This is a genomic window from Acinetobacter pragensis, assembly GCF_001605895.1.
Lineage (GTDB): Bacteria > Pseudomonadota > Gammaproteobacteria > Pseudomonadales > Moraxellaceae > Acinetobacter > Acinetobacter pragensis.
Map to the genome: position 1 here is coordinate 1 of NZ_LUAW01000012.1, position 57,671 is coordinate 57,671.

At 44.5% G+C, this 57,671-nt stretch carries 52 protein-coding genes and 2 pseudogenes (1 of these 54 running past the window's edge); 30 read left to right on the top strand and 24 right to left on the bottom strand.

Translation table 11 applies throughout. From position 1 onward, the window contains the following. Positions 1-218: 218 nt before the first annotated feature. A complete protein-coding gene (locus AZH43_RS03570) occupies positions 219-1,169 on the top strand; it encodes an ankyrin repeat domain-containing protein (protein ID WP_227509779.1) in 951 nt (316 codons plus the stop codon). A 205-nt stretch (positions 1,170-1,374) separates the two neighbouring features. Then, positions 1,375-1,833: a hypothetical protein gene (locus tag AZH43_RS03575; protein WP_067666698.1), complete on the top strand. Its 459-nt coding sequence runs from the start codon at positions 1,375-1,377 to the stop codon at positions 1,831-1,833. 153 nt (positions 1,834-1,986) lie between these two features. Here AZH43_RS03575 and AZH43_RS03580 read toward each other — a convergent pair whose 3' ends face one another. The 3 genes from AZH43_RS03580 to AZH43_RS03590 form a co-directional block, all read right to left on the bottom strand. After that, entirely contained in the window at positions 1,987-2,931 is a 945-nt protein-coding gene (locus AZH43_RS03580; protein ID WP_050041756.1) for a YagK/YfjJ domain-containing protein, read from the bottom strand. A 398-nt stretch (positions 2,932-3,329) separates the two neighbouring features. After that, entirely contained in the window at positions 3,330-5,786 is a 2,457-nt protein-coding gene (locus AZH43_RS03585) for a hypothetical protein (RefSeq protein ID WP_171254420.1), read from the bottom strand. 343 nt (positions 5,787-6,129) lie between these two features. After that, the gene (locus AZH43_RS03590; RefSeq protein WP_067666701.1) at positions 6,130-7,020 is read right to left on the bottom strand and encodes a hypothetical protein; all 891 of its coding nucleotides are present in this window, start codon (positions 7,018-7,020) and stop codon (positions 6,130-6,132) included. Positions 7,021-7,234: 214 nt separating this feature from the next. Here AZH43_RS03590 and AZH43_RS03595 point away from each other — a divergent pair, with 214 nt between their 5' ends. Beyond that, entirely contained in the window at positions 7,235-7,456 is a 222-nt protein-coding gene (locus tag AZH43_RS03595) for a hypothetical protein (RefSeq protein WP_000541018.1), read from the top strand. Here AZH43_RS03595 and AZH43_RS03600 read toward each other — a convergent pair. The 4 genes and pseudogenes from AZH43_RS03600 to AZH43_RS03610 all read right to left on the bottom strand — a co-directional run bounded on the left by AZH43_RS03600 (position 7,449) and on the right by AZH43_RS03610 (position 13,761). Further along, entirely contained in the window at positions 7,449-8,648 is a 1,200-nt protein-coding gene (locus AZH43_RS03600; RefSeq protein WP_004890115.1) for a tyrosine-type recombinase/integrase, read from the bottom strand. The genes AZH43_RS03595 and AZH43_RS03600 overlap by 8 nt on opposite strands. Positions 8,649-8,867: 219 nt before the next feature. Then, a pseudogene (locus AZH43_RS19135) lies at positions 8,868-8,939 on the bottom strand (hypothetical protein); the annotation flags it as partial. Between the two features lie 216 nt (positions 8,940-9,155). Next, positions 9,156-11,213, bottom strand: coding sequence for a putative bifunctional diguanylate cyclase/phosphodiesterase (locus tag AZH43_RS03605; RefSeq protein WP_067666702.1), 2,058 nt, complete (start codon positions 11,211-11,213; stop codon positions 9,156-9,158). A 346-nt stretch (positions 11,214-11,559) separates the two neighbouring features. Then, positions 11,560-13,761 carry a carboxy terminal-processing peptidase gene (locus tag AZH43_RS03610; RefSeq protein ID WP_067666703.1) on the bottom strand — a complete coding sequence of 734 codons (2,202 nt, stop codon included), beginning with the start codon at positions 13,759-13,761 and terminating at the stop codon, positions 11,560-11,562. 199 nt (positions 13,762-13,960) lie between these two features. Between AZH43_RS03610 and nagZ the strand changes: the two genes are divergently transcribed. Together nagZ and AZH43_RS03620 are read left to right on the top strand one after the other, a co-directional pair. Then, positions 13,961-14,986, top strand: a complete 1,026-nt coding sequence (gene nagZ, locus AZH43_RS03615; protein WP_067666704.1) for a beta-N-acetylhexosaminidase — start codon at positions 13,961-13,963, stop codon at positions 14,984-14,986. 141 nt (positions 14,987-15,127) lie between these two features. Then, positions 15,128-16,000: a class I SAM-dependent methyltransferase gene (locus AZH43_RS03620; protein WP_067666706.1), complete on the top strand. Its 873-nt coding sequence runs from the start codon at positions 15,128-15,130 to the stop codon at positions 15,998-16,000. Positions 16,001-16,027: 27 nt separating this feature from the next. On the opposite strand, the gene AZH43_RS03625 is transcribed toward AZH43_RS03620, so the two are convergent. Beyond that, positions 16,028-17,359, bottom strand: a complete 1,332-nt coding sequence (locus AZH43_RS03625; RefSeq protein ID WP_067666708.1) for an alpha/beta fold hydrolase — start codon at positions 17,357-17,359, stop codon at positions 16,028-16,030. Positions 17,360-17,661: 302 nt separating this feature from the next. On the opposite strand from AZH43_RS03625, the gene AZH43_RS03630 reads away from it, so the two are divergent. From AZH43_RS03630 to pta, 3 genes are all read left to right on the top strand, one after another. Next, on the top strand, positions 17,662-18,927 hold the full coding sequence (locus tag AZH43_RS03630) for a glutamate-5-semialdehyde dehydrogenase (RefSeq protein WP_067666710.1): 1,266 nt from the start codon (positions 17,662-17,664) through the stop codon (positions 18,925-18,927). A gap of 584 nt (positions 18,928-19,511) precedes the next feature. Further along, on the top strand, positions 19,512-20,729 hold the full coding sequence (locus AZH43_RS03635; RefSeq protein WP_067666712.1) for an acetate/propionate family kinase: 1,218 nt from the start codon (positions 19,512-19,514) through the stop codon (positions 20,727-20,729). 58 nt (positions 20,730-20,787) lie between these two features. Beyond that, complete coding sequence (gene pta / locus AZH43_RS03640) at positions 20,788-22,929, top strand: phosphate acetyltransferase (RefSeq protein ID WP_067666714.1); 2,142 nt, start codon at positions 20,788-20,790, stop codon at positions 22,927-22,929. A gap of 54 nt (positions 22,930-22,983) precedes the next feature. Here the strand turns inward: pta and AZH43_RS03645 are convergent, their stop codons facing one another. Next, a complete protein-coding gene (locus AZH43_RS03645; RefSeq protein WP_406564606.1) occupies positions 22,984-23,598 on the bottom strand; it encodes a LysE family translocator in 615 nt (204 codons plus the stop codon). A 112-nt stretch (positions 23,599-23,710) separates the two neighbouring features. On the opposite strand from AZH43_RS03645, the pseudogene AZH43_RS18035 reads away from it, so the two are divergent. Next, positions 23,711-23,945: pseudogene (locus AZH43_RS18035) on the top strand (LysE family translocator); the annotation flags it as partial. A 71-nt stretch (positions 23,946-24,016) separates the two neighbouring features. Here AZH43_RS18035 and AZH43_RS03650 read toward each other — a convergent pair. Then, positions 24,017-24,628, bottom strand: a complete 612-nt coding sequence (locus tag AZH43_RS03650) for a class I SAM-dependent DNA methyltransferase (RefSeq protein ID WP_067666719.1) — start codon at positions 24,626-24,628, stop codon at positions 24,017-24,019. Positions 24,629-25,195: 567 nt separating this feature from the next. On the opposite strand from AZH43_RS03650, the gene AZH43_RS03655 reads away from it, so the two are divergent. Next, entirely contained in the window at positions 25,196-26,722 is a 1,527-nt protein-coding gene (locus AZH43_RS03655) for a fumarate hydratase (RefSeq protein ID WP_067666722.1), read from the top strand. Between the two features lie 191 nt (positions 26,723-26,913). Here AZH43_RS03655 and AZH43_RS03660 read toward each other — a convergent pair whose 3' ends face one another. The 4 genes from AZH43_RS03660 to tig all read right to left on the bottom strand — a co-directional run bounded on the left by AZH43_RS03660 (position 26,914) and on the right by tig (position 31,270). Then, positions 26,914-27,630 (bottom strand): DUF2846 domain-containing protein, encoded by a 717-nt coding sequence (locus AZH43_RS03660; protein ID WP_067666725.1) that lies wholly within the window; start codon positions 27,628-27,630, stop codon positions 26,914-26,916. Between the two features lie 164 nt (positions 27,631-27,794). Next, positions 27,795-29,108, bottom strand: coding sequence for an ATP-dependent protease ATP-binding subunit ClpX (gene clpX / locus AZH43_RS03665; RefSeq protein WP_067666727.1), 1,314 nt, complete (start codon positions 29,106-29,108; stop codon positions 27,795-27,797). 29 nt (positions 29,109-29,137) lie between these two features. Further along, positions 29,138-29,743, bottom strand: coding sequence for an ATP-dependent Clp endopeptidase proteolytic subunit ClpP (gene clpP, locus AZH43_RS03670; RefSeq protein WP_067666729.1), 606 nt, complete (start codon positions 29,741-29,743; stop codon positions 29,138-29,140). 195 nt (positions 29,744-29,938) lie between these two features. Next, positions 29,939-31,270: a trigger factor gene (gene tig / locus AZH43_RS03675; protein WP_067666731.1), complete on the bottom strand. Its 1,332-nt coding sequence runs from the start codon at positions 31,268-31,270 to the stop codon at positions 29,939-29,941. A gap of 521 nt (positions 31,271-31,791) precedes the next feature. Here tig and AZH43_RS03680 point away from each other — a divergent pair. The 7 genes from AZH43_RS03680 to AZH43_RS03710 all read left to right on the top strand — a co-directional run bounded on the left by AZH43_RS03680 (position 31,792) and on the right by AZH43_RS03710 (position 40,434). After that, positions 31,792-34,035: a TonB-dependent receptor gene (locus AZH43_RS03680; RefSeq protein ID WP_067666733.1), complete on the top strand. Its 2,244-nt coding sequence runs from the start codon at positions 31,792-31,794 to the stop codon at positions 34,033-34,035. 112 nt (positions 34,036-34,147) lie between these two features. Next, positions 34,148-34,831, top strand: coding sequence for a Fe2+-dependent dioxygenase (locus tag AZH43_RS03685; RefSeq protein ID WP_067666735.1), 684 nt, complete (start codon positions 34,148-34,150; stop codon positions 34,829-34,831). 88 nt (positions 34,832-34,919) lie between these two features. Further along, positions 34,920-36,032, top strand: coding sequence for an alpha-hydroxy acid oxidase (locus AZH43_RS03690; protein ID WP_067666737.1), 1,113 nt, complete (start codon positions 34,920-34,922; stop codon positions 36,030-36,032). Between the two features lie 260 nt (positions 36,033-36,292). Then, positions 36,293-37,990 carry a 2-isopropylmalate synthase gene (leuA, locus tag AZH43_RS03695; protein WP_067666739.1) on the top strand — a complete coding sequence of 566 codons (1,698 nt, stop codon included), beginning with the start codon at positions 36,293-36,295 and terminating at the stop codon, positions 37,988-37,990. A gap of 103 nt (positions 37,991-38,093) precedes the next feature. Next, positions 38,094-39,254, top strand: coding sequence for a homoserine O-succinyltransferase MetX (gene metX, locus AZH43_RS03700; protein WP_067666741.1), 1,161 nt, complete (start codon positions 38,094-38,096; stop codon positions 39,252-39,254). Next, entirely contained in the window at positions 39,254-39,847 is a 594-nt protein-coding gene (gene metW, locus AZH43_RS03705; RefSeq protein ID WP_067666743.1) for a methionine biosynthesis protein MetW, read from the top strand. The genes metX and metW overlap by 1 nt, the downstream gene beginning before the upstream one ends. Continuing rightward, on the top strand, positions 39,844-40,434 hold the full coding sequence (locus AZH43_RS03710; protein ID WP_067666745.1) for a tetratricopeptide repeat protein: 591 nt from the start codon (positions 39,844-39,846) through the stop codon (positions 40,432-40,434). Before metW ends, AZH43_RS03710 begins: the two co-directional genes overlap by 4 nt. Before the next feature lie 72 nt (positions 40,435-40,506). Here the strand turns inward: AZH43_RS03710 and AZH43_RS18040 are convergent, their stop codons facing one another. Next, positions 40,507-40,599: a GNAT family N-acetyltransferase gene (locus AZH43_RS18040; protein WP_406564605.1), complete on the bottom strand. Its 93-nt coding sequence runs from the start codon at positions 40,597-40,599 to the stop codon at positions 40,507-40,509. 238 nt (positions 40,600-40,837) lie between these two features. Here AZH43_RS18040 and rdgB point away from each other — a divergent pair, with 238 nt between their 5' ends. After that, positions 40,838-41,464 carry an RdgB/HAM1 family non-canonical purine NTP pyrophosphatase gene (gene rdgB / locus AZH43_RS03715; protein WP_067666747.1) on the top strand — a complete coding sequence of 209 codons (627 nt, stop codon included), beginning with the start codon at positions 40,838-40,840 and terminating at the stop codon, positions 41,462-41,464. Between the two features lie 208 nt (positions 41,465-41,672). Here the strand turns inward: rdgB and AZH43_RS03720 are convergent, their stop codons facing one another. Beyond that, positions 41,673-42,554 (bottom strand): AEC family transporter, encoded by an 882-nt coding sequence (locus tag AZH43_RS03720; RefSeq protein ID WP_067666748.1) that lies wholly within the window; start codon positions 42,552-42,554, stop codon positions 41,673-41,675. Positions 42,555-42,739: 185 nt separating this feature from the next. Between AZH43_RS03720 and tatA the strand changes: the two genes are divergently transcribed. The 4 genes from tatA (at position 42,740) to AZH43_RS03740 (ending at position 46,363) form a co-directional block, all read left to right on the top strand. Continuing rightward, positions 42,740-42,958 carry a Sec-independent protein translocase subunit TatA gene (gene tatA, locus AZH43_RS03725; protein WP_067666750.1) on the top strand — a complete coding sequence of 73 codons (219 nt, stop codon included), beginning with the start codon at positions 42,740-42,742 and terminating at the stop codon, positions 42,956-42,958. 16 nt (positions 42,959-42,974) lie between these two features. Continuing rightward, entirely contained in the window at positions 42,975-43,463 is a 489-nt protein-coding gene (gene tatB, locus AZH43_RS03730; RefSeq protein ID WP_067666752.1) for a Sec-independent protein translocase protein TatB, read from the top strand. Further along, a complete protein-coding gene (tatC, locus tag AZH43_RS03735) occupies positions 43,460-44,239 on the top strand; it encodes a twin-arginine translocase subunit TatC (RefSeq protein ID WP_067666754.1) in 780 nt (259 codons plus the stop codon). The genes tatB and tatC overlap by 4 nt, the downstream gene beginning before the upstream one ends. A gap of 144 nt (positions 44,240-44,383) precedes the next feature. Continuing rightward, complete coding sequence (locus AZH43_RS03740) at positions 44,384-46,363, top strand: PhoX family protein (protein ID WP_067666756.1); 1,980 nt, start codon at positions 44,384-44,386, stop codon at positions 46,361-46,363. Positions 46,364-46,434: 71 nt separating this feature from the next. Here AZH43_RS03740 and AZH43_RS03745 read toward each other — a convergent pair whose 3' ends face one another. Then, on the bottom strand, positions 46,435-47,229 hold the full coding sequence (locus AZH43_RS03745) for an NRDE family protein (RefSeq protein ID WP_067666758.1): 795 nt from the start codon (positions 47,227-47,229) through the stop codon (positions 46,435-46,437). Positions 47,230-47,322: 93 nt separating this feature from the next. On the opposite strand from AZH43_RS03745, the gene lgt reads away from it, so the two are divergent. From lgt to AZH43_RS03760, 3 genes are all read left to right on the top strand, one after another. Then, a complete protein-coding gene (gene lgt, locus AZH43_RS03750; protein ID WP_067666760.1) occupies positions 47,323-48,135 on the top strand; it encodes a prolipoprotein diacylglyceryl transferase in 813 nt (270 codons plus the stop codon). 112 nt (positions 48,136-48,247) lie between these two features. Continuing rightward, positions 48,248-48,634, top strand: coding sequence for a hypothetical protein (locus AZH43_RS03755; RefSeq protein ID WP_067666954.1), 387 nt, complete (start codon positions 48,248-48,250; stop codon positions 48,632-48,634). Next, entirely contained in the window at positions 48,631-49,005 is a 375-nt protein-coding gene (locus tag AZH43_RS03760; RefSeq protein ID WP_227509780.1) for a hypothetical protein, read from the top strand. Before AZH43_RS03755 ends, AZH43_RS03760 begins: the two co-directional genes overlap by 4 nt. Before the next feature lie 49 nt (positions 49,006-49,054). Here the strand turns inward: AZH43_RS03760 and AZH43_RS03765 are convergent, their stop codons facing one another. Both AZH43_RS03765 and AZH43_RS03770 read right to left on the bottom strand, forming a co-directional pair. Next, positions 49,055-49,579 carry a peptidoglycan amidohydrolase family protein gene (locus tag AZH43_RS03765; RefSeq protein WP_067666762.1) on the bottom strand — a complete coding sequence of 175 codons (525 nt, stop codon included), beginning with the start codon at positions 49,577-49,579 and terminating at the stop codon, positions 49,055-49,057. Between the two features lie 203 nt (positions 49,580-49,782). Next, positions 49,783-50,364 carry a peptidoglycan amidohydrolase family protein gene (locus AZH43_RS03770; RefSeq protein WP_067666764.1) on the bottom strand — a complete coding sequence of 194 codons (582 nt, stop codon included), beginning with the start codon at positions 50,362-50,364 and terminating at the stop codon, positions 49,783-49,785. Positions 50,365-50,681: 317 nt separating this feature from the next. Here AZH43_RS03770 and thyA point away from each other — a divergent pair, with 317 nt between their 5' ends. From thyA to msrA, 5 genes are all read left to right on the top strand, one after another. Then, complete coding sequence (gene thyA, locus AZH43_RS03775; protein WP_067666958.1) at positions 50,682-51,524, top strand: thymidylate synthase; 843 nt, start codon at positions 50,682-50,684, stop codon at positions 51,522-51,524. Positions 51,525-51,621: 97 nt separating this feature from the next. Further along, positions 51,622-52,134 (top strand): dihydrofolate reductase, encoded by a 513-nt coding sequence (locus AZH43_RS03780; protein WP_067666766.1) that lies wholly within the window; start codon positions 51,622-51,624, stop codon positions 52,132-52,134. Positions 52,135-52,162: 28 nt separating this feature from the next. Then, positions 52,163-53,212 (top strand): Lnb N-terminal periplasmic domain-containing protein, encoded by a 1,050-nt coding sequence (locus tag AZH43_RS03785; protein WP_067666768.1) that lies wholly within the window; start codon positions 52,163-52,165, stop codon positions 53,210-53,212. A gap of 105 nt (positions 53,213-53,317) precedes the next feature. Beyond that, entirely contained in the window at positions 53,318-53,773 is a 456-nt protein-coding gene (locus AZH43_RS03790) for an META domain-containing protein (protein ID WP_067666770.1), read from the top strand. A 110-nt stretch (positions 53,774-53,883) separates the two neighbouring features. Further along, a complete protein-coding gene (gene msrA / locus AZH43_RS03795) occupies positions 53,884-54,408 on the top strand; it encodes a peptide-methionine (S)-S-oxide reductase MsrA (protein WP_067666772.1) in 525 nt (174 codons plus the stop codon). A 65-nt stretch (positions 54,409-54,473) separates the two neighbouring features. On the opposite strand, the gene AZH43_RS03800 is transcribed toward msrA, so the two are convergent. The 5 genes from AZH43_RS03800 to AZH43_RS03820 all read right to left on the bottom strand — a co-directional run. Beyond that, positions 54,474-54,878, bottom strand: coding sequence for an ExbD/TolR family protein (locus tag AZH43_RS03800; RefSeq protein WP_067666774.1), 405 nt, complete (start codon positions 54,876-54,878; stop codon positions 54,474-54,476). Continuing rightward, entirely contained in the window at positions 54,878-55,498 is a 621-nt protein-coding gene (locus AZH43_RS03805; protein ID WP_067666776.1) for a MotA/TolQ/ExbB proton channel family protein, read from the bottom strand. Before AZH43_RS03805 ends, AZH43_RS03800 begins: the two co-directional genes overlap by 1 nt. Before the next feature lie 26 nt (positions 55,499-55,524). Further along, positions 55,525-56,289, bottom strand: coding sequence for an energy transducer TonB (locus tag AZH43_RS03810; RefSeq protein WP_067666777.1), 765 nt, complete (start codon positions 56,287-56,289; stop codon positions 55,525-55,527). Between the two features lie 214 nt (positions 56,290-56,503). Continuing rightward, positions 56,504-57,370, bottom strand: coding sequence for a formyltetrahydrofolate deformylase (purU, locus tag AZH43_RS03815; protein ID WP_067666779.1), 867 nt, complete (start codon positions 57,368-57,370; stop codon positions 56,504-56,506). A gap of 252 nt (positions 57,371-57,622) precedes the next feature. After that, positions 57,623-57,671, bottom strand: the end of a protein-coding gene (locus tag AZH43_RS03820; RefSeq protein ID WP_067666781.1) for a TetR/AcrR family transcriptional regulator. Its footprint extends 659 nt past the window's final position; only the last 49 of its 708 coding nucleotides appear in the window; its start codon lies off the right edge, out of view; its stop codon occupies positions 57,623-57,625.

Below are 57,671 nucleotides of genomic sequence, written 5' to 3' on the forward strand. Positions count from 1 at the left end.
CTTTTAAAATTTCTATAGTATTTTTATCATTTTCATCAATCACATGACTTTCAACTAACCAAGCTATCGAAGCATATAAATGATTCTTACTTTTGGATAAAACTTCAGATTTATATTTTTCTTTGCCTTCAAAATCATCAAACTCGATCACAGGCATGATATAGAAGTCTTTTATCCTATTTATGATCGAATTAGTCTTCGACGAAGAATTATTCCTTATGGAAGAATGTGATTTCCTAAAAAATATCCCGAAACAAAAATTTCTAATGTTGAAAGACAATATAAGAATTGACCTGACTCGACCAAACAAAGTTATCAAAGTCGATAGCCAAAATACTGTAAAAATGCCTCAATTGTTACATGCAATTCAGGTACGTGATGTTAAAGCAGTTAAAGCTTTACTTGATGCAGGTGCAGATGTTAATCAAATGAGTATCAACAACAATTCTGCTCTTACCATGTGCTTAAATGATAATATTCTTGAATTAACTGCTGAGCAAAGACAGATCTTATCCATGCTCTTGGAGCATACTTTTTTACCAGTAACATTAAACACAGTCACTTCAAAAAAACGTTTAAGTGCCCTTCATCTAGCCATTCAAATTGGTGATCTTGAATTAGTTAACACACTTATCCAAATAGGCTGCAATGTCAATTTACTCGCAGATATTGATCATCATAGCCCCTTACATATCACCTTGAAACTGCTTCATCTCTCGCAGAGGAAGTTTACTTTTGAAGACATGATTAAGCAGACCATATTGCATCCTGAGCAAAGCCAATACAGCCTACACCAGCATTCTGCGGGGAAACTCAAATTAGATGACGTTTTGAAAAATCTAAATTCGCCTATGGGAAGGGAAATTGGTAAAGAACTATTTGAAGTCATGAAGCCTAAAGTATCAACGGAACAACTTAAAAAAATAGTCTTTACCTTACTGAATGCAGGTGCAGATGTTAATCAACCTGCAAAATTACCTATCTCAGGCTACACTCCGTTTATGTTGGCTTTAGAAGGTGATGAATATGAAATTGCCAAATACATGCTAGACCATTGCAAGGCTGACATGAAAAAATCCTATATAGATCCACGTAATGGTCAATTGGTATTTCCTTCAGACATTATGCATCACTTCCAATCAACAAAGTGTAAACAACTGATTCACTAATGAATCTAATTCAAATAACTCTTTAGTCTTGCTGATCCACAGCAAGACTTCTTTATAATAATAACTAACTAAGCATAGATCCAGATCAGCATATATTTTAGCCGTACGTCTTAAAATTAATTTATCAATTCTAGTGCCTTCACCAATTGATTACTAAGATAAAATCATTAAGATTAATCAAAACATCTATCACGACTTTAAAACTATGACTCAAATTCGCATTGCCAGCTTTTGTGAAAAATATGGCTTCTCTTTACATCAAATCAGACATGTCACTCGTTCAGGAAAATTAGCCAAAATTACCAATGGCGTCATTGATGAAGAACAAGCTCTACAAGCCTTAGCAAACACTCAACCAAAAATGAAGGGGGTAATTACACTACAAAATGAAGTCACTGAATTAAAAAAACAATTGCAGAGTACACTTGATCTGAAAAACTATTATGAGGCAGAGCTTAATAAGCTTGGGATATTTCCAGCACAAATAGCTAAAATTTCACTTCCCCCTAAAACGATGAAAGATTCAAGTGATCATCCAACTTTATCTCAGGAGTGGATGAAAGATCAAAAGCACCAAATACCTGAATCTGAAAGAACGTTTAAAGCACGTAAAGTACCGATTCCTCCAGAGGCTTTTACCTCTAGCCTTCCAGATAAAAAATAATAGATTTTGATTCAATCATAATGCCACGGTGATCAGGTCATTGAAGCTGAAATGATTACAGACCAAGGCACTGCAAATTTATCATTTTAATCTCAAACCCGACCCTATAGAGAACACTGCTGATAGTTGTGTTCTCTATTAAAAATTCAATATTTATAAACCTCTTCGGTTTTTCGAATCGATCACACCTTTACCAAAACTACGCATGTTTGACTTATCTTTTCCTCTCGGATGCTGCTGCTCTTTTTCACAATTCACTAGATAAGGGGCAGCATAATTAAGAAAGTTAAAAACTTCATGCTCAACATCACGATGAATCATACCAATGCCTAATGTTCCCATCGCTTTATATGTATCCATATAGTCGGAATGGTTACAGTTAAAAATATAACCACATCCATGTGTAATCTGCTCCCAGCACTTACCTACCCACTCCCCTAACTCATAGCCTTCTTGATGTTTATTGCCATCGTACATAAGCAATAAATGGCAGTGATAGCCTTTGCTTACTCCATGCTCTAATGCCCACGCATAACCATACAAATCACTAAAGCAAGTATCCTGATCTGCGATACGCCGATGTAATGTTTCTAGCGCTTTATTGAACACTTGGATGTTGTATAAGGCTTGATATTCTTTCTTGATAGATAAATCCACTCGAACCACCAGTGTTCTCGCATAATGATGAATGAGTGTGGATGTATAATCAAAAAGGCTATGCTGATTCTTTAATTCACGTTGTTGAAAATCTATCAGTTGTTGTTTTACACAGCCAGATAATGACTGGATGTAAGTCAAAATATGCCAGACGGTCATCTCATCCAAACAGACTATACAATCATAGTCTGCCTGTGGCATTAGACTGAGTGTGTGATCAACGATGTTCACCACCTCAATGAATATCTGCACAGTATTGCAATAGAAAAAATTAGCGTTATAGATTGGCTTAAATGACTGAACTAATTTTTGTAGGTCTATCATAAAGTTTTGATAATATAGATCATAACTACCCAAGCATACCTCTTGAATGAAATGGTCTACTGCTGCCAATACTTCTGCTTCATGGTAAAGCTGATCATATTTAATATTCTGGTACATTTGGATTCTCTCTCGAAACATAAGGTTCATATCTAAGAGAGAGATGTAAAATTTTACTGATCAGGATTCTCTAGCAGGATGTTGTAGTCATCCTGCTCAACTGAATATGTGCTCATAGACGTTGGAACATACTATAGGGTTAGTTCTGAATATTTTAACACTGTGTCATTGATACATGATGTATAGCCCATTTGAGTATGGGCTATACCGAGCTAAGTGAATAACAGCACTCACCTAACTAGATAAGATATTGTTTATGTTTAATATATTATTTACATATTACTCTTGTAGTTAATAATATATATTACCTGTTAAGCAAGTCATTCTGATCTAACCATTGCACCGCAGTCCCATACAGCGAGAACAACAGAAATATGGGAATGTTGCAGAAGCTAAACTTACGCCTTAGGTTTAATTTTAACTTTAGATTTAACTGTCGTTTTAGTCACACTGCCCTTCACTAAAACTTTAGGGACTCGTACAGTAGCTTGTCGCTCATACAGCTCAATAAAACTATAATAATTTACCAATACTTCAAAGACCTGCTTTCGCCTTGACTGATCACCGATTTCAAGTAAAAACGATTGCTGATTCATCTCAGGAACAGATGGCATCAATGGAACAATGTTGAATGACGTTTTGTACCCATCCTGCTGAACAGAATCCATTTGGCTTTTCCACAATTCCCAGAATAAATTATCCATATCTCTTAGTTCCTCATACTTTCTCGCATCAAAAACTAAAATGAGATCAAGATAAGTATGCTGCCCACCATATTCACGCCATGCTCCAAAATATCCTGTCATACTGGATATGGGTTTCCCTCTGCGGTTACGTAAAAACATTTCAGTGATGTTTTTTGAAAAAATCTGCTGATTGACTTCCGCACCATTTGACCCCAGTCCAAAATGAACTCGATAGAGAGTACATTCTCTTTTCAGTAAACTTTTAACGTACGTCTGCAAGCTTTTCAGTCTGAGTTCACACTTCTTATAACAGGCTTCAATATGATCATTTGTAGCAATGTCCTCATCACCCACATCAACAGCTTGGACATAGTCGATATATTTAACGACCCTTTTATTGCTATCTGTTGTTGACTCATCTAAATCTAATGTTACTGAATGCTGCACCTGTTTCCAGATTTTCACATCCAACTTAGACTGTCTGATATTTGAGTGATAATCTAGTCGAAGTTGCTTGACCAGTGCATTGAATCTTTCAGCACCTTGCTTACTGGTTTTATCCACCAGTTGTTGTTGCATCTGCCAAAGATACATATTCTTTAAAAAGAATTGCACATTGATATTCAACTTAGACAAGAAAGGACTCATGCTTAATAGTTGTAAGTCAGATAAGTGACTGCATATCCATAACAACTGATGACCAATACGCGTTATCGAATGCTCGATTTCTTCAGCAGACAACTCAACATTTCCTAGTCGTATTGGCAGATTAAATGCACCGACTGTAGTATCCATCACAGTCGCCATAAATATTTCTATATTCTGAATTAGCCCCATAAAATTTGGAAAATCAACCAGCTGAATTGCCAACTCACGATTAAAAATTTGCGAAATCTTAAGTCTATTTTTTGCGATGGCTGGTAGGTGACGAACACTCCATATTTTATCATCTTCAAAGCGAGCCATGTCCTGAAATGATTTTCGACCCATCATCGTTAGATCGACAGGAAAATTACGTTCATCTAAAAGTTCAGAGGAATACCAAACTTGATTGATATTGTAATTTTGATTGTTGAGGAAATATTGGAATTGAATGACTTCATCTACATGCTGAAAAAAATTCAAAATCCAGTATTTAAAATCCCTTATTTTTCGCTTATCTGTTGATTTTATTACCCCATCAATTTCATCTTTTTTCAAATCCTGAGCGAGCTGTTCCCCCCAGTGGTGAATAGAAAAAGGGCGAGCAATCAGAAGCTTTTTTAACTCAGATTCAAATCTTTTAATAACTCTCTCAGCAACCTTTGCTTTATTGTTATTTAGAACTAATACAATGTGCAGGTTCAATCCAGACACCAAATCATGCTCAATCTTAGTCATCGTAAACAATAGTCCAGCAGCACCCTGAATAATTTGTTGTATCTGAGGAAGAAGCATCACCCGACTTTTTATAAACTCTGCATAATCCTCAATTCGAGCTGGCACAAAAGGAAGCTGAATATTTAAAGACAGGCAATAAAGTGAACCGTATCTGCCCAGCAGAGTATCAAATAGTTGCTCCGTTGTGACTTGAGGGGTTAGGGGTGGAATAACATAATTCTGAGGATAGGTGGCTGTACTTAAATATTGTTTCAACCACAGCAAAACATCTAAATACGTATGTCTCTGAATATGCTGTTGAAGATGCGTACCACTCACTTCTGTTGACAGCCCTGAAGTAATATTCACATTTAAAGGTGAATATAGGTACTGCTGTTGGTCGTTTAAATAAGATTGCGATTGACTCAGAGCTTTCAGCATTTGCTGGACTAAAAAAAGTCCATCACCCATTTTGAGATATGGCAGCATCAGCATATTCAGATCACAACTTAAAGCTTCGATCTCTTGTCTGATACACACCCAAGAAGTTGCCTTATTGTTGCTTAAATTATATCTAAACTGATCGAGTGAAGATGATGAATTTTGCTCAACCACAGACCATAAATACTGCAACTTTTCCAATTCTTCAATCAAATTTTTTGCGTGGTCTACACTACTTCCACTCTTTTCATAGGAAGCAATCATTTTTAATTTTTTTAATCTTAAAATACGGAATATATCTTCATCACTAATTTTTAATTTATTCTCATTTAAAGTGTCTAAAGTGCTTATATATCGATGTTCTTTCATAATTTTTAAATGTATTATTACACGTGATAATTAAATTATATCACTTTATAAAGATATAAAAATACTATTAAAAAATATTATTTGTATTCTACAGATTTAATAATCTTCTTTATTTTTATAAAAAATACGACTTTTAGATTTATTAATTTTCATTCATTATCGACAAAAAAAGCAGAAGCTTGTGCTCCTGCCTTGAAAATTCCACCCTTGATCCATCAGTATTTTTATATTTCCTAGATTAGCTTTCACAAATAAATTACTTGTGCAAGCAACAAACTATGAAGTACAGATACAGTATCGAAATTATTTCTCTCAATCAAAATTCACTTCTAATAAACAAACATCAGGAAATATCCCTGTGCAAAATTTCCCTTAATAATTCCGGCTGGGTTCTTAGTTCATGAATAATAGTTTCAGCAATGTACCCCCCACTATATGGCATTTTATAATCGAATTTTTCCATCTCTTTGGAGGGGTATTTAGCCTTAAGTATCTGATTCAGGATTTTAAGTTCACCTTGTAATTCTTTTATTTTTTTAGTTATTGCTGCTGGCTTTCTTCTCACACCACTAGAATCACCAGAGGCTTGCTTAGCTGACTGCTGCTCCAGCTCCCCAAGCAGGTTTTGCTTAAGCACAAGTTCAGACTGAAGCCATTCAATATCGTAAACCTCAAAAGCTTTGACCAGATCATCAAGCACAAAATGAACAGCTTGATTCAAATTAACCCATTTGCCACGACGCGCCACCTGCTCTCTTAAAGTGCGATATAAAATTTCCCGTCTTGGATATAAATGCTTGTCGTAACGAGCTTTAACAGCAAGGATTGCCTTTGCACTTTTGGCAAGTGTACGGTTCTGAATAAACTCCACCCCACCAAGAATTTGCACATAAGCAATTAAAATATCTGAATATTGCCTTTGGAAAATTTTGGCAGGCAAGTTATTCATCTCAAGTCTTAATGTATTTATCTGCATTAAAAGCTGTGCAATCTGGAATGGCTTGAAAGGGATTGAAACCACATCCCCCATCATTTCTAAATGAAAAGCTGACTGCTCACTCAATTGAAAATCATTCTGCTGCATTCTTTTTATGATTTTTTCTTTTTGATCAATATATGATTGATTCTCCGTTTCTATTAATTCATTATTCAATTCACACTGATAGTAGTAACAAAAGTTTAACCATATATCCTGCTCAAGCTGCTCTAACCTTGATAATTTTTTATCAATCATAATTCATTAAAATACAGATAATTACATAGCATAATACTACTATATTTCTAGATATGCGTACTGCTCTATTTTAAACATTTTCTAAATTTTATAGTTACCCCATCAATGAACTGATCTAATAGTTTTAACATTATAGGTTGATTTCCAGCCAATATTTAAGGTTAAAAAATTAGTTCTTTTATCTAATTGCGATAATCACAAAAGGATCAAAGATATGGGCTACTTAACATCTAAAGAAATTCGCCACAAACTCAAAAATTGCTCTGCATCGACTTTATGGCGTTACCAACAACCTAATCAAAAAATGTTCGAGCAACCAATGCCTCAACCTATTAAGAAATGCGCTGGCTCTACTAGCCTTTGGGATGAAGAAACGTTTAACGAATGGCTAATCAAATATTTCAATAACAACCAAATGAGTAATCTGTCTAGCTAGACAGATTACTTAATTTTTTCCACCATTTTTTATAAGCCTTCGACATCTCTTTTTGATAATCATAATAGTCATATGTCCCCTGTTCCCCAGGCATCACATGACCAACCATCAGTTCCGCAACATCCCTACTTGTAAACGCACTGAAATTTGTCCTTGCTGTACGCCGTAAATCATGCATAGACCAATGATCCATTTCAATTTTATAATTCTTCCTTGCAAATTGCATGAAGTTATAAGGGGTATCTGTTGGCCCACTACGCCCCATTGGCTCTTTGCCATTTTCATGTGGGAAAATGTATTCAGAATTACTCAAATCCATTGCAGACTGAAGCCACGGTTTGATCTCATCAATAATAGGTCGAACAATGTCCCCTTTACTTTCTCCTGTCTTATGATTTTCATACGGTACTGTCCATGTATTTTTACTAAAATCGAAATCTGATTTCCGTGCAAGCCTCAACTCACTATATCGATTACCATAAAACAAACATAACTTGAGAAATAAAACATTCCTTAATGATGTTCTAGACTCATCACAAATTTTAAAAATTAAAGACAACTCATCATCTTGTAATACTCGAACAGTTTTATTTTTCTTAATATTTAAGTCACGCTTTCCAGTGATATGTCTTATGGGATTTTGCTCAATTAATTTTCGATTAATCCCCCAATCCAAACACTGCTTTGTATTCGTAAGAATGCGATCAGTTATCGATGGCGACTGTTTAAATTGCTCTTCTAGTAAATCTAACCACATATGTAATGTGATTTGCTCAGCAGGTATGCTACCTAACTTTGGGAAAACATAAAGTTCAAATGATCTTAAATATTGATCTGCATTCTTTTTATTAGGAATACTATATTTCGCATGCCACTCACGAAATAACGCTTCAAAAGTTATAGCCTCTGTGATCTTGTGAAGCTCTACTTTTTTATGAATACGCGGGTCATGTCCCTTTTCTAAAATTGCTTTCATTTTCTGCAATTCAATACGAGCTTCTTTAAGACTCATATTTGGATAGGTTCCCAAGTCTAAACGAGCTTGCTTATCGTTATATCGAAAACGCATCTGAAAAGTGAGTTTTCCTTTTTGAGAAACACGAACGCTCAATCCATCTTGATCAGACTCTGTATGTATAGCTGAACGTTCACGATCTAGATTCTTCTTAAGCCACGTATCTGTTAAAGGCATTTTACTCCACCTGTGTACATATTTTTTTCAAATAGAAAATTCTAGAAAATGTGTACACACATATGTACACAAACATACTGACTAGACTTGAAATCTATTGAATGGGGTTGAAAGATATACCAGATAAAGAATATCAATATTTTTATATTTTTACAGCACTTACAATGCTTTTATTATCATATTTGAAATAGGTTGAATGGGCTTGAATAGATATCAAATATTTGGGTGGGAAATGATAGCGAAGGTACGGCGCTGAGCGACCTGCGCCGCTAGTTCTTGTTTAAAGCTCATGGAAAGACACCTGCTGCAGACGCGCAGCGCAAAAGATCAAATCTGATCAATATCAAAAATTGGCGATATTGTAGCAGATTTTTCTGCAGATTTTTCTATTGCAAATGGCTTCTGCAAAATGGATGCCGCGCAGCAATTCAAGTCAAAGTGAGAACCGCGGCAAAAGTTGAGGATTGCCCCCGCGCTGCGGCATATTCGGGCTCATCCATTGAAAAATTAAAGATATTCAGATGCCTCTAAGCGCGCCACCCCGACTGGCAGTCCAAGCAGATAGCCCTGCAGCTGCTGGCAGCCCAGACGGGTCAGTATTTCAGCCTGCAGCGGGGTCTCAATGCCTTCTGCAGTCACCACCAGCCCCAGCTTAATGGCCAGCTGGATGATGCTTTCCAAGATCATTTCTTCTTTTGAGTTAGGGGTTAAATCATAAATAAATTCTTTATCTATTTTCAGCTCATCCACTGGCAAATTTTTCAAATACAGGAAGCTGGAATGACCGGTGCCGAAATCATCAATCGCCAGCTTGATGCCCATCTGGCGCAGGCATTCCAAAGTGCGGATACTGTTTTCAATATGGTGCATTGCTGTCGATTCAGTAATCTCAATCATCAAATAGCTGGGATCGACCTGATACTTTTTCATCAGTTCATCCAACGTGGAAAACAGAGGCTTATGCTCGAACTGAATGGCTGATAAATTGACTGAAATCGGCAAAAATTGCGGATGGGTATGCTCCCACGCTTTAATTTGCTTGCAGGCCTCTTCCAGCGCCCAATAGCCCATACGGATAATAAGTCCGGTTTTTTCCGCTCCGCGGATAAACATATTCGGCGTCAGCATGCCAAGGCTCGGATGCTTCCAGCGGATCAACGCCTCTACCCCGCAAATACCGCGCTCACAGGCTTTAAATTTCGGCTGATAAAATAATACAAACTGCTGGTCTTCGACCGCTTTATACAGGTCATTAATCAGCTTCGTCTGGCTCTTGGCTTCAGTTTGGTCTGTACTGTAGCAAAAGAGCGAATAAGTATTGCGCCCCTGATCTTTTGACGTCAGCATGGCGGCATCAGCATTAATCAGCAAATCCTGCAAATTGCTGCCATGCTCAGGATACATGGCAATGCCTATACTGCCCGATACGTTGATTTCTTTGCCGGCAATTAAAAAGCTGTCCTGTATCAATTCCAAAATTTTCTCTGCGGCGGCGGATGCCTGCTCTGACGTTGCGCTCTCCAGCACCATCAGAAATTCATCTCCGCCAATGCGCAGCAGCTTAGAACGGTCATCCAGCAGGCGGTGCAAACGGTTGGCAAGCTGAATCAGCAGCTGGTCGCCGACATGATGGCCAAAAACATCATTCACCGCTTTAAAACGGTCTAAATCGATATAAAGAAAAGCGATTTGGTCTTTTTGATAGCGCTGATCCGTAAATAAAAAATGCGCATACTCGGCCAGAAACAGCCTGTTCGGCAATTTAGTTAAATTATCCTGCACAGCCAAATTGGCCAGTTCCCGATTGGCCTTGGTCAGCTGCCTGCTGCGCTCTTCTAGACGCCGCTCCAGCATAGCCACAAAAAATGCCACAATCAGAACCAGACAGGTCATAAAGATGACGGTCAGCAGCTGCAGATCAAATCCTTTTGCCCGCTGTATACTTACAGCAGCATCAATTGGCACAAAACTCATCGCCGCCATGCCTGTGTAATGCATAACGACTATGGTCATGGTTAAGGTAAATGCGATTGCAAATTTCAGCGCGACTCTAAAGTGCCTTGCATGCTTATTGCGAAATGCCAGCAAAAAGGTGATCCATGACCCGCCGACCGCAATCAAGACAGAACAAATGGCTAAAATGGGGTCATAACGGATGATGTAGCCTTGAATATCCAAAGCCATCATGCCGGTATAGTGCATGCCAGAGATCCCCAGACCCATCAGCACAGCGCCTAAAGTCAGCCGGAACAGCGGCAGAGTAAAACGGGTGGTCAGCCAAATAGCAAAAATGGAAGCCACGAAAGCAATGATATATGAGGCAAAAGTTAGGCCCATATGGAATGACTGCGCGCCGGGCATATGACTGGCCAAGATTGCAATAAAATGCATGCACCAGATGGCTGCGCCCAGCAGCGCTCCGCTAAAAACTAAAATCAGCCATTCATGTTTTGGCCTAGATCCGCGGAATAGTGACTGTTCCAAAGAAACAGCAAAATAACATGCCAGCAAAGCAACGATGGCTGAGCCCAATACCAGACTGTAATCATATTGTATATGCGTCATAAAAAAGATTCCGCACAAGCCTTTGCTATTATTCTGTTCAAATTTAAATGACCGGTATTTTTAGGGTGAATTGCCTTAAAATAAAAAAGAAAATTATCGGCAATAAAAAAATAATAAACCTAGAATCTTATACTCTCCTGCTTAGGTCAAGCATTTCTTCCATGTTTTAAAGCGACTTGTTTATTTAATAAAAAAACTTGCAAATCAATCACTAAAATTTTAAAAAATAGAGAACCACTTACGATTCATCTTCCGCAGCAAACCGGCTCGAATTGATCAAATAGCGCGCATAAAAAAACCAGCAGGCCGAAGCATGCTGGTTTTTTTAACTTTCAAAGCGATGAGATCAGCGGCCAGCTTTGGCTGGACCTTGAAGTTTTGCATAATCCAGCAGCACACTTGCGGCTTCTGAAATAAAGGCTTCATCTTCTGGCAATGACGGACGCTGATTGGCTTTCATTTTGGCGCGGGTTTCTACCAGCGCATCCATCGACGCCTGATAACTTTCCCAGTTGCCAAAAGGCTTTAAGCCTGTTGCCTTACGGCGCTCATTTTCAGCAGCCAGTGTTTTTTGCTCCATATCCAGCAATTCAGCTTTGCGCTTTTGCAAATCCAGCACAACCTGTTTTTGATCATCCGCTTTTTTCGCCAAAGCAGTGCGCTGCTCCAGATACTTAAACTGAGGATCCAAGCTGACCCGCTGCTGCGAGGATTTCACCAAATCCGGCACATAATTTTGAATAGAACCTTCACGCTTGAATGGCGCAGTCGGAATAGTATCCCACTTCAGCGCATTCTTGGCTTTACGCTCACCGAATTCTTCATTGTAGATATCGACCAGCTTAATGTCCGGCACCACCCCTTTGTTTTGCGTACTGCCGCCTGTTACGCGGTAGAATTTACGCTGCGTTAATGTCGCCTGCCCATAGGCTAAAGAATCCAGCTGCACTTGCGCTGTGCCTTTCCCTGTGGTGGTGCTGCCGATCACAATGCCGCGCTCATAATCCTGAATGGCTGCAGAATAAATTTCACTGGCTGATGCCGATGCCAGATTAATCAGCACGGCCATTGGGCCTGCATAGGTTTGCGCGCCGCCGTCATCATCTTCAAATACGCTGACATTGCCATTGCCGTCACGGATCTGCACCACTGGGCCTGACTTGATCACTTGCCCCAGCATGCGCGCTACTTCTTCCAAAGAGCCGCCCGGGTTGTTGCGCAGGTCGATAATAATGCCTTCGACATTTTGCGCATCCAGCGATTTCAGCGCTTTATTGGTATCTTCTGAAACAGAGCGGTAATCCGCTCCGGCACGGCGCGCGCGGTAATTCAGATAGAAAGATGGAATCTCAATCACACCGAATTTATGCTTTTTGCCATCGCGTTCAATTTCGACTGTGCGTGAGCGCACGCCCGCATCTTCTTCCTGAATCACATCCCGCACAATAGTTACATTGCGCGCCTGACTCATTGATGCGCCTGCGCCCAGTAAGCGCAGCGTGACTTTAGTGCCGCGCTTGCCGCGGATCAAGCCGACAATTTCATTGCTTGGCCAGCCAATCACATCCACCATTTTATCGCCGTCTTGCGCGACGCCGATAATGCGGTCGCCCGCTTTAACTTGGCCTGATTTGCTGGCTGGGCCGCCTTCGACGATGGTTTCAATTTTAGTATAGTCTTCATTGCCGCGGTCAGGACGAATGGATACCCCCACCCCTTCCAGCTGCAGTGTGGTTTGACGGTTCAGTTCCATCGCATCCACGGGCGGGAAGTAGTTGCTGTGCGGATCATAAGTCAGCATCATGGCATTCAGCGTTTTATCCAGCACATCATCACTCTTCAAGCGGCTGACCCGCTCCAGCTGACGGGTAAAGCGCTTGGTCAGGGTCTGAACAGGCGTTAAATCTTCCGGACCAGTCAAATCCTGCCCATTGGCTAATTCAGGATTGTCTTTCAGCGCTTTTTGTTTCGCTAATTCTTCTTCTTTGCTGATTGTTAAATTAATCAGCTGAGACACCAGCATTTTATTCCAATGCGCACGCTGCTCTGCTTCAGATTTAAAGAATGGGGCTTTTTCACGGTCCGTTTCAATAAATGTATTCGACTGATTCAGATTCTGCGGTTTTTTCAATTCTGCCAGCATATGGCTGTAAAACTGCTTTAAGCGATCACGATACTGCGCATGAATTTCATACGGGCCAGACAAATTTCCAGCTTTTAAATTTGCGCCGAAATTTGCACCGAAACGCTTTTTGTAATCCGCCACTTCAGAGGCTAAAAACAGCGTATGTTCAGGATCCAGACTGTCAATATAAAAGTCTAAAATGCGGTTGGAGGTGTTGGCATCCAAACGCTGATTCAGATAATGCTGACGATCCACCAAGGTTGCCAATTGACGGGAAACCAAAGCTTGCTCTTGTGAAGGCTGAATCGTATTTGAAGCAGCGGTTGCCGCAGTTTCCGCAGCAATTGCCTCATTGACAACATGAGTGAAAAATAAACCGCCTGTTGCTAAGGCAACGGCGCAAGCGATACTTTGAAGTTTCATAAATATGTCGTACTTCCTTGGTCTTCTAACCAAAATTGCCGTGTCATTTTTTGACTTGAACTGAATATTTTCAAAATCTTAAATGACTTAATCTGTTTATGTCGTGTAGTTTTATCATAATCTGTGCTGACAAAGTGTAGCAAAACATTGCAGAATTCAGGTATTGTTTTCCCTGAAAATTCCAATACGGACCCCCAATATGATTGGCGCATTAATGCTCGACATTGCTGGCACAGAACTTACTCAAGAAGATATTGAACTATTGCAGGCTCCGCAAGTCGGCGGCATGATTTTATTTGGCCGAAATATCGAGTCGCCAGAGCAGGTCCGCGCTTTAACCGATCATATGCGCCAAGTCCGTCCCGACATTTTAATTGCCGTCGATCAGGAAGGCGGACGCGTACAGCGCTTAAAAAATGGTTTTACCCTGCTGCCTGCTATGGGCAAGTTTGGCGAACTTTACTTAAGCCAACCTGAAAAAGCGGTTGAACTGGCCGAACAATGCGGCTGGCTGATGGCGGCGGAAGTTCTGGCTGTCGGCATTGATTTCAGTTTTGCGCCTGTTCTGGACTTGAATGATATCAGCGACGTCATCGGTGACCGCAGTTTTGCTCAAAACATGCAGGATATTGTTCCGCTGGCCAGCGCATTCCTCAAAGGCATGAAACGCGCAGGCATGGCGTCAACAGGCAAGCATTTCCCGGGCCATGGCTCAGTCAAGGCAGATTCGCATGTCGCCGCTGCCGTGGACTCGCGCAGCTATGATGAAATTTACCAAAAAGACATGCAGAGCTTTATTCAGCTGATGCCGCAGCTCGATGCGCTCATGCCGGCTCATGTAATTTACGATCAGATCGACCCAAACCCAGCGGGCTTTTCTCCTTACTGGATTCAAAAAGTTTTACGTCAGGAATTAAAATTTGACGGCGTTTTATTTTCAGATGACCTCAGCATGCAGGCAGCCTGTGTCGCTGGCGGCGCGGATGCCCGCATTCAAGCCGCTTTAAATGCGGGCTGCGATATGGGCTTGGTCTGCAACAACCGTGAATCCGCCTGTACTGCATTGGATGGCATTGCTGACCTGCCGATGCCGAATCAGCAGCGCCTTGAACGCATGCGCGGCCAAATTCCTGCCTTAAGCGTTGGACAGCAGCTGGATTTAGGCCCAAATTGGGCGCGTACACGCGACACGGTTCTGGCATTTAAAAACCAATTCAGCGCTTAAGCGGATTAGGTTTAAAAATTAATAAAAGGAACACGACATCGTGTTCCTTTTTGATTATCATGATAAAAAAGCAGGTTCACTGCGGCACAACCCATATTAAAAAAATCAAAGTTTAAAAATAATCTTTAAGGCTCAGTTGTTATGGCTCAAAATTTATCTGAACACCGGCATATTTCATTTACAGCGCATTACACCGGCTACATTTGGTACAGCATGGGCATCTCCCACCCCGTTTTCGCCACCAGTAAAGGCAAGTTTTTAGCCAAAATCCTGCACCCGCTAGAAAGCTGGGCGGAAAAAAATGTCGGCGGCAGCATGCGCACTACGCTGAAACAGCGTCACAGCATGATAGACCAAGAGCTGAAAGCGCTCATTCAGCAATACCCGGATTTACAGATTTTAGAAATTGCCTGCGGCCTTTCGCCGCGCAGCTGGAACTTCAGGCAGCAGTTTCCGAACATCAATTACCGCGAACTCGATTTGCCCGATATGGCAAAAATGAAAACCCGTGCGCTGCAGCAGCTGGATGATCAAGCGCCTGAGGTCCTGACCGCAGACATCTTCACTCAAGATTTTGAAAAAATCTTTCAGCAATTTGACTCAAACCGCCCGCTTGCCATCATCAGTGAAGGCTTGATCAATTATTTTGATAAAACCATGCTGAATAAGCTGCTGCAAGGCATCACCGAATATGGACAGGACTTTATTGAGCTGCATTACATCACGGATATTTATCCAGAGCCTGTCAAAAATAAACTGGCCAATTTTATTTGGACCAGCAGCAAACTTTTGAAAGTCATGTCACGCAGTTCATTTACTTTTCATTTTATCAATCCGCAGGAAGCCCAGACTTTTTTCAGCAATGCCGGCTTCACTCAAGTCAGCGTGCTTCAGCCGGCTGCTTACTTCCAGACACCGGCCAGCAGCAATGTGATTTCTTTTCAGAATCCAGATGAACATGGCGGCGATTTAGTCTGGGTCATTCATGCGGCAATAAAAAAACAGCGCTCTTAGCGCTGTTTTTTTATTGCCGCATGAATTTTATACCGCTTCTAAGAGCGGAATTTTCGCTTTCTGCCACTTTACAAAATTCAGCAAGCGTTCAGCCACTTCAAAGCTGCCATGCTTAAATAAAGCGCGTAATTGTGAATCTGAGCTTTCAAAAATTAGGCATTCAATGGCAAATTCGCCTTCTTCATCCTGCAAATGCAAAGCCAAATCACGCGGATATTGTACAGCTTGTTGTGCAAGGACTGAATTTCCGACATTCAACAGCACACCAAAATAATTTAGATCAACCACTTCAGCACTCATGCGCAAGTCTGAATGGCGGTGACTTAAATGCGTTAGCGGCTGCTCGATCTGAATACGCTCTTCACCGCGGCGGTCTATTTTTGCCATCTGTTCACGGCTCATCGGTAAAATGCCATCCAGATTTTGAATGGACTCGCCGCGTAAATAAGTGGCAAATAAATTCATCGTTTCTTTACGGTGCTGCAGCTGCGGCACATGATCCGCATTGGCAATCATAGCGAACTGCATATTCGGGCACTGCAGTGCAAAATTGGCATTTTCATGCGGTAAAGTAAAACTGTCATATTGCCCGCAAGCGACCAGCACATCACTCTCTGGAATCGGCACATCGGTTAAGCGCAGCAGGCGGTTGCAGTTGATGTCATAGCGCTCCTGCTCAGTAGCCGTAAACTCGGCCATTTGCCGGAAGAATAAACGCTTGGCGGTTGGCGACATGCGGGTGACATCCATTTTGGCATGATTGACCAAATACAGAATTACCGCCTGGCCAAATTCATCCATGCGCTGCTCTTTCATCAGATGCAGTGACTCTTCCAGCAGCATGCGCCAGCTTTTTCGGGTTTTCTGCATCACTCCCATCAAAATCATGCGCTCAATCAGTTCCGGGCGCTGATCCGCCAAGCAGGAAGCCACAACAGAACCCAAAGACATGCCTAAAACGGCGACTTTTGGCATGCCGACCATATCCAGCCAAGTTCCCAGCATACCAGCCAGATCTTCCAGCTCTAACGTACCTGCAGAAACATGGCTGTCAACATTGGTAATTTGCTGATTGGCGCCCATAGACGGCAAGTCAATAAGAATAATCGGGCCTGCGGCAAACAGCTGCTCAACGCAATATTTATATGAATTGAAGTTTTGAAATGCGCCGCCAATGATCACCATTGGGGTCATATGCAAGGTTTCTGGCCGCGCAATGGCCATGTATTCAATTTTCCAGCCATTGATCCACGTCGTTCGAGCAGGCTGTTTAAAGCTGTCTCTCTCATATAGGTCAAAAAAACTGTGATGCGCGCTTGCGCCGTGTACTTCCGGATCCATTTGGATAATGGAATTCATATTCCTTCCTCCATCCTTGCCTTATTTTTATTGTGCAAGAAAAATAATGAGAGCTGCCTGCAGCAAGCATCCTGCTCTTTTGTCTTTATTTGTATGACTTCAATGTCAGTATCGTTTCATTCTATACAGGAGATGATTTTACAAGCAACTGCTATTGCCACCACTCATCCGCTTTCTCTATGAAAACGATTTCAAAATGTGAATAAGATGTTCAAATAAGGCCGAAATATCAGCGTAAATGCTTCATTGTCCAGTGAGAGGCTGTTAATATCAGGTTGAAATCTCTAAGTGATCAAACCGCTATGCAACAGTCTATTGAACAATACATGCAAACGGTAGGACAACAGGCGCGCCAAGCATCTCGCGTGTTAGCCAGTGCTTCTACTGAATCCAAAAACAATGCGCTCTCTGCTATTTATACTGCTTTGCAAAACAGCGAAGCGGCTATTTTAGCGGCCAACCAAAATGATATGGCAAAAGCGCACGGCAATAATTTGGACAGCGCCCTCCTTGATCGCTTAGAACTCACTCCCGCACGTTTTAAAGGCATGCTGCAAGGCTTGAAGGATGTCATCAGCCTGAAAGACCCCATTGGCGAAATTACCGATATGGCGTACCGCCCCACTGGCATTCAGCTAGGCAAAATGCGTGTGCCTTTAGGTGTCGTCGGCATGATTTATGAGTCACGCCCGAACGTGACTCTAGAGGCTGCATCACTGGCGCTGAAATCCGGCAATGCCATTATTCTGCGCGGCGGTTCAGAAGCGCTGGAATCGAATCAAGCGATTGCCGCGGCCATTCAGCATGGTTTAAAAGCTGCCGGCTTGCCTGAAAACTCGGTTCAAGTGATTAACACCACTGACCGCGCTGCGGTGGGTCAGCTGATCACCATGCCGGAATATGTCGATGTGATTGTTCCACGTGGAGGCAAAAGCCTGATTGAACGTATTACTGAAGAAGCGCGTGTGCCGGTCATTAAGCATTTAGACGGCAACTGCCATGTCTATGTAGAAGCTCAAGCTGACTTGCAGAAAGCGCTGCCGATTGCGCTGAATGCTAAAACCCACCGTTACGGCGTATGCAATGCCATGGAAACACTGCTGGTCGATGAAAAAGTTGCAGAAGAATTCCTGCCGAACATTGCCGAACTGTATGCCGAAAAACAGGTCGAGCTTCGCGGCTGTTCCGAAACCCGCCGTATTTTAGGCAGCAATGTGCTGACTGCCACAGAAGAAGACTGGTACACCGAATATCTGGGGCCAATTTTAGCCATTAAGGTTGTCAGCGGCATCGACGAAGCCATCGACCATATTAACAAATATGGCTCACACCATACCGATGCCATCATTACTGAAAGCTACAGCTTAGCGCGCAAATTTTTAGCTGCGGTAGATTCAAGCTCAGTGATGATCAACGCCTCGACCCGTTTTGCGGATGGTTTTGAATATGGCTTAGGTGCGGAAATCGGCATTTCGACTGATAAAATTCATGCCCGCGGTCCAGTCGGCTTAGAAGGCCTAACATCACAGAAATGGATAGTCTTTGGTGACGGTCAAATCCGCCAATAAACATAAATTCCAATAGAATTTAAATCAAAAGCCCCTTCCATGGGGCTTTTGATTTTGCTAAAAAACCACGGGCCAGCATGTATAAATTTGCAAAGCCATGCTTTTCATTTACATTAAAATTATAAAAACAGTAATAAAAAAGGTTTACATTAAGCCCTATGGATTGCATAAAAAATATGCAGAACTGATGTAAAGCTCATCTGAATTAAAAGCGCTGCACCCTTATTTTCAGCCAGCCAAGATGGTCAATGATTCACAGCAAAACTGTACACCGCGATTAATTCCATAATATTTTTATGGTTTTAGTCACAATGACTTTTATTATGTTATGGTGATTTTAAGCGGCTTAAAGCAATTGATCTTATAGGACTATTTTATTAATAAATGAAAACTATCAACTGATAAATTTTAATTATTATTGGCAAATGGGTCGATAGTGCTTAAGTCTAATCTCCTAAAGTCTATCTAGGACAGAAAAACAACACGTGTTAAAACATCATCACTGATCTAAATTGCACCAAAAAAGCACTGCGTTCAGATCACAGCATGGATAAGTACTTTAATTAGAATTCGGGTAAAAAAACGTGTCTACATCAGTATTAGTAATTAACTGCGGTTCATCTTCAATTAAATATGCGTTGGTTTCTGAACGTCGTGAAGACCGTATTTTCGGCTTGGCAGAAAATTTAGGCTCACCTGAAGCCCGAATCAAAGGCATTACCACTGGCGGTGCTGCGCTTGAGCTTTCTATTCCAGATGCCACCCATGAAAAAGCGCTGGAAATTATTTTAGAGCGCTTGTCTCACCATAATCCGCAAGCCATTGGCCACCGTGTTGTACACGGCGGTACACTGACCAAAGCCGAACTGCTGACACCCGAAATTATTGAACGCATCCGTGAAGCGACACCGCTTGCGCCGCTGCATAACCCAGCGCATTTGGTCGGTATTGACGCAACTATGCGCCTATTCCCGCAATTGCCGCAAGTTGCTGTGTTTGATACCGCATTCCATCAAACCATGCCTTCGCATGCTTACCGCTATGCGTTGCCGAAATTCCTGTACACGCTGCACAATGTGCGCCGCTACGGCTTCCACGGCACCAGCCATGCCTATGTATCTGAACGCGGTTCGGAACTGGCCGGCAGCTTTAAACAAGGCGGCTGGCTGACAGCTCACCTTGGCAACGGCAGCTCAACATGCGCCATCTGGAATGGCCAGTCTGTTGATACCTCTATGGGCCTGACCCCGCTTGAAGGCGTGGTAATGGGCACTCGAAGCGGCGATGTAGATCCAAGTATTCACAGCTTCTTAGCCTCTAACTTAGGCTGGGATATTTATAAAATTGACAAAATGCTGAACAGCCAATCAGGCCTGCTGGGCTTGTCTGATCTATCAAACGATATGCGCACCCTGATTGAAGCCTCAGAACAAGGCAATGAAGATGCAGCGCTGGCAATTGAAGTGTTCTGCTACCGCTTAGCAAAATCTTTGGCAGCTTTAAGCTGTGGCCTGCCGCGTATTGACGGCCTGTTCTTTACCGGCGGTATCGGTGAAAATTCAGCGCTGATCCGTGAAAAAACTTTGGCGTACTTGCCGCACTTTGGCTTCAATTTAAGCAAAGACAAAAATGACAGCTTGAAGCGCGGTACAGAAGGCCGTATCGATGCTGGCGCGGGTCCGCAAATTTGGGTCGTTCCGACAGATGAAGAAGGCCGCATTGCCAAAGAAACACAGTACGTTGTAGAGCATGAGGCTGCCTCTGCAAAAAAGTCTGAAGCGGAGGCAGAAGCTGTTGCTTAAGCAGCAGCTTCCAGCACGCTGTCGAGTTCAATATTTTATTTTTTAGTTTAGATGCCTTATGAAAACAATTTTACTCGTGCCAACTGGGGAAAGCGTCGGTTTAACTTCCGCATGCTTAGGCTTAATTTATGCATTGGAATGCCAAGGCATTAAAGCCGGTTTTTTAAAGCCGTTTTCCCAAGAACCTCATTCCCCTGCAGACCGCACCACGGCGCTATACCGTCATTTATTCAACAATGAAACGGTTGAGCCGATCAGCCATGGCGCAGTCGTGCGCCGCTTGAGCCATGATGAAAATGATGAGCTGCTGGAAGATGCGGTTCGCCTGCACCGTGAAATTGCCAAAAAGCATGACCTGATTATTGTGGAAGGGCTTGTGCCTACCAGCCGGGATGCCTTTGCCTCTGAACTCAATGCCGACTTAGCCAAAGCTTTGGATGCCAAAGTGGTGATTGTCAGTACAGCGGATATCCGCAGCCCAGAAAGCACTGCAGAAAAAATTGAAACTCAGGTGCGCAATTTTGGCGGCGCCAGCAATGAGCGCACTGCAGGCGTCCTGTTCATGCGCACCAAAGGCTTGCCGGAAGATTCAGCGCAAGTGCCGGTTACCATGGACCCGAGCCTGCGCTTAATCAGCGATACAGCACAATTTTCTGCGCTGATGCAAAAGCAAAATGCCCACATTGGCTCTGAAAATTTTCCAGTTATAGGCTTGGTGCCGTTCAGCAATACCTTAAGCGTGCCCCGCATGTCTGATTTAGCCGCGCACATCTCTGCCCACTGGATCAATGAAGGCGATGCGAAACAGCGCCGTGTCCTGCACAGCAGCCTGATTGCATCAAACATTGAGCATGAACTGCATAAATTTGTTGCCGGTGAACTGATCATCAGCGCATCTGACCGTATTGATGTTTTGCTGGCCAGCAGCTTGGCCAGCAGCAACGGCATTCCGCTGGCGGGCTTGGTGCTGACCGAGCACCATCAGCCGAATGAACAAGTGCTGGATTTCTGCCAAACAGCGATCAAGCAGGGCCTGCCGATCCTGCATACTCCGCTCAGCACTTTTGAAACCGCTCAAGAACTGGCAAATATCAGCAATGAAATTCCAGTCGATGATACTGAGCGCGCAGAACAAGTCACCCGTTTCGTCTCCAGCCACCTGAATCCTGAATGGATTACGCAGCTGATCAATGGCTCATATAAGCCGCGCTTGTCTCCTTCAGCTTTCCGCCATGAATTGGTGCAAAAATCAATTGCGGCCAAAAAACGCATTGTGCTGCCTGAAGGTGATGAACCGCGTACCGTACAGGCGGCAGCGATTTGCCAATCCCGCGGTATTGCGCAGTGCATTCTGCTGGCAAAGCCTGAAGCAGTGGTTGAAGTCGCAAAAGCCCGCGGCATTGAACTGCCGTATGATTTGGAAATTATTGATCCTGACCTGATCCGCGACAACTATGTCGAAAAAATGGTTGAGCTGCGCAAAGGTAAAATCAATGAACTTCAAGCGCGCGAGCAGCTGCAGGATACCGTAGTACTGGGCACGATGATGCTGGCCCTAGAGCAAGTTGACGGCTTGGTTTCAGGTGCCGTGCATACAACAGCCAATACTGTGCGTCCTGCTTTCCAGCTGATTAAAACCGCACCAGATTATTCATTGGTCTCTTCTGTATTCTTTATGCTGCTGCCCGATGAAGTTTATGTTTATGGTGACTGTGCAATCAATCCAGATCCGACAGCAGAACAGCTGGCGGAAATTGCCATTCAGTCTGCAGACTCCGCCAAAGCCTTTGGCATTGACCCGCGCATTGCCATGATTTCATATTCAACTGGAACATCCGGCGCAGGCGCAGAAGTCGAAAAAGTGGCTGAAGCTACCCGCATTGCGCAGGAACGCCGCCCTGACTTATTGATTGATGGCCCATTGCAATATGACGCCGCCTCAGTAGAAAGCGTGGGCCGCTCAAAAGCGCCAAATTCACCGGTAGCGGGACGCGCCAATGTATTCATTTTCCCGGACTTGAATACCGGCAATACTACATATAAAGCCGTTCAGCGCTCTGCAGATGTGGTGAGTGTCGGCCCAATGCTGCAAGGCTTGAACAAGCCTGTAAATGATTTGTCGCGCGGCGCGCTGGTGGACGATATTGTATTCACCATTGCTCTAACTGCCATTCAGTCTGAACAGCAGTCGGCAAAATAATTTTTTTAAAGTTGATACTCAGCGCCATCCAATCGAAAGATTGGGTGGTTTTTTTTAATGCTTTTGTTCCGCCAGCATGCGCAGGGCTAAAGCGGTCAGCACGGTGCCCATCATCCATTTCTGAATTTTTTGCCACTGCGGCTTTTGGTTAAGGAACAGTGCGATACTGCCAGCTGAATAGACAATCAAACTGTTCACCGCAATACTGATCAAAATTTGCAGTGTCCCAAGCTGCAAAGACTGCGCAAACACGCTGCCCTGCTCTGGACGGATAAACTGCGGCAGCAATGAAAGGTACATCATGGCAATTTTCGGATTCAGCAAATTTGTCAAAAAGCCCATCAAAAAAAGCTTTAAAGGGCTGTCTGCTTGCAGGCGAATCGCTTGAAAAACTGACTGGCTTTTGGGTGATATAGCTTGCCACGCCAGCCACAGCAAATATATTGCGCCTAATATTCGGATTGCATCATAGGCAAAAGGCACAGTAAACAGCAGCGCTGTAAGGCCCATAGCCGCGCAGAACATATAAAACACAAAACCTAAGGCGACGCCGCAAAGTGAAATCCAGCCCGCTTTTTTGCCTTGGCATATAGATCTTGAAATTAAATACAGCATATTGGGGCCGGGTGTCAGCACCATAAGCAAAGCAATGGCAGCAAAGCCCAGCATAGACGTGTTTTCAATCACTGCATTCCTCCTCTGCACAAACACACAATACGACCGCTCCACATGAGCTTAGCGCATGCGCTGAAAACTTTACAGCACCTTCAGCGGGCACTTCATGGAAATTTTCCTTTATACATTAAACGCAATGTACAGCCCTAACCCGGTAAATTTTATGGGACTGAATTCAGGACTGACTGGACAGCAAAGAAAGACTTCCGGCTTCTTCAGCGGTGTCGGCTGCGCTATGCTGATCTTATTCAGGCTGTTCGGCTATGCGGGCCACCACTACTTAGCCAATGGCTGCACACTATATCGCCTTCATTGGCGCGCTCTACACGTTTTATATTGCATGAAAAAGGCTAATCCCCTAATGGCGATTACCTGAAATGAAAGCCTAACTTAGATCTGTCTTCACAAAATTTTAAATCCTTCTCGCCAGCCATACTGTATGCCCAGCACAATCAGCATCTTCCGCCACCATATTGACAGCCTCAAAACCATACTGCGCGAATAGGGCGCGATACTCATCCTGAGACAAACTGGCATGATATAAAGCATCGCCGAACATCTCACCAATCGCCTCCCCGGCTGCAGGCCCGCTGGTAAACATTAAAATAGCGTTCGGTGCTGAAAATTCGGCAAATTGCGCAAACATTTTGCGCTGATCATCCGGCGTTAAATGAAAGAAACTGTCCCATGCCAATATGCCCTGAAACACCTGATCCAATTGCACCAAACGCATATCCGCCCGCAGCCAAGCCTGCGCTGGAAAGTTCTGCTGCGCCATCTGAATCATCGCATCGGAGCTGTCCACACCGGTCACCGCATAGCCTTGCTGTATCATATAATCCGCAATCGGCTTGCCTGAACCGCAGCCTAAATCTAAAATTGCAGCAGACTTCGGCAGCAAAGCCAGAAACTGATCCAGCCAGCTTTTTTCGTATAAATGCTGCCCGCGCAATTCTGTCCATGCACGGCCATGCTTTCTATAAATTTCAATAATATTGCCAGCAAGATGAGTCTGATCGCCCATACCAAACGCCTAAAGAATGTTTAAATCAGTATAAAGATAGAATGTAAGAATGTAAGAATGTAAGAATGTAAGAATGTAAGAATGTAAGAATGTAAGAATGTAATTTGATTAAAAATAAAAATTAAAGGCATAAAAAAAGAAGATAAAGCGTTAGGCCCGATCTTCTTTCTGTCCATACATCCAAGTTGCGGCGATATAAACTGCAAAACCCACAACCATCAAAATACTGCTTACCGTCATCTTTGTGACTCGCTGTTAAGTTGTGACAATTATGCGAAAGTTTTGTGACAGTTATATGACAAAGTGAAAAATATTAAATACCTATATTTAATATTAAATATCAAGAACTTAATAAAATTAAATTCACTTTACCAGCCTCAAAATTCTGTCATATTTAATGAAATATGTCACTTTTAAGTCATATTTCATCATTTTCCGCAGCAATAAAAGCAGGATTTTATCCAAGCATTAAACTTTCGCCCAAAGCCATTTCAAAACGCCCACAACCCTCGCATTTTGCCTTATAATTTAGCCCGCTAGCTATCAGCCCGCTCAAGAGATATTTGTATGACAACTATTATCAAGCAAGATGACTTGATCACATCGGTTAAAGATGCGCTTCAGTTCATTTCTTACTATCACCCGCAAGATTTCATTCAGGCAATGAGCCGTGCGTACGATCGTGAAGAGAACAAAGCTGCCAAAGATGCGATCGCACAAATTTTAATTAACTCACGCATGTGTGCAGAGGGCCACCGCCCAATCTGTCAAGATACCGGTATCGTAAACGTATTCGTTGAAGTGGGCATGGACGTTAAATTTGATTTAACGATGAGCTTAGACGATGCAATTAACGAAGGCGTGCGCCAAGGTTACCTCGAAAATTCGAATGTACTTCGCGCATCAGTGCTTGCAGACCCTGCTTTTGGCCGTAAAAACACCAAAGACAATACGCCTGCTGTGATCTATCATAAACTTGTTCCAGGCAACAAAGTTGATATTACTGTAGCGGCCAAAGGCGGCGGTTCAGAAAACAAATCTAAACTGGCAATGCTCAACCCATCTGACTCAATTGTCGACTGGGTACTGAAAACTGTTCCGACAATGGGTGCAGGCTGGTGTCCGCCTGGCATGCTGGGTATCGGTATTGGCGGTACTGCAGAAAAAGCCATGATGCTTGCGAAAGAAGCATTAATGGAAGAGTTGGACATGGACCGGCTGCTGCGCCGCGGTCCGCAAAGCAAGCTTGAAGAACTCCGTATCGAAATCTTCGAGAAAGTAAACGCGCTTGGTATTGGCGCGCAAGGCCTTGGCGGCTTGACCACAGTTCTTGACATCAAAATTAAAGATTACCCTTGTCACGCTGCGGGCAAACCAGTGGGTATGATTCCAAACTGCGCGGCGACTCGCCACGCGCACTTCCAGCTTGACGGCACAGGCGTTGCGCACATTCAAGCGCCAAAACTTGAAGACTATCCTTCAGTGACTTGGGATTCGTCAACTTCTAAACGTGTAGACCTAGACACCATCACCCAAGAAGAAATGAACGCTTGGCAGCCTGGCGACACCTTATTGCTGAACGGCACAATCTATACAGGCCGTGACGCTGCGCATAAACGTATGGTAGACATGCTGAATAACGGCGAAGAGCTGCCAGTCGACCTTAAAGGCAAATTCATTTACTACGTTGGCCCTGTAGACCCAGTCGGTGATGAAGTGGTTGGCCCTGCTGGCCCAACAACAGCAACACGTATGGACAAGTTCACACGTCAAGTGCTTGAAGCGACCGGCATGTTCGGCATGATCGGCAAAGCAGACCGCGGCCCTGCGGCTGTTGAAGCAATTAAAGACAACAAAGCCACTTACCTGATGGCTGTTGGCGGCGCAGCTTACCTTGTGTCTAAAGCGATCCGTGAAGCTGAAGTCGTTGCATTTGATGACCTAGGCATGGAAGCGATTTACAAGTTTGTCGTTAAAGACATGCCTGTTTCTGTTGCAGTGGATGTGAATGGTACATCTATTCACGCGACTGCGCCTAAAATCTGGCAAGCGAAAATTGGTAAAATTCCAGTAGTAGACGCTGCTGCAGGCTAATTTCCCAATATAAAAAAGCACCCTTAATGGGTGCTTTTTTATGACTGCATTCAATTCTTTGTACCATGTTTTCAAGCTGATGAAATGCCACACAGACTAAAAATAAGGCTCAGCGCCAGCACAACTCGAAGAAAAAATTCTACGGAATTATTCAGCTTCTGCTAAACAGCAGAAATCAGCTATGATTGCATTCACCACGTCAGCGGATTCCAAATTTTAAAAGGCTTGGTCAGCTGCACATCGGTCGCTGGATCATATTTCGTCCGCTTGATTTTCTGCGCGCTTTTGCGCATTTTTCCATTCCGCTGATTTTCTGCAACAAAGTTATAGCTGACCGACTTCATTTGCGTAAATGCAATTTCATTTCTACCCACGGCATCAGGCATCAGCAGCAGCGGTCCAGATACGGCATGCCGTGTTGTTAAATTTTCCTCATCATATTTAATGAAGTAAGACTGTCCTGCCTCAACAGTAAAATCCAAATATTTCGGCTTTTGAAAATGGTTAATGCCCAAAGGGCGGCTGCTGGACAGCCGGTATCGGCCAGCGGGCAATTCAACCCAATAATAATGATTATTCAATAAGCTCGGAATGCGTTCACTATTCAAGAACAAGCTGCTGGCCACAATTTCCTGCCGGTTCCATTTACTGTCTGGGCGGTATAAATATACCAATGCGGCCTGCTCATGCTGGGGCTGAACAGGCTGAAAATGGCTGCCCTGCGTTTGATTAACCCAGCCGCCAATGGTAAATACCCCCACTCGGTACTGTTCTAAAATACCGGGCTCATGTTCAAAATTAACATCTTTCAGTGTTGAAGCTAAATGCGGCTCTTGCTCAAGAGATGATTTTCCATGACAGCCCAGCAGCATTATGCTGCTCAGTATTGCAATACATACACCACGCATGACTATCCCTCACTGCGTCTTTTTTTATTTTCAATCATTGTTTTTAAATTTTAAACCGCTGGCCATCCCAGCCATCTAGCTGAGATTAACATTCGGTATTATTTTTTGAAATAAAAAAACGTGCGCAAATCTTAGATTTACGCACGTTTCTGACGAAATGCGGCTTAAGCAGATTTTGAATCAATCACCTTCAAATCGGCTTTTGGCGCGGTTTCATCCTTTTTTACTTGGGGCTGGCGCTCCGGCTTAAACTCAGGCTTTGCTTCACCGTTAATGACAGCTTCAGTGACGACAACAGTCCCCACATCTGTACGGCTTGGCAAGTCATACATGGTTTCAAGCAATGAGTTTTCCAAAATTGAACGCAAGCCGCGCGCACCAGTATTGCGGTCTAATGCTTTTTTCGCCACTGCGCGAAGCGCAGACTCTTCAAATACCAAATCAACATTTTCCATGCCGAACAGATATTCATACTGGCGTGTTAAAGCATTTTTCGGCTCGGTTAGAATTTGCAGCAATGCATCTTCATCCAGTTCATCCAGAGTCGCAATCACCGGCAAACGGCCAATAAACTCAGGTATCAAGCCGAATTTAACCAAATCGGTAGCTTCTACTTGGCGGAACAGGTCAGATAATTTTTGAGTTTCATCTTTCTTGCGCACTTCTGCAGTAAAGCCGATCCCGCCTTTTTCCTGACGCTGCTGCACAATTTTCTCTAAACCAGAAAATGCGCCGCCGCAGATAAACAGAATATTAGACGTATCAATCTGAATAAATTCCTGCTGCGGGTGCTTACGGCCGCCTTGCGGTGGAATAGACGCAACAGTCCCTTCAATCATTTTCAGCAAAGCTTGCTGTACACCCTCACCCGACACGTCACGTGTGATGGATGGGTTTTCAGATTTACGGGTAATCTTGTCGATTTCATCGATATAGATAATGCCTTTCTGCGCTTTTTCCACATCGTAATCGGCTTTTTGAAGAAGCTTTTGAACAATGTTCTCAACATCTTCGCCGACGTAGCCTGCTTCAGTTAAAGTTGTCGCATCCGCCATGGCAAATGGAACATCCAATAAACGCGCCAGCGTCTGTGCAAGCAATGTTTTACCTGAACCCGTCGGTCCAACCAGCATAATATTGCTTTTTGAAATTTCAACGCCATCTTCCGGCTTTTTACCGCTGGTCGAAACTTTCAAACGCTTATAATGGTTATACACCGCGACAGACAGCGTCTTTTTCGCCACATCTTGACCAATTACATATTGATCCAGAGCAGCCCGGATCTCATGCGGTTTTGGCAGCGGACGGGTCGCCCAGTCGCCAGATTCGACCTGCTGGCTGGTTTGGACCAGATCCAGGCATACGTCCACACATTCATTACAGATGTAAGCGTCCTCACCTGCAATCAGTTTCCCGACTTCAGACTGCGTTTTACCGCAAAATGAACAATGTTTTTGTCCTTGAGGATGTTCGGACATATTTACTCCAATATATAAATCTTTAAAACTTATGGGCGTTTAGATAAAACTTCGTCCACAAGACCGTATTCTTTTGCCTGCTGCGCAGTCATAAAGTTGTCACGGTCAGTATCTTTTGCCAAACGTTCATAGTCTTGACCGCTGTGTTCAGCCATCAAACGGTTCAAACGCTCTTTAATGAACAGGATTTCACGGGCATGGATTTCAATATCTGATGCTTGGCCGCGGAAACCGCCCAAAGGCTGGTGAATCATGACACGGGCATTTTCAAGGCAGTAACGCTTGCCTTTTGCGCCGGCATTCAGCAGAAATGCACCCATCGATGCCGCTTGGCCCATGCAGTAAGTCACTACATCCGGTTTAATAAACTGCATGGTGTCATAAATTGCCATGCCTGCAGTTACAGAACCGCCCGGTGAATTGATATATAAATGGATATCTTTATCTGGGTTTTCAGCTTCTAAAAACAGCATTTGCGCAACAATTAAGTTCGCCATGTTGTCTTCAACTTCACCAGTTAAGAAAATGACGCGTTCACGTAAAAGGCGTGAATAAATATCAAAAGAACGCTCGCCGCGAGAAGATTGCTCAACTACCATTGGCACTAATGCGTTTTCAATTGTTGGAACATACATACGTTTATTTATTCCTAAATTTTTTGTTACTCAACCCATATTCACAATATGAGGGATATTTGACGAAATTGCAAAAGTTTCCCAATTAAATAACAGATATTTTTTGCATAAGCTTTGTGAATTGAGGACAAAATTTTTCTGAAGAATACCGATAAAAAAAGGCGCTTAACGCGCCTTTTTTACAGAGCTAAAAAATTAGCCTTGCTGACGAGCTTGCTGCTCTTTCAATAAGTCTTCATAGCTTACTGAAGTGTCAGTAATTTTTGCAGACGCTAAGATGTGGTCTACAACTTGGTCTTCTAAAATAACTGATTCAATTTGAGCGCGCTGCTGTTTGTCATTGTTGAAGTATTCAATCACTTCTTTAGGATCTTCGTAAGAAGAAGCCATATCTTCAATGTACGCATCAACACGCGCTTGGTCTACTTCAAGTTTAGCATCAGCCAATACTTTGCTTACCAATACGCCCAATTTAACTGATTTTTCAGCTTGTTCTTTAAACAGGTCATCTGGAAGCATGCTGCTGTCAAATGCTTTAGCGCCTTGAGCACCAAACTGCTGAGTGAACTGCTGAATCATTTGCTGACGCTGACGGTCAATTTCTTGAGCCAGCATTGCTTCTGGAAGTTCAACTTCATTCGCAGCAACCAACGCATCAAACGCTGCGCCTTTAACTTGGTTGCGAAGGCCGTTTTTCACTTCACGTTCCATATTTTTGCGAACGTCAGCTTTTAATTTTTCAACGCCTTCTTCTTCAGTCAAGCCAAATACTTTTAAGAATTCAGCATCAATTTCTGGAAGTTTTTGTTTTTCAACAAGCTTAACAGTAATTTTGAATTGGGCAGCTTTACCGGCAAGATTTTCAGCTTGGTAATCTTCAGGGAAAGTTACTTCGATTTCTTTCTCTTCGCCTTTCTTCATGCCAACGATGCCGTCTTCGAAGCCAGGAATCATGCGTCCAGAACCTAAAACAAGTTTAAAGTCTTCTGCAGAACCGCCTTCAAATTTTTCGCCGTCAATTGAACCTTCAAAATCAAAAGTCACTTGCATGTCTTTTTTAGCCATGCCTTTTGTTTCAGTCCAAGCAGCGCGCTGTTTTTGAAGATTTTCAATCATCTTCTCTACATCGCTGTCGTTCACTTCAGTCGTTTTGCGTTCAACGGCCAAGCCGTCAAATTTAACGTCAACTTCTGGGTAAACTTCTACAGTTGCTTCAAAAACCAAAGCATCATCTTTCATTTCAGTTTTTTCAATGTTCGGCATGCCTACAGCATTGATTTTTTCTTGCTGAATCGCTTCAAACACTGTGTCACGGATGATGTCGTTGACAACTTCTTGGTAAAGGCCAGCACCGTATTCACGGCGGACAACGTTTACAGGCACTTTACCTGGACGGAAGCCGTTGATCTTCACAGTTTTGGCAGTGCGTTTCAAGCGAGCTTCAAATTGCTCGTTAATACGGCTCGTCGGTACAGATACAGTTAAACGACGGGCAACGCCCGAAACCGCTTCAGAAGTTACTTGCATGGCTTCCTCGATATTTTGTTAAAAAACAGATTAAAAAAAAGTGCCACATTATATGACAACATTTAAAGATATACAAAATAGCATTATAGCACCTATTTTTCTTGATTTTTTTATACCCTTGCTTTTGTCCTGAAATTCAAGCCTAGACGGCAATTGCCTTAAAACCATCGGTAGATTTCCCACCTCAAACAACAAACCCCGGTAAGCAACAGCAAATGATGCATTAAAGCATGCAGATTTATAGGCTCTCCTGCCGCTGGCCGCAGTTAAAACTCTTTTCCTAGATGTTTTCTCATAGTCTACGACTTAAGAATTAAATCAATGTTTCGTCAAAAAATCATACTAAAAAACAAAATAACTTTATAAAACAAAATATTAATTAAGTATTGTTATACAGTTACATTTAATTAAGCATTTAAAATTGGTATTTTTATCGTCAATTACAATGTCATAAAGATGCAATCTATAATAAGAATTATTATTATTCGCATACAAATTCACAACACTGTCTCAGGTTCGAAATGGCCTTCATCAAAACACGTAAGAAAATTGTATCGTCTGCAATTGCTTCATCATTGTCTATGATTGCAGTCAATACATTCGCTCAAGAGCAAGTCACTCAGCTTCCGACGATTAATCAAGAAGTTGCAGCAGAACAGCAAGGGTTCAAAGTTGAAAAGTCTGCAAACGCTAAGTTTGTTGCGCCTTTATTAGATACACCAAAATCTGTTTCTGTGATTTCTAAGCAATTGATTGAAGACACGCAAGTAACCACTTTAAGCGATGCTTTACGTACTGTTCCTGGTATTACCTTAGGGGCTGGTGAAGGCGGCAACCCAAATGGTGACCGTCCGTTTATCCGCGGCTACAACTCAGAAAGCTCGATGTATGTAGACGGTATCCGCAGCGCCACTTCACAAAACCGTGAAATGTTCGCTGTAGAGCAAGTTGAAGTCACCAAAGGTTCGGCTTCTGCATTGGGCGGCGCAGGCTCAGTGGGCGGCAGCATCAACATGATTTCTAAAGTGGCTAAAAAAGGCGACTTTTTAGAAGGTTCTGTTGGCGCCGGTACAGATGATTATCAGCGCATTACACTGGATGGCAACAAAGATTTCGGCAACGGCATTGCTGCCCGTGTAGCCGTAATGGGCCACCACAACAATAAAGCAGGTCAATCTGATGGCGCTGAATATGCGCGTGTCGGTATTGCGCCAAGCATTACTTTTGGCTTAGACACTCCAACCCGTGCCACTTTAAGCTACTACTATTTAAAATCTGACGATACGCCTGATTCAGGTGTACCTTACTGGAATTCTTCTAACAATACAGCAACCGGCAAACCGTTGGATGTGAAACAAGGTGTTTACTACGGCTGGTTAGACCGCGATTTCCAAAAACAGGAAAATCAAATCGGCACCATTAAATTAGAGCACGACCTGACTGATAATTTAACCATCAGCAACACTGCCGTGTACAGCAATTCTAAAAATGACTACATCTGGACTCAGCCAGATGACAGCCAAAAAAACATTGCAAATGGTGAAGTATGGCGTCGTGTAAACTCTCGTATTACAGATACCAACACGTTTACGGATCAGTTGGCTTTAACGGGTAAATTTAATACCGGTGCAATTAAGCACAGCTTTAATGTCGGCGCAGAATATAGTGACCAAGAGTCTGACAAAGGTTCGTATACAGTTACCTCTAATTCGGGCAAAGTGATTACTGGCTCCCCTACAACAGGTGCATGTTCACTTGGAATTGGCGCAGCTTCTGATTATTGGTGTACCGATGCATTCAACCCGAATTCAAAAGATCCATGGTTAGGCAATGTAGCAGCAAATAAAGCGGTTACTACAACAACGGCAACCACAACATCTGCATATCTATTAGACAGCATTGAGTTCACCCCACGTTGGTTGCTGGACGTAGGCGTTCGCTGGGACAAGTTTGAAACTGAACTTAAAACCAATGCCACAGGCGCAAAAATTGAAAGCGATACAGACTTTTTCTCTTACCAAGCTGGCTTGACATTTAAGCCTGCTGAAAATGGCAGCATTTATGCAAGCGTTGCAACATCTGCCAACCCTGTAGGTATTGATGCAGGTGACGGTTCTGAAACAGCGGTCAATGTAAATATTAAAGACCTTGATCCAGAGAAAAGCCGTACATTTGAAGTGGGTACGAAATGGGATCTGTTTAATGACAAGTTAAACTTAACTGCAGCCATTTTCCGTACAGAAAAGCAAAATACCCGTATTCAGCTTGATTCAACAACCTATACCAATGGCGGTGAAAGCAAGGTTGACGGTATTGAGCTTGGCTTAAACGGCAGTATTACAGACAAATGGGCTGTATCAGCAGGCTACACATATTTAGACAGTGAACAGACTGATCCAGGTCCATCATGTACCCGTGCAGGTGTATGTACTCCTGATAATCCAGCGAAAGGAAAGCAGCTTCCAAACGTGCCGAAAAACAGCGCGACACTTTGGACCACGTACCAAGTAATGCCGCAGTTGACACTGGGTGCAGGCGCTATTGCTATGGATAAGGTTTATGGTGATGCAGCAAATACTAAGTTTGTTCCAGGTTATGTACGCTACGACGCTATGGCGCGCTACAACGTCAATAAGAATGTAGACTTACAACTTAATGTTAACAACTTGTCTGACAAACGCTACTTCACTAAAGCCTATGCTTCTCATTATGCAAGTGAAGCAGAAGGCCGCAGCGCAGTATTGTCTCTAAACTTCAAATATTAATCAAAGCTAAATCCCATAATAATTTTATGGGATTTATTTAAAATAGCCTCTTCTAAGAGGCTATTTTTATATATGCTTAAGACACCCTATTTTGATATAAAAAGGTATTGCCGTGATTCACCATATTCCCAATGTATTAAGCAAAGAACAAGTTCAATACTTCCGCCAAGAAATGGATAAAGTGGAATGGGTGGATGGCAAAAAAACCACAGGGTCACTGTCTGCAAATGTAAAGCACAACCAGCAGCTGGCTGAAGATCACCCTTTGACGCATCATTTGGGCGATATGATTTTAGCGGCCTTGACGCAAAATTCATTATTTACTTCGGCTGCACTGCCTTTAAATATCTTGCCTCCCTATTTTAACCGTTATGAAAATGGTGAAACCTTCGGCTTTCATGTCGACAACGCTATCCGCTGGATACAGGGTACAAATCAAAAAATCCGCACTGACCTGTCCTGCACTGTTTTTCTGAGTGAACCGGACGAATATGAAGGCGGCGAACTAGTGGTCGAAGATACCTATGGCTATCATGAAATCAAGCTTCCTGCAGGCGACTTGATCCTCTATCCGTCAACAAGTGTCCATGAGGTTAGCCCTGTCACCCAAGGCTGCCGCGTCGCTTCTTTTTTCTGGTTGCAAAGCATGATCCGGGATGATGCTGACCGCCACATGCTGTTTAATTTGGATCAAAGCATTCAAAACCTGCGCATGCAATTAGGCGATGCGCATTCAGAAGTGGTGAAGCTCACCAGCATGTATCATAATTTATTGCGCAAATGGGCTGAAATTTAAAGCTCAAAGCTAAACATTGCATTTTCACTGAACGCGCTTGGTCAGACACACATTGAATCGAGCCATAGATGAAGAAAACGGAAATCTCATGACTGCCAACACTGTCCTCGCCCCGCTCACTCAGATTCCGTCCGATTTGCAAACCCTTGCCGATTATGAACAGGAAGCGCAGAAACACTTGCCGGACATGGTCTGGCAGTACCTGCAAGGCGGCTCCATGAATGAATGCAGCGTCCGCAGCAATACCGAGCAGTTTGAACAGATACACTTATTGCCCCGCATGCTGCAAGACCTGACACACGGCCATACCGCATGTGAAATTCTTGGGCAAACATTTCCTCATCCCATTTTTTTGGCGCCGATCGGGCATCAGCAGCAGTTCCATCCCGACGGTGAAGCAGCCTGCGCGCTGGCAGCAGAAGTACTGGGCAGCAATATGCTCTTAAGCACCTTCACCAATACCGACATGCACGCCCTGAAGCAGGATAATCCCTACAAATGGTTCCAGCTGTATTGGCAAGGCGAGCGGGAAAAATCTTTGGTATTGGTAAAGCTGGCCGAGGCGCATAATTTCAAAGCGATTGTGGTGACGGTCGATTCTCCGCATACCGGCATCCGCGATCGTGAACGGCGGGTGTTCTTTCACTTGCCTGAAGGCATGCAGCACCCGCATACGCCTGCGCATATCCCCCTGCCTGAGCTGAACGAGGGGGATCATCCTGTATTTAACGGCCTGATGAAAATTGCGCCGACGTGGCAAGACATCGCTTGGCTGGTACAGCAAACTCAGCTGCCCGTTATTTTAAAAGGCATTTTAAGTCCATTAGATGCTCAGCTAGCGATACAGCACGGGGTACAGGGCCTTATTGTGTCCAATCATGGCGGGCGGGTGCTGGATACCGGCATTCCCCCATTGACAGCGCTGCAGCTGATTAAAAAAACTGTTCCGGCAGATTTTCCTCTGCTGTATGACGGCGGTATCCGCCGCGGTTCAGATGTATTCAAAGCGATTGCTTTAGGCGCATCTGCAGTCCTGATTGGCCGTCCTGCCATTTACGGTTTAGCCAGTGCAGGCGCTTTAGGCGTGGCGCATGTAATCAAAATCTTAAAGGAAGAATTTGAGATAACGATGGCCTTAATGGGAACGGCAACGCTAAAAGACATCTCTGAAGAATATATTTTTCAAAAACAGACAAATTAAGGGAAATTATTTTCTATAGTTATAGTATTGATGCAAAAATAGGAAATTATTTTCGGAATAAGTGCACTAATATTTAGTTATAGATTTACAAGATCCGCGGTAAAGCTAAAGCATTTAAAAACCACACCATTTTTTAATGCTTTAGGCTAAGTCCTCCGAATTTAGACTTGTAAATTGATACAATAGACACAATCTATATAAGCAGAAGTGTTGCCTTTATCCAAGACACGAGCAACCGGTACTGCACAAGGAGTTACCTCATGATGTTGGCTGATCCAAGCAAAAAATACCGCCGTATGTACCAGCGTGTCGATTTACCTGACCGCCAATGGCCGAATAATGAAATCAATCAAGCGCCGATTTGGATGAGCACCGACCTTCGTGACGGTAATCAGGCTATTTTTGAACCAATGAACATTGAACAAAAATTCAAAATGTTCCAAATGCTGGTCAAAATCGGGTTTAAGCATATTGAAATCGGCTTCCCTTCTGCCTCGCAAATCGACTTTGATTTCACCCGCTTATTGATTGAAGGCGGCCATATTCCAGATGACGTTTATATCGAAGTTTTGGTGCAGGCGCGTGATCATTTGATTCAGCGCACATTCGAATCTTTACAAGGCGCAAAACGCGCAATTGTGCATATCTATAACTCAAATTCACCAACCTTCCGCCAAAAAGTATTGAATGTTGATGTCGCTGGCGCAAAACAATTGGCCATCAATGCTGCACAAAAAGTGAAAGAATATGCAGCCAAGCAGCCTGAAACAGAATTCATTTTTCAATACAGTCCGGAGTGCTTCTCTGCTACTGAATTAGACGTTGCCAAAGACGTCTGTGATGCCGTGACTGAAATTTGGGAAGCTTCACCAGAAAACAAAGTCATTTTGAACTTGCCTGCAACGGTTGAAGTTTCTGGCCCGCACATCTATGCAGACCAAATTGAATGGATGCACCGCAACATTCAGCGCCGTGACGGCGTCATCATTTCAGTGCATTGCCACAACGACCGCGGCTGCGGCATTGCGGCCTCTGAATTGGCAATTATGGCTGGCGCAGACCGGGTAGAAGGCTGTGTCTTCGGCAACGGCGAACGCACAGGCAACGTAGACGTTGCTGCGATTGCATTGAACATGTACACCCAAGGTGTTGCGCCTAACTTAGACTTCTCCAATATCAATGAGGTTATCGCAACGGTTGAAGAATGCACAGGCTTGCCGGTACACCCGCGCCATCCTTATGCAGGCGACTTGGTCTTCACAGCTTTCTCTGGTTCGCATCAGGATGCCATTAAAAAAGGCTTTGAATTCCAGAAAGATCAAGAAATGTGGGATATGCCTTACTTGCCGATCGACCCGAAAGACTTGGGCCGTGACTATGATGCTGTGATTCGCGTGAACTCTCAGTCGGGTAAAGGCGGCATTGCCTACTTATTGGAATCGAACTACAACGTGGTGTTGCCGCGCCGCATCCAAATTGAATTCTCGCAAATTGTGCAGCAGAAAACAGATGAAGACGGCACTGAGATTTCAGCTCAAGCCATTTGGACATTGTTTAAAGATACTTATGTTGCGGCCAAAGATACGCATTACTCTGCCAAAAATTACCGCTTGCATGATGAAAACGGCAATCAGGTAATTGAGTTAGACCTTGAAGTGAATGGTGTGACTCAGCACTTGCGCGGCGAAGGCAATGGCCCAATCTCTGCAATCTTGAATGCGCTGCAGTTGCCGATTGATGTCTTGACCTATGAAGAACGCAGCATCAGTTCAGGCGCGCATGCCAAAGCTTTGGCCTTGGTTGAGCTTCAAGTGAAAGGCACCGGTAAATCCGCATTCGGCGCAGGCGTGCATGACAATATTGTTACTTCATCGATTGAAGCGATTATTGCCAGTGTCAACCGTTTAATTGAACAAGGCGTATTAAGCCCTGAGCAAGTGATGGCCGCGGCGGTTTAAATTTGATGAGATAAAATCTTATCTGATAAAAAACTTTAGAAAGGATACCCCAAGTGGTATCCTTTTGTTTATTAATCCCAAAGATTTAAGGCGAATATTTCCTGTGTCTTTTCCAGCTGACTCAGTGGGCTTAGTTACCCCGAAAAAGTTTTCTTTTGAAGAGCCGTTAGAGCTCGAATGCGATCGAATTCTTCCACGCTTTGAACTGATGGTGGAAACTTATGGCGAGCTGAATGCCGATAAGTCTAATGCTATTTTGATTTGCCATGCGCTGTCCGGCCATCATCATGCAGCGGGCTATCATCAAGAAGATGATAAAAAGCCCGGCTGGTGGGATGCCTGCATTGGGCCCGGCAAAGCCATTGATACGTCAAAATTCTTTGTTGTTGCGCTGAATAATATCGGCGGCTGCAGCGGCTCTACCGGGCCAATATCGCCAAATCCTGAAAATGACAACCACCCTTATGGTCCAGATTTTCCATTGGTCACGGTGCGGGATTGGGTTAAAACTCAAGCCATGCTGTCTGACCGCATGGGCATTGCGCAGTGGTATGCCGTGATTGGCGGCTCGCTGGGCGGCATGCAGGCGCTGCAATGGTCGGTCGACTATCCTGACCGCCTGCAAAAATGCGTGATTATTGCCAGTGCGCCCAAACTTTCTGCGCAGAACATTGCGTTTAACGAAGTTGCGCGCCAGTCCATTTTGTCTGATCCAGACTTTCATAATGGCCGCTATTTAGAAAATGACAGCTATCCTAAACGCGGGCTGATTTTGGCGCGCATGGTCGGCCATATCACCTACCTGTCTGAAGAAGCCATGAAGCAGAAATTTGGCCGCGACCTCAAGTCAGGCAAATTCATGTACGGTTTCGATGTCGAATTTCAGGTCGAAAGCTATTTACGCTATCAAGGTGAACAGTTCAGCCGCAACTTCGACGCCAACACGTATTTAATTATGACCAAAGCTTTGGACTATTTTGACCCTGCCCGCGAGTATCAGCAGTCATTGAAAAAAGCGATGGAAAATACTAAATGCAAGTTCTTGGTCGTTTCATTTACCACTGACTGGCGCTTCACACCGCAGCGCTCTCAGGAGATTGTGGATGCCCTCATCAGCAACCATAAACCTGTCAGCTATTTAGACATTGATGCAGAACAGGGCCACGACTCATTCTTATTCCCTATTCCTTTATATGTCAAATCTTTACGTGCATTTCTAGGCGGTGAAGAACACCTCAAAGCAACACCCAAGGAGGCTGTTTAATGCGTATCGACCATCAACTGGCAGAGAAGTGGATTAAGCCGGATTCCAAGGTATTGGACTTGGGCTGCGGTGACGGTGAACTGCTGGCGCATATGAGCAAAAAGCACAATATCCGCGCTTACGGCCTAGAATTGGATCAAGAAAAGATTGCAATTGCCGTCAGCCACGGGTTAAATATTATTCAGCAGGACTTAAATTTAGGTTTAAGCCGGTTTGCTGACCAGTCTTTTGACTATGTGGTTATGGCACAGGCTTTGCAGGCAGTAGATGCGCCAGACGTTCTTTTACGTGACATGGTGCGTGTTGGAAAACAAGCGATCATTACCTTTCCGAACTTTGCGCATTGGAAGACCCGCTCTTTCTTAGCCTTGAAAGGGAAAATGCCTGTTTCTGAAGCATTGCCATATATGTGGTATAACACCCCGAATATTCATTTATGTACATTCCGCGATTTTGAAGCGCTCTGCGCAGAAAACAATATCCGGATTATTAACCGACTTGCCGTGAATGGGGACCAGCAAGGCAGTTTACTCAGTAAACATGTCCCGAATCTGTTTGGTGAAGTCGCAATTTATCGAGTGAGCGCTCTATGAAAAAAATACTATTAGGCACAACATTGCTGGCTGGACTGTTCAATATCCAAGCCCATGCAGATTATGTTGCTCCAGCGCCAACTGTTGCGAGCCAAGCAGCCCAATTTTCGGTAATGGACATTAACAGCCTGACCAAAGCCGCCAAAGCCGGTCAAGCTGGCGCGCAGTTTTATTTAGGCACCAAATATCAGTTTGGCAAAGATGTCGCTAAAGATGAGCGTCAGGCTTTTGCTTGGTTCAAAGCCGCTGCTGATCAAGGCCTTTCTGCAGCGCAGCTGAATGTTGGCCGTATGCTGGCAGACGGCATGGGTACAAAGAAAGACGAAACACTTGCCCGTCAATACTTTGAAAAAGCGGCGAGCCGCGGTGACAACCGTGCCAGCTTTAACTTGGCGATGATGGAAGAACAGAAGAAAAACTACGTTGGCGCGTACCAATGGTATGAGCTGTCAACCCGTGACGGCATGCTGGACAATAAAGTGATTACTTTATCTGAAGGCAAGAAAACTGCTTTGGCAGCCAACTTGACTCAAGATCAGATCCGTCAAGCGCGTGACCGTGCAGACAAATGGATTCAGGCGCAGTAATTCTGCCTAATTCTAAAAAGCACCTTCGGGTGCTTTTTTATTGACTGCAATTGCCGTTTTTTGAATGGTCATTTAAACGGTAAAAGCCTTCTGCATTTGAATAAAACGTAAACCTTCAGCCTCACTGACTGATGAAACAGCATGAAAACCTAGTTTTTCATACACAGACTGCGCAGAGCAGCTAGAGCTGGCGGTAATGGGTTATTCCTGCATAATTTCCTGCCGATGCCATGTTTTTTACTTATGGAGCACAGTAAAAAATAGATGACGCGGCCCAATTCTGTATAAGTGATTGCTGCATTCTTCTTTTTGCATTCCCGGATTGTTTTCCTGATTATGCACATCAGCCAAATTAAAATAGGCTAAAATACAGCATTCTTTTAGCAAACATAGGCACCATACAATGTCTTCAACAGATTGGCTATCTCAAAGCACGCTTGTTTTGGCAAGCAACAACAAAGGCAAGATTGCCGAATTTGAAAAAATGTTTGCAGAATTGAAGCTTCCTGTTGAGGTTGTTCCACAAGGCAAACTGAATATTGAAGACGCCATCGAAGACGGCCTGAGCTTTGTCGAAAATGCCATTATTAAAGCCCGCCATGCGTCTAAAATTTCAGGCAAGCCCGCCATTGCGGATGACTCGGGTATTTGCGTACCTGTCTTAGGCGGTGCGCCGGGCATTTACTCTGCACGCTTTGCGGGTGAGCATGGCAATGATGCGGCCAATAATGAGAAGCTGCTGCACAAACTTAAACCGCTGCGTAAAGATGACGCGCCCATTGAAGGCATGTTTGTTTGTGTGCTGGCATTGGTACAGCATGCAGAAGATCCTTTGCCGCAAATCTTCCAAGGCATTTGGAGCGGTGAAATTTTGGAACAGGCCCGCGGCGAAAACGGCTTTGGCTATGACCCGCTGTTCTGGCTGCCGGAACTGAATGTGTCCAGTGCAGAACTGTCCAAAGATGAAAAGAATAAAATCAGCCACCGCGGTCAGGCCATGTGCTTGTTTAAAGCCAGTTTAGTAAAATAAAGCCTTATTCACCCCCCTCTCCTTCCAGAAAATGAGCCGCGCTGCTGCTCAAAGGAGAGGTCAATCAATTCGCCAGAAATCGCCGAATTCAACTGTGCAGTCATCAACAAATATAAAGAAAGGTTTAAGCTTCTTGCAGCTTCCTAAGCGATGATTTGACTGCAGCTATCTCTAACTCTCAACTACAGGGAGGGAGAACTTTTAATCCTTATAATGCTGGTACCAACATATGCACCGCCAGCCCATAGACGGCAATAATCATCGCGCTGGCAAGCGTACCTGATGCGATATATTTTGCCGAATGCCCCGTACCCTGATAATGCGTTTCTAAAGCGACAATATTGGCTGCGGGCGGCAGGCAGAAGAACATAAAAATCACGGCGTACGTCAGTGCCGCATGCGGAATCGGCAACAGCGCATAAGCGCCTAAACACAGAAAAATGGACAAAATCATACGGCCGCCAATCAGCAGCAGGCTGCGCTGCAAATCTTGCCAGCCAATGCGCACTTTGCTCAGCCACATGCCTAAAACGCACATGCCTGAAAAAGTCACCAGCACTTTATTGAGGGCATAGGCCCATTGCACAGCTGGATGATGCTCAAAAGCGCTGAAATCCCAAAATGACAAAACAGCTGAAGCGCTTAATGCAATCACAGGCGGAGAAAGCAGCACATTTTTAACAATAAATTTAAGGTCTTGCTTGGCTTCACTCACCGCCATCACAGCGCAAATATTGCCAAAGAGTGACCCGCCGATATACAGCGCCACAATTGTACTGCTGGCATTTGGGCCAAATACCGCCAATGCAAAAGGAAGCCCCAGCCAAGCGCCGTTCAAATAGCTGAAACATAATGCTCTCAGCTTATCTCGATTCAAAGCATAAAAAATACCGAAGAAAATCAGGGAGCTGATAAAGCTGAAACCAATCAGCCAGAGGCTTCCTTGTTTATAGAACACCATGTTGTACACAATGATAACTGGAATCAGCAAACGGGCCAGTAAAGCCGCCAGCAAAGCCCGGAACGGCTTGAGCGCTTCGGCGCCAAAGAAACCAATCAAAAAGGAGACAAGAGGAAGAATCAGCGCCATGAATATTCAAATTGCATTGAGCAGAGGGCCTAAATGCTAGCACATTCCTGCGCCCTGTCTGCGCCCCAGCGGGTAATTCATTGCGCATCCTAACAGCCTGCCTGTCTTTAAACTGCAACACAGATGTCACGCCCCTGTCATGCGGAACTGTTGCAATGATTGAAAAATGAAAAGAGGAAAAAATCATGGCGGGATTATCAATTTGGCATGTGCTTATTTTTGCAATAGTCGTCATTTTATTGTTCGGCACATCCAAGCTTAAAAATTTAGGTAAAGATGTCGGCGGTGCAGTGAAGGACTTTAAAAAATCAGTGCGTGATGAAGAAGCGGAACACGCGGCCTTAAAAGAGCCGCTCACCATCGATGCGCAAGTAAAAAGCACTGAAAGTTCAGTCAAAAGCTAAATGTGAGTGCTGATGCATGCTGAATATTGGAATGACAGAACTGCTGTGCTTCGCCATTATTGCGCTGCTGGTGCTTGGCCCAGAAAAATTGCCTGAAGGCGCGCGGTTTGCCGCGAAATGGTATGGCAAGTTCAAGCGCCTCATCAGCAGTGTTCAAACTGAGATTGACCGTGAACTGCGCCTCTCTGAATTCCGCGAAGAAGTTCAGAAAGAAATTGAACGTATTACTGAGCTGGAACGGCGCATGCAGCAGCAGATTGATGCGCTGCGCAGCAATCAGGCAGCGCCCTCAGATCAAGCCCAGACTGACGATGCAAACACTGCGCCAACTGAAACAGCGCATGCAGACCCTATGCCTGCGGCGGTAGCAGAACATCATTATCAGCACGTAGACGCCCCCGCGCTAACACCGTATTCCTGCAGCCATATTCAGCAGCATTTGCATCGATTATGGGCTGTTATTGAATATCCAAACCCACCTGTTAACTTGAAGATTGCTGTATGAATGAACTGCCTGCAGCTTCCGTGAAAACCGAAGCCGAACATCTGGATCAAATGCCAGTGATGCAGCATTTGATTATTCTGCGTCAATATCTTTTTAAAATTGTCGGCGTCACGATTGCGCTGTTTTTTTGCCTGCTGCCGTTCCGCAATTATACTTATCAGCTGCTTTCAGAACCGTTAAGGCAGCAGCTCCCGGCTACGTCTTCAATGATTGCCACCGATGTTACGGCAACCTTTATGGCGCCATTTAAGCTGAACTTATTTGTCGCGCTGGTGCTGGCCATGCCCTTTATTATTTATCAGCTGTGGTCGTTTATCCGTCCCGCGCTGTATGAAAAAGAACGTTTTTTAGCGGTTCCGCTTTTGGCCGGAAGTATCGCTCTGTTTTATTTAGGCATTGCTTTTGCCTATTTCATTACCCTGCCCGCTATTTTGCATTTTTTTATCAGTGTTTCGCCTGAAACCGTTGCCCCGATGACCGACATCAACAGCTATCTCAGCTTCTGCTTAAAGCTGTTCTTAGTCTTCGGGCTGACCTTTGAAATTCCGATTATCACACTGATTCTGATTTTGATCGGCGTGGTCAGCACCCAAAGCTTGGTCGAAAAACGGCGTTTTATTGTGGTGGGCTGCTTCTTTGTCGCCATGTTTGTGACCCCGCCCGATGCCTTGTCTATGGTCATGCTGGCGGTGCCGATGTGGATGCTGTTTGAGGTCGGCCTGCTGCTGGGCAAGCTGCTGGAAAAACGCAAATCAAAAAATGAAGAAGCCGCTTAATGTAAAAGCCCTGAAATTCAGGGCTTTTTTGAGCCACCATCCTGCTAGCGCTGTCTTTAAACTGTCTAAAAAGTGTCAAGAATCTGTCATTTCCACTTCATAGAATCATTAGCGACTTACAAACAAATAACATACGGATTTATTATGACTGCCACTTCAACTCAGCCAAGTCGCCGTGACCTGCTTAAATGGTTTGCAGGAATTCCTTTTTTACCTTTAGGCGCAATGGGCACAGCAGCCGCTTTAAGCGGGTGCAATGACAGTGACAATGAGACTGCCGTGACGCCGCCTGTCGTCAACCCAGCCAATTTAAAAACAGCAACATTTACCGCCATGGCGGCGCCTACCGTCCTCGCAGACCGCGCTAAAACCTCTGTCGGTTCCAAACTGAAAATAGACTGGGATGATGCCAGCAGCACTGAATACCAATTAGGCTATAAAAGCTTCTTTGAAACAGGAACCAAAGTACCTCAATGGGGCGGCGGCGAAATTATTGCAGGCGGGTATTTCAATGCAAAAGGCGAAGCCATTATGGATACTTCTGTGCCTGATGCGGCTCGCCAATATTTTTCAGACTGCCCAGACGGTTCATCTTTAATTCATTTAGAAGATGCAAAAGTTGATGGCGTTGCCAATCCTGTATTCCACGTGGTTCAATTTGAATACGCGACACAGAACCAGGCCGGCAGCAGCGAGTATGGCAATTTGCCGTCTCCCATCGCAATTCTAACTTTAGATCAAGACCCTGCAACAGGCCACCTTGATTTGAAAAAATACTTTAATGTAGACACCTCTGCTGCACACGGCTTGTGGATCACCTGCGGCGCGAGCATGTCGCCATGGAGCACTCACTTATCCAGTGAAGAATATGAGCCGGATGCTTTTGAACAGGGTATCGGCGGTCCAAGCCCTAAAGGCATTGGCAAAAACTTCTTCGGTGATGAAACTGCGGCTAAACCCTACAACTATGGCCACTTGCCTGAAGTAATTGTAAACAAAGACGGCAGCGGTCAAATCGTCAAGCATTACTGCTTAGGGCGTATTTCACACGAACTGGTGCATGTGATGCCGGACAACCGCACCGTGATTATGGGTGACGACTACACCAATGGCGGCTTTTTCATGTTCATTGCAGACAAGGAAAAAGATCTCTCTGCCGGCACCCTGTATGTCGCAAAATACACCTCTGTGCTGACTGAAAGCTCAACCGGTCAAATCCAATGGATTGAGCTTGGCCATGCCACAAGCGCTGAAATTGAAGCCTTGGTCAATACCAGCAATATCCAGCCGACAGACATCATGGAAAGCTTAACTACAGATCCGAATGATGCGTCATACACCCCGATTATCTTGGCCAAGAAAAAATTGTGGGTCAAAGTGAAGCCGGGTATGGAAAAAGCCGCGGCTTTCCTTGAAACCCACCGCTATGCGGCTTTAAAAGGCGGCAGTATGGCCTTTACGAAGATGGAAGGCACCACTGTCAACATCAAGGATAAAGTCGCTTACTCAGCACTGGCCAATATTCAGGATTCGATGATTCAAGGCAATGCTGCATGGCTTGAAGCGCACAATGTTTCATTCAGCAAGAAAATTACAGCTGGCGGCGTGCTTGCACATGACCTGACGGCAGGCCAAAGCACAGCAGCAGGACAGCCCATCGATAGTGAATGGGTGCCTCATCAATCTAAGATCCTGCTGCTCGGTGAAGATATCTCTGCCGATGGCTTAGGCAATACCGCAAATCCAGACAAAATTGCTAGTCCGGACAACCTGAAATTCTCTGAAACGCTTCGCACCCTGTTTATTGGCGAGGATAGCGGCAATCATCCGAACAATTTCCTGTGGGCGTACAATGTTGAGACCAAAGCCGATCCTGTGCGCTTGCTGTCTACACCTGCGGGCGCAGAGTCGACAGGCTTGCATGCTGTCGATTCAGTGAATGGCTGGACCTATATCATGAGCAATTTCCAGCATGCCGGTGATATGAGCAGCCTGTCTGCAGATTTAAAAGCCGCAACACTTGCCAACTATAATAATGGCTATTCGGCATCGGTCGGCTACATCACTGCAGACCCGATTGCGCCGTCTGTGCTTAAAAAAGCTGACAGCACAAAATCTGCATAAACGCGAATCCTAGAATGAAAAATGCCAGCACACCGCTGGCATTTTTTATGCCATCAAAATAATTTAAAATTCTAAATTGAACGTTGAGGCTGAATATTCAGCTGTACTGAGGTAATTTCACCTTGTGTATTGCCTTGCTGGGATTTTTCCTGCCACCGCCATTGCTGGCCTTCCATTCTCAGAAAATTAGAACAGCGCGTGCCGTAAACCGGACTTTGAATAAACGTGGAAGACAGCAGCGCTTCCATCTCTGCATGAATGCCGGTATTCGGCAGCAGTTCGGGAATTATCTTACGTTCATCTTCCAGAATATCCCAGACTGTGTGCTCAAGCTCCGTTTCAGCCACATTCGCCTGCTGCAGCATAGGTAAAAATTCTTGGGTAAAGCGCTTGCGCAAATGCTTGGTTTTTTCCCAATGCTCAGTCATTAATCCATTCGAGATCACATACACGCCCTTAGGCAGAACTTGGGGCGCTTCGCCGCGGTTGCTCATATATACCGCTTGATTGGCATCGCCGACAACAAGGTTAAATCCGGCAAAATCACACTGCCGCTTTTCCAAAGCCTGCGCAAAACGAATTGGCGTTTGATCAGATTCCAAAAACTGCTGAATCAAATGCCCGCGGGAAGTTGGATACTGCTGCTGATCCGCACCGTCACGGAAGTTGGTGATAATGGCCCAGCGCCCAGCGCTGGTCACCCCCATCCATGTGCCGCCGGACTGTAAATCCTGTCCAGCGAGAATCGGGCTGTTGGCCCATTGCTTCAAAGCCGCGGTCGGACGCTGATAGAATTCATCCCGATTTGAAATCAGGCACAGAGGAGTTTTGTCCAAGACTTGCCAAGCAAATGCCACAATGCACATAAATGTCACTCGATATCTTTACACATTGAATGTACAACATTTTTCATCACATTCAGCTAAAATCTGTGCAAAACATAATGACAAGGAGCAGCGATGCTGACCTACCCGAATATTGATCCCGTCGCAGTCTCGCTGGGGCCATTGCAAGTCCATTGGTACGGACTGATGTATTTATTGGCCTTTTTATTTGCTTGGGGCCTCGCCACTCACCGCGCTAAACAGCGCGATGGCTGGAACTCAGAAATGGTTTCTGACCTGATTTTCTATGGCGCACTCGGTGTAGTGGTCGGCGGGCGCGTGGGCTATGTATTCTTTTATGGATTTGAGCAATTCTTAGAAAATCCATTATGGCTGTTCCAAGTCTGGACCGGCGGCATGAGCTTCCACGGCGGCTTCCTTGGCGTCATGATCGCCATGCTGCTGTGGTGCAAAAAATACAAAATGACCTGGTTCCAAACGCTGGACTTTATTGCACCCTGCGTGCCGACGGGTTTAATGTTTGGCCGGATCGGCAACTTTATTGGCGGTGAACTGTATGGCCGCCCCGTAACTGATCCGAATTTTGCGTTCGGCATGATCTTCCCGACTGACCCGCTGCAGCTGGTGCGCCATCCATCGCAGATCTATCAAGCGCTGTGCGAAGGCTTAATTTTATTTATTGTGCTGTGGTGGTTCAGCTCCAAACCGCGCCCGCGCTATGCCGTATCTGCCCTGTTCTTAATCGGCTACGGTATTGCCCGTTTTGTGGTGGAATTCTTCCGTGAGCCTGATAATGGCCAGCTCTTCATCGGCTGGATGAGCAAAGGCCAGTTCCTGACCGTACCGATGATTTTGATTGGCCTCTGGCTGCTCTGGTATGCGTATCAGAAGAAAATTTATGACTGGGGCCCGCTCAAAAACAACTAATCCAATCCATCACGGATTTTATGCGGAGCAATCGCTCCGCTTTTTTTGCACTGCATTTTTATACGGGTTCTGTGCTACAGTTTCAGCATTCAAATTACAGACCGCAACGCGCATGCTTGAATTCTGGTTCAATCCTCAAATTTCCGTCTTGAAAAAAATCATGATCTTTGCCGTGATTGCAGCTGCAACAGCAGCGCTGTATTGGATGGAACCGCTGAAACTGGATGCGATTTTAATGTTTCTCGGCACAGGGATTGTGTTCCTGATTTGCCGCTACTGTAAAATCCATTTTGCCTACCGCAATCCGGCTGGCCTGCTGTACCGGCTGCTGACCTGGATTCCGATTGCGCTGCTGCTGGCGCTGATTTTCATGCATATGAACGAAGGTGAGATTCTCATTCCAGGCGCACAGGGCATTGGCTTTATGGCGCTGTCGATCTGCATATTTTCGCCGCTGGCTTTGCTGAATCAGAATCAATCGAAAAACGATGCGCCATGATTCTGAATTTTCTATATTCCGAACACTGTACGCGTGAAGTCAAACTCATTGCCTCAGTCGTCACTTGCGCCGTCATTTACTATTGTTCAAGCATTGAAAAATTAAGCACAGCGCTCACATTGCTGTGTTTAATGCTAGGCGCTAGCCTGCATATCCTAAGAATTTTGAGCCTAAAAATACCTGCCGACCAACCCTATGCTCAAGGCTTTAAATATTTACTGCTGATGCTGCCGCCGCTGGGCCTTGTGTGGATCATTTCAAACTTGCCCTTAACTCATTGGCTGTATAGCGCAGTTCAAGCATTGGGTTTTATGATCATTGGATTATTACTGCCGCTTATATACCAAAACCGCGCCAAACGCTTTGAATAGCGCGGCGCGGTTTTTAATTTTTCTGCCCCATTGACTGGAACTTTAGCTCTTACTGATCTAAGCGGTAATACTCATAACGCACGTTCGGATCTTTATAGACCGCATAGCCGCGCTGCTGAAAGTCAGATACCCAATTCGAACCGGTATACGCTGCAATATGGCCATACACATGATTTTGCGTGCGGTTAATAATATAGATATCGCCTTTTTGCGGACGGTCAAAAGCCAAATTAATTTTTTGATAGCCAATCTTTCTTAAGGTGCCGCCCCAATCGGCTGCGGCAACAGGATGCCCGTTTAATTTTGCACCGGCAGACTCCAAGGCCAAACGGACGCTTTTGGCGCATTTCTGACCGCTGGTTTGAGCGGTGACGCCACGAAGCCGCTGCGCAAATTTATCAATATCAATACGCTGGCCGTTATTTGCGCCAAAAACATTTTTATGTTTAGCAACTTTGCCGGAAGATTGAGAAGAGGCTTTCTGTATGTTCTTGCCTTGCTGTGAACGGATCACGATTTCTGCTGCAACAGGCCCATGCGCATTCTGCATGTCCACGCTTTGATCATAAACCATTCTTACAACATCCTCCTCTTCAATCAATTCTGATTGAGTTTACATATTTTAACCGAAGAGGATAGTACGCCTAGATGAGAATAATTTCACATAAAAAATGTAATAAAATTTTATAAAATGATGCAGCAATGCGTCAAATGCTTATTTTAATATCAATTTTTAGTAAAAATTTCCGTATGGCTGTCTAAAAATAATCAGCATTTCTACAAACCTAAACGGTAATATTTATACTTTAGGCCGTTCTCTTTATATACATCGTAACTTTTCTGCTTGAAGTCAGACACCCATTCCGAACCGCTAAAACCGGCAATATGTCCATATACATGCTTATGAGTGCGCTGAATAATATAAATATCCCCTTCCTGCGGATTGTCGAACGCGGGCTGGATTTGCTTATAGCCAATTTTCGTCAGTGTATCGCCCCAATCTGAAGCGGCAACTGAATGGCTGTCCAATACCGCGCCAGCACTTTGCAGCGCCACGCGAATGCTGCGCGCGCAGCGCTTTGAGCTCACATGCGCTTTAATGCTGTCCAGCTTTTGAACAAATTTATCTAAGCGCAGGACGGATGTATTCGCGGAGTCTGAACTGAAATTCCCTGCAAAGCCTGTTGCTTTTACATCATCAGTATTTGCAGGGGCGGTTGGACTGGCTTGCATCACATAAGGGTCTAAACTGACACGGCTGGGAGAATATTCCCTGCTGCGCGGGCTCCGCAGTGTCACCTGCACAGGCGCAGGGTTAATATTTTGATGAGTTTCAATATGATGCATATCAACCAGCATGTGCGTACCTTTAAATCCCTGTAAAAGAATATGCTGCTGAATATTGAGCAGCAGCGTTTTGACGCATTCGATACTAAAAAGCCAAGCTTAAAACTTCTTTATAAAAATGTAATTTAGTCTTAGAAGCTTTATTGAGAAACGCAATTTTTTGCAGCCTGCCATTTGCCGCATCAAGCCTGCTGCCTGCGCTGTAAAACTGCTATTTTTTGCATTCGTGATATTCCACTGGCGCTGACTTGAGCATGCTTAACAGTTTTATCTGCAACCAAAAACAGCTAATATGTGCGGTCAGCAAAAACAATTTTCATGAGAGTGACATGCGCCAATATTTAGACCTTTTACAGCACATTCTTGACAACGGCGGTGACAAAGGTGACCGTACCGGTACAGGAACCCGCTCTGTATTCGGTCACCAAATGCGCTTTGACCTTTCTAAAGGTTTCCCTTTGCTCACCACCAAAAAAGTTCACTTCCGCTCTATTGCAATTGAACTGCTGTGGTTTTTAAAGGGAGACACCAATGTTAAATACCTGCAGGACAATAAAGTCAGTATTTGGGATGAATGGTCTACTGCGGAACAAACCGCGCGCTTTGGCCGCCCAGAAGGCGAACTTGGCCCAGTTTACGGCCATCAATGGCGTAATTTCGGCGCCACCAAAAATGCAGACGGTTCGTTCAATCAGGATGGTTTTGACCAAATCCAGTGGCTGGTCAATGAAATTAAAACCAATCCGAATTCCCGCCGCTTGATTGTTTCCGGCTGGAACCCCAATGAAGCAGGGAATGTGGCCTTGCCGCCCTGCCATACCTTGTTCCAATTCTTTGTGCAGAACGGCAAATTGTCTTGCCAGCTGTATCAGCGCAGCGCAGATGTATTTCTGGGCGTGCCTTTCAATATTGCCAGCTATGCCCTGCTGACACACATGATTGCGCAAGTGTGCGGCCTCGGTGTCGGTGATTTTGTCTGGACAGGCGGCGATACCCATTTATACGCCAATCACTTTGAGCAGGCCAAGCTGCAGCTCAGCCGTGAGCCGATGGCGCTCTGCCAGTTGAAATTGAACCCTGAAATTAACGATCTGTTCGATTTCAAATTTGAAGATATTGAAATCGCCGGTTATGAATCGCATCCCGGTATTAAAGCGCCTGTGGCCGTTTAATTGCAGCGCCATTGCCGAAAAAATAAAATCCCGCTTTGCGCAAAGCGGGATTTTGCATTTTAATAGAGGCAATTTTTATTGCTTTGAGTAGTGCGCTATGGCGTTCCAAAATTTAGAAGTCGTTCATGTTGTCGCTATGGATCAGCAAAACTGCATCGGCAAAGGCAATGACCTGCCTTGGCATATTTCTGCCGACCTGAAGCACTTCAAAGAAATCACCCAAGGCGGTGTTGTCGTGATGGGCCGAAAAACGTTAGAGTCTATGGGCCGTACGCTGCCGAAACGCGTGAACTGGGTCATCACCCGTGACATGGACTGGTCATACGAAGGGGCTAAAATTGCGCACAGCATTGAAGATGCTTTGGCTCAAGCCGTGGAAGATGTGAAAGCCTCAGAAAAGCCTGACAGCATTTTTATTATTGGCGGCGGTGAAATTTTCAAGCAAACGGTTGATATTGCAGACCGCTTGGAACTGACCCATGTCGAATTGGATGTACAGGGCGATGCCTACTACCCCGCGATTCCTGACAGCTTTAAAAAAGTTCAAACAGAGCAGCATATTGACGACAAAACAGGGATTGCTTTTGAGTTCGCAACTTACCGAAAATGAAAAAATAATTCATTAGAAACTGCTGAATATGCACAACATTGGAAAAACAGAATTTATGAAAGCTTTGGGTGCTGGCGTACTGCATTCCCTGTTCAGCTTATTTGTCATTCTGTCTTCACTTTGGCTGTGCATGGCGCTGTGGATTCAAGAACCGATCAGCTGGCTTTTCAGCCGGATTCTGATCGGCATCTGGATTGCCTTTGCATTAAGCATCCTTGGCATTTACGCCACCCAGCATGTTTTCAGCCGTAAAAAAGACGTCATTATTTATATTTTGGGCTTTCTGTGCAGCCTCCTTTGGTATTTTGGGCTGCAAGCCAAACAAGACCGTGACTGGGCGCCCGAAGTCTCTCAAATACTGCATTATGAAAAACAGGGAAATATCATTACCCTGCATAATATCCGCAACTTTGACTGGCATTCGGACGGCAGTTATACCGAACGCTGGGAAACCCGCAAATTTGACCTGAACCAGATTACGGGAGTCAATATTGTGACGTCCTATTGGATGGGGCCGCAAATTGCGCATACGCTGGTCAGCTTTGACTTTGCCCATAGCCGGCCGCTGACGTTCTCCATTGAAATCCGTAAAGAAAAAAATGAAGAATTTTCAGCCATTGGCGGTTTTTTCCGAAAATATGAGCTCAGCTTAGTGGCGGCTGATGAAAAAGATATCGTCTACACCCGCAGCAATGTCCGCGGTGAGCAAGTTTATTTTTTTCCAATCAAGATGTCTAAGGCAGAGCGTATTGCTCTTTTTGAAGAGTATCTGCATAAAGCGGATGAGCTAGCAAAACACCCGAAATGGTACAACACCTTAACCAGCAACTGCACGACGCTGGTCTTTGATATGGTACAGGCGGTTTCACCGCAAAAGCTCCCTGTCGATTACCGCCTGTTTGCTTCCGGCTATTTGCCCAATTACTTATATGATTTGCAGGCGATTTCACCGCAGTGGGATATGCGGACATGGTATCTCCGGGCGCATGTCAATCCAAGAGTCAGCAGTTTTCAAAAGCTGAGCAGCACGGATTACTCGCGCTTAGTGCGTAAAGGCCTGCCGCATCCAGCCCAATAAACGCAAATCCGCCGGATAAAAATAAAGATACAAATACGGCTGGAGCTTTCGCTGAATATTTGCTTATATAAAAACTATATCCATTAAAAACAAGAGAATCCAACCATGTTAAAAAAACTGCTTTTAGTTGCAGCGCTTGGTTCAGCTGCAGTCTTTTCAGGATGTGAAAGCATGCAGACTTCTCCGCATATCACCGAAAACCTGCAGCTGCTGCAGAACAAAACATGGATTGCCACACAAATTGGCGGTACTGAGATTAAAACCGCGCCAAATGCCCGCAATATTCCAAGCATTCAATTTGATGAGGCCTCTAAGCGTGTTTCAGGTTCCGACGGCTGCAACCGCATTATGGGGGCTTATACTGCAGGCAATGACACCCTGCAGCTCAGCCAGCTGGGCAGTACCCGCATGGCTTGCCCAGGCAACGGCAATTTAGATCAGGCCTACAATGCGGCGCTGTCTAAAGTAACGCACTATCAAGTATATGGTAAAACCTTAAAGCTGCTGGACCACAACGGCAATCTGCTGATTCAGTATGAAAGCGCGGTACATCCCCGCTAACTGCAATCAAAGCCTGCCATAATGCAGGCTTTGATTTTTTTGGCATTTCAGTATTGCAGCTGAACAATATGCCCTTATATATCCATAAATATTAAAATTAGGAAAAGACTATGCAGCATGCATTATTCGGCGGCGGCTGTTTCTGGTGCACAGAGGCAGTGTTCCTGCAGCTGAAAGGTGTCAACCAAGTCACCAGCGGCTATGCAGGCGGCCATATACCTCAGCCGACCTATGAACAGATCTGCAATGGCGATACGCAGCACGCCGAAGTGATTTTAATTGAATATGATGAATCACAAATCAGCTTTACGCAGCTGCTGGAAGTATTTTTCGCCATTCATGATCCCACTACATTGAACCGCCAAGGCAATGATGTCGGCACGCAATACCGTTCAGTAATTTATTATTTGAATGACGGGCAGCAGCTTCAAGCCCAGCAGTGCATAGACGCGCTGAAAGCAGACGGCCTGAATATTGTCACGGAACTCAGCCCTGCGCCAATTTTTTACCCCGCAGAAGACTATCATCAGAATTTCTTTGCCCGCAACCCTGCGCAGGGCTACTGCAATTTCGCCATTCCGCCTAAACTGATGAAACTGCGCAGCAAATTTCAAGCCTTGCTGAAAGATACATAAGCGGCGCACTTATCTCTAGAGACAAAAAAAGTGGCCAAAAGGCCACTTTTTTTATTCTGAATCAATTAATTGTCTGTTGCAAATGCAATATCGCTGAGGCCGGCTTCGCTCGCGCGTGACATCACTTGCGCTACAGTGTCATAGCGTGATTCTTTGTCTGCTTTTAAAATCACTGTCGGCTGACGCGGCGCTTTACCCGCTTCTGCAAAGCGCTTTTCCAGCTCTGCCAGTGTAATCACTTGATCATCCCAAGCGACATCGCCATTCGCATTGATACTGACTTGCACCTTTTGCGGCGGCAAATCCACAATATCCGCAGTGGTTTTTGGCAAGGTTAATGGAATTGATGGGTTGGCAACGGTCGCTGTCACCAAAAAGATGATCATCAATACCAGCATAATATCGATGAGCGGAATGAGATTCATCTCAGTCATGCCAGCATCGTTGTCTTCACCCAATTGAAAAGCCATTAAGCTTGACCTCCAACTAATCCTTCGTGCGCCGTTTTTACTTCAGCTTTTTTTGCAGAGTCCTGCTGCAGCATGGTATCAATCAATAAACCGTGCGCATGGTCTTGCAATTCATTGGTCAGCGTGCGGTTAAAGCGTACTGCAATGTTGTATGCCAATACCGCCGGAATCGCGACAGCCAAGCCTAAACCCGTCATGATCAATGCCTCGCCGACAGGTGTCGCCACTTGCGCAAGGCCTGCCTGACCGCTTTTGCCTACAGCAACCAGCGCATGGAAAATTCCCCAGACTGTGCCGAATAAACCCACAAATGGAGCCAGCGAAGCAATGGTGCCTAAAACAGACACGCCCTTTTCGGCATTGGCTTTTTCAGTCGCAATTTGACGCAATAGCGCTTGTTCAGCGACAGCTTTACGCTGCTCAAAGCTCAATGGGGCAAATTTCGCTTTCAATGCAGCTAATGCATCTGAAAGGCGGTTAAACGCCACTTGCTTCAATTGGCGCGTGCCCATAATGCGTAAAGCAAAAATAGTCCACGTCGCAATCGACATTGCCAGCAGCACAAAATACAGTGTTTTGCTGACTGCATCAGCATGCTGCCAATAAACTGAAAAGTTCATACTCGAACTCCTAAAGGGTTAGCCGGTTATTTAAGCTGAAAATCGAATGGCTGTTCCACTTTTGTTGGATACGCCACACCATTTTCAATATATTTAGTCAACTGTCCGCGCTTTACAGCAGCCGTCACTTTGCGGTCTACTGCTGCGCCGCAGCTGGAATTCTTTGCATTTACCGCAATCACTTTACCATTTTCATTGGCAGAGATCGCAACCACCATTGAACAGGAAGACTTCAGCTCACCCGGTGAAAAACGCACGCTTGGCGCTTTCAGCCAAGATACACCGCCGCCCAGCTGTACACTTTTTGGCGCTGGCGGTGCTGTAGGCGCCGGCTGAGCTGGCGGCTCAGATTTCACCACAGGCGCAGGTTCTGGCGCTGGGCGTTTGGTCTCAGATATCGTTGCGGATACCACCGGGCTTGGTTTAGCCGCTTCAGCCGGCTTTTCTACCGGTTTTGGCGCATCGGCCTTTTTCACCTGCTGCACTTTTTCCACTTTTTTCGGCGGTGGCGGCAAAGGCTTGTCCACAATTTTAACTTCTTTTGGTTTTGGCGGCTCTTTCTTCGGTTCCGGCGGCTTCGGTTTCGGAGGCAGCGGCTTAGGCGCTTCTTCCAATTTTACGAAACGGACTTGAATCGGGTCTTTTTCAATTGGTTTGAGCTCTGGTGTCTTCATATGGCCGACAGCCCACAACACACCCATATGACCAATAACGACCGCGGCCAAAGCAGTGATCACTTTCTTTTTCATTGGGCTTGGGGCTGGCATCATGGGAGCAGAAGATTGACTCATTAAAATCAGTTACCTTGAAGAAGCAGTTGCGGTGTTTATTCCGATTTGCAATCAAGCTCATCGTTTAACGCAATAAAGTGGCATAATGATAAATGAGAAGTGTTTTCATTTGCAACTATTAATTTGGCTATTTTTATGGCTTTTTTAAATGCTGATTGCGAAATAAAAAAAGGCATACTTTAAGTATGCCTTTATCTGGTGAAAATTCAAAATATTATTGGAACACGACCGTTTTATTGCCATCAACAATAATGCGGTCTTCCAGATGCCATTTCACAGCGCGCGCCAATACATTGCGCTCCACGTCCTGACCCAGTTCACGCAGCTGTTCTACGGTAAAGTCATGGTTTACACGCTCAACATCCTGCTCAATAATCGGACCTTGGTCCAAATCTGCAGTTACATAGTGCGCTGTAGCGCCGATCAATTTCACGCCTTTTTCATAGGCTTGCTTGTAAGGATTGGCCCCGACAAATGCCGGCAGGAATGAATGGTGAATATTGATGATTTTCATTTCCCATTTCTGTACAAATTCTTCATCCAGAATTTGCATATAGCGGGCCAAAACCAGCAAATCATTGCCTTGCATCATGTCATCAATTTGCGCATAGGCTTCGCGTTTATTTTCTTTGGTTACCGGCACCACCTCAAATGGAATGCCAAAGTTTTCTACCGCTTCACGCAATGTTTCATGATTGGAAACCACTTTGGTAATTTCACAAGGCAGGCCGCCGCGCGAATGGCGCCATAAAAGCTCAAGCAGCGCATGGTCAACTTTAGACACCAAAATACCGATTTTTTTCACATCACTGACCAAAGCTAAACGCCAGTGCATGCCGTAACGGGCTGCCACATTATTTTCGAAAGTCTGCAGCAGATTATCTTTACGGCTTTGCAGACTGTCTAATTCAAATTCAACACGCATGAAATAGCGCCCGCCCTGAGCTTCAGTCGCGTATTGATCAAGTGCGGTAATATTTGCTCCATGATGATACAAAAAGCTCGATACAGCTTGCACAATACCTGGCTTATCTTCGCAGGTAATCAGCAAGCGTGCAGTATTTGCAGTCGACATATTCATTTTGATGTGTATCGCTAAATTTAAGTAATTAAAAAAGTAAGCCGAGCATTCTAGCGCGTTTTCCCCTTAGACTAAATAGGAGCTGAAAAACATTCATTCAGCTTCCCCCGCCGCAATTTATTTGCCGCTGAATTTATCTGCAGGAAACCCGCGGTATTGAAAGGGTGCTCCCTGCTGGTATAGCGCATAAAAAAACTGCCCTTGTTGCAAGCGCAGTTTTTTATTTCCATCAAGGGATCAGCAAATCGCTGCTTATTCGCTTTCGCTGTCGGCAATTTTATGTGACGACAGGCTGGCAAAC

Coding starts and splice junctions, on each gene's coding strand:
- AZH43_RS03570 (WP_227509779.1), top strand. CDS start 219: ATGGAAGAATGTGATTTCCTAAAAAATATCCCGAAACAAAAATTTCTA.
- AZH43_RS03575 (WP_067666698.1), top strand. CDS start 1,375: ATGACTCAAATTCGCATTGCCAGCTTTTGTGAAAAATATGGCTTCTCT.
- AZH43_RS03580 (WP_050041756.1), bottom strand. CDS start 2,931: ATGTACCAGAATATTAAATATGATCAGCTTTACCATGAAGCAGAAGTA.
- AZH43_RS03585 (WP_171254420.1), bottom strand. CDS start 5,786: ATGAAAGAACATCGATATATAAGCACTTTAGACACTTTAAATGAGAAT.
- AZH43_RS03590 (WP_067666701.1), bottom strand. CDS start 7,020: ATGATTGATAAAAAATTATCAAGGTTAGAGCAGCTTGAGCAGGATATA.
- AZH43_RS03595 (WP_000541018.1), top strand. CDS start 7,235: ATGGGCTACTTAACATCTAAAGAAATTCGCCACAAACTCAAAAATTGC.
- AZH43_RS03600 (WP_004890115.1), bottom strand. CDS start 8,648: ATGCCTTTAACAGATACGTGGCTTAAGAAGAATCTAGATCGTGAACGT.
- AZH43_RS03605 (WP_067666702.1), bottom strand. CDS start 11,213: ATGACGCATATACAATATGATTACAGTCTGGTATTGGGCTCAGCCATC.
- AZH43_RS03610 (WP_067666703.1), bottom strand. CDS start 13,761: ATGAAACTTCAAAGTATCGCTTGCGCCGTTGCCTTAGCAACAGGCGGT.
- nagZ (WP_067666704.1), top strand. CDS start 13,961: ATGATTGGCGCATTAATGCTCGACATTGCTGGCACAGAACTTACTCAA.
- AZH43_RS03620 (WP_067666706.1), top strand. CDS start 15,128: ATGGCTCAAAATTTATCTGAACACCGGCATATTTCATTTACAGCGCAT.
- AZH43_RS03625 (WP_067666708.1), bottom strand. CDS start 17,359: ATGAATTCCATTATCCAAATGGATCCGGAAGTACACGGCGCAAGCGCG.
- AZH43_RS03630 (WP_067666710.1), top strand. CDS start 17,662: ATGCAACAGTCTATTGAACAATACATGCAAACGGTAGGACAACAGGCG.
- pta (WP_067666714.1), top strand. CDS start 20,788: ATGAAAACAATTTTACTCGTGCCAACTGGGGAAAGCGTCGGTTTAACT.
- AZH43_RS03645 (WP_406564606.1), bottom strand. CDS start 23,598: ATGCTGGGCTTTGCTGCCATTGCTTTGCTTATGGTGCTGACACCCGGC.
- AZH43_RS03650 (WP_067666719.1), bottom strand. CDS start 24,628: ATGGGCGATCAGACTCATCTTGCTGGCAATATTATTGAAATTTATAGA.
- AZH43_RS03655 (WP_067666722.1), top strand. CDS start 25,196: ATGACAACTATTATCAAGCAAGATGACTTGATCACATCGGTTAAAGAT.
- AZH43_RS03660 (WP_067666725.1), bottom strand. CDS start 27,630: ATGCGTGGTGTATGTATTGCAATACTGAGCAGCATAATGCTGCTGGGC.
- clpX (WP_067666727.1), bottom strand. CDS start 29,108: ATGTCCGAACATCCTCAAGGACAAAAACATTGTTCATTTTGCGGTAAA.
- clpP (WP_067666729.1), bottom strand. CDS start 29,743: ATGTATGTTCCAACAATTGAAAACGCATTAGTGCCAATGGTAGTTGAG.
- tig (WP_067666731.1), bottom strand. CDS start 31,270: ATGCAAGTAACTTCTGAAGCGGTTTCGGGCGTTGCCCGTCGTTTAACT.
- AZH43_RS03680 (WP_067666733.1), top strand. CDS start 31,792: ATGGCCTTCATCAAAACACGTAAGAAAATTGTATCGTCTGCAATTGCT.
- AZH43_RS03690 (WP_067666737.1), top strand. CDS start 34,920: ATGACTGCCAACACTGTCCTCGCCCCGCTCACTCAGATTCCGTCCGAT.
- leuA (WP_067666739.1), top strand. CDS start 36,293: ATGATGTTGGCTGATCCAAGCAAAAAATACCGCCGTATGTACCAGCGT.
- metW (WP_067666743.1), top strand. CDS start 39,254: ATGCGTATCGACCATCAACTGGCAGAGAAGTGGATTAAGCCGGATTCC.
- AZH43_RS03710 (WP_067666745.1), top strand. CDS start 39,844: ATGAAAAAAATACTATTAGGCACAACATTGCTGGCTGGACTGTTCAAT.
- rdgB (WP_067666747.1), top strand. CDS start 40,838: ATGTCTTCAACAGATTGGCTATCTCAAAGCACGCTTGTTTTGGCAAGC.
- AZH43_RS03720 (WP_067666748.1), bottom strand. CDS start 42,554: ATGGCGCTGATTCTTCCTCTTGTCTCCTTTTTGATTGGTTTCTTTGGC.
- tatA (WP_067666750.1), top strand. CDS start 42,740: ATGGCGGGATTATCAATTTGGCATGTGCTTATTTTTGCAATAGTCGTC.
- tatB (WP_067666752.1), top strand. CDS start 42,975: ATGCTGAATATTGGAATGACAGAACTGCTGTGCTTCGCCATTATTGCG.
- tatC (WP_067666754.1), top strand. CDS start 43,460: ATGAATGAACTGCCTGCAGCTTCCGTGAAAACCGAAGCCGAACATCTG.
- AZH43_RS03740 (WP_067666756.1), top strand. CDS start 44,384: ATGACTGCCACTTCAACTCAGCCAAGTCGCCGTGACCTGCTTAAATGG.
- AZH43_RS03745 (WP_067666758.1), bottom strand. CDS start 47,229: ATGTGCATTGTGGCATTTGCTTGGCAAGTCTTGGACAAAACTCCTCTG.
- lgt (WP_067666760.1), top strand. CDS start 47,323: ATGCTGACCTACCCGAATATTGATCCCGTCGCAGTCTCGCTGGGGCCA.
- AZH43_RS03755 (WP_067666954.1), top strand. CDS start 48,248: ATGCTTGAATTCTGGTTCAATCCTCAAATTTCCGTCTTGAAAAAAATC.
- AZH43_RS03760 (WP_227509780.1), top strand. CDS start 48,631: ATGATTCTGAATTTTCTATATTCCGAACACTGTACGCGTGAAGTCAAA.
- AZH43_RS03765 (WP_067666762.1), bottom strand. CDS start 49,579: ATGGTTTATGATCAAAGCGTGGACATGCAGAATGCGCATGGGCCTGTT.
- AZH43_RS03770 (WP_067666764.1), bottom strand. CDS start 50,364: ATGCTGGTTGATATGCATCATATTGAAACTCATCAAAATATTAACCCT.
- thyA (WP_067666958.1), top strand. CDS start 50,682: ATGCGCCAATATTTAGACCTTTTACAGCACATTCTTGACAACGGCGGT.
- AZH43_RS03780 (WP_067666766.1), top strand. CDS start 51,622: ATGGCGTTCCAAAATTTAGAAGTCGTTCATGTTGTCGCTATGGATCAG.
- AZH43_RS03785 (WP_067666768.1), top strand. CDS start 52,163: ATGCACAACATTGGAAAAACAGAATTTATGAAAGCTTTGGGTGCTGGC.
- AZH43_RS03790 (WP_067666770.1), top strand. CDS start 53,318: ATGTTAAAAAAACTGCTTTTAGTTGCAGCGCTTGGTTCAGCTGCAGTC.
- msrA (WP_067666772.1), top strand. CDS start 53,884: ATGCAGCATGCATTATTCGGCGGCGGCTGTTTCTGGTGCACAGAGGCA.
- AZH43_RS03800 (WP_067666774.1), bottom strand. CDS start 54,878: ATGGCTTTTCAATTGGGTGAAGACAACGATGCTGGCATGACTGAGATG.
- AZH43_RS03805 (WP_067666776.1), bottom strand. CDS start 55,498: ATGAACTTTTCAGTTTATTGGCAGCATGCTGATGCAGTCAGCAAAACA.
- AZH43_RS03810 (WP_067666777.1), bottom strand. CDS start 56,289: ATGAGTCAATCTTCTGCTCCCATGATGCCAGCCCCAAGCCCAATGAAA.
- purU (WP_067666779.1), bottom strand. CDS start 57,370: ATGAATATGTCGACTGCAAATACTGCACGCTTGCTGATTACCTGCGAA.